Source organism: Cyclobacterium sp. (assembly GCF_014762705.1).
Taxonomy (GTDB): Bacteria; Bacteroidota; Bacteroidia; order Cytophagales; family Cyclobacteriaceae; genus Cyclobacterium.
In genome coordinates, this window is sequence record NZ_JABURL010000031.1 from 1 (window position 1) to 57,671 (window position 57,671).

43 protein-coding genes and 1 tRNA gene (1 of these 44 running past the window's edge) are annotated in these 57,671 nt (G+C 44.6%); 19 read left to right on the forward strand and 25 right to left on the reverse strand.

All coding sequences use genetic code 11. From position 1 onward, the window contains the following. Window positions 1–106: 106 nt before the first annotated feature. Entirely contained in the window at window positions 107–2,734 is a 2,628-nt protein-coding gene (locus HUJ21_RS05415; protein WP_291367935.1) for a family 20 glycosylhydrolase, read from the reverse strand. Window positions 2,735–2,812: 78 nt separating this feature from the next. On the opposite strand from HUJ21_RS05415, the gene HUJ21_RS05420 reads away from it, so the two are divergent. Next, window positions 2,813–3,910 (forward strand): heparan-alpha-glucosaminide N-acetyltransferase domain-containing protein, encoded by a 1,098-nt coding sequence (locus tag HUJ21_RS05420; protein WP_291367936.1) that lies wholly within the window; start codon window positions 2,813–2,815, stop codon window positions 3,908–3,910. A 4-nt stretch (window positions 3,911–3,914) separates the two neighbouring features. Next, entirely contained in the window at window positions 3,915–5,774 is a 1,860-nt protein-coding gene (locus HUJ21_RS05425) for a hypothetical protein (RefSeq protein ID WP_291367937.1), read from the forward strand. Window positions 5,775–5,791: 17 nt separating this feature from the next. Here HUJ21_RS05425 and HUJ21_RS05430 read toward each other — a convergent pair whose 3' ends face one another. Continuing rightward, window positions 5,792–6,481 (reverse strand): hypothetical protein, encoded by a 690-nt coding sequence (locus tag HUJ21_RS05430; RefSeq protein ID WP_291367938.1) that lies wholly within the window; start codon window positions 6,479–6,481, stop codon window positions 5,792–5,794. Next, window positions 6,478–7,551, reverse strand: coding sequence for a hypothetical protein (locus HUJ21_RS05435; protein WP_291367939.1), 1,074 nt, complete (start codon window positions 7,549–7,551; stop codon window positions 6,478–6,480). The genes HUJ21_RS05430 and HUJ21_RS05435 overlap by 4 nt, the downstream gene beginning before the upstream one ends. Before the next feature lie 224 nt (window positions 7,552–7,775). On the opposite strand from HUJ21_RS05435, the gene HUJ21_RS05440 reads away from it, so the two are divergent. The 8 genes from HUJ21_RS05440 to ccsA all read left to right on the forward strand — a co-directional run bounded on the left by HUJ21_RS05440 (window position 7,776) and on the right by ccsA (window position 18,948). Next, a complete protein-coding gene (locus HUJ21_RS05440) occupies window positions 7,776–8,360 on the forward strand; it encodes a thymidine kinase (RefSeq protein ID WP_291367940.1) in 585 nt (194 codons plus the stop codon). 12 nt (window positions 8,361–8,372) lie between these two features. Next, window positions 8,373–9,059: a DNA repair protein RecO gene (gene recO / locus HUJ21_RS05445; RefSeq protein ID WP_291367941.1), complete on the forward strand. Its 687-nt coding sequence runs from the start codon at window positions 8,373–8,375 to the stop codon at window positions 9,057–9,059. A gap of 173 nt (window positions 9,060–9,232) precedes the next feature. Then, window positions 9,233–10,213, forward strand: a complete 981-nt coding sequence (locus HUJ21_RS05450) for a 2-oxoglutarate and iron-dependent oxygenase domain-containing protein (RefSeq protein ID WP_291367942.1) — start codon at window positions 9,233–9,235, stop codon at window positions 10,211–10,213. 9 nt (window positions 10,214–10,222) lie between these two features. Continuing rightward, a complete protein-coding gene (gene chrA, locus HUJ21_RS05455) occupies window positions 10,223–11,425 on the forward strand; it encodes a chromate efflux transporter (protein WP_291367943.1) in 1,203 nt (400 codons plus the stop codon). A gap of 839 nt (window positions 11,426–12,264) precedes the next feature. Next, window positions 12,265–12,903, forward strand: coding sequence for a cytochrome c nitrite reductase small subunit (gene nrfH / locus HUJ21_RS05460; protein WP_291367944.1), 639 nt, complete (start codon window positions 12,265–12,267; stop codon window positions 12,901–12,903). 11 nt (window positions 12,904–12,914) lie between these two features. Continuing rightward, window positions 12,915–14,408, forward strand: coding sequence for an ammonia-forming cytochrome c nitrite reductase (gene nrfA / locus HUJ21_RS05465; protein ID WP_291367945.1), 1,494 nt, complete (start codon window positions 12,915–12,917; stop codon window positions 14,406–14,408). Window positions 14,409–14,501: 93 nt separating this feature from the next. Next, window positions 14,502–15,821 carry a hypothetical protein gene (locus tag HUJ21_RS05470; RefSeq protein ID WP_291367946.1) on the forward strand — a complete coding sequence of 440 codons (1,320 nt, stop codon included), beginning with the start codon at window positions 14,502–14,504 and terminating at the stop codon, window positions 15,819–15,821. A 4-nt stretch (window positions 15,822–15,825) separates the two neighbouring features. Continuing rightward, window positions 15,826–18,948, forward strand: a complete 3,123-nt coding sequence (gene ccsA / locus HUJ21_RS05475; protein WP_291367947.1) for a cytochrome c biogenesis protein CcsA — start codon at window positions 15,826–15,828, stop codon at window positions 18,946–18,948. A 16-nt stretch (window positions 18,949–18,964) separates the two neighbouring features. On the opposite strand, the gene HUJ21_RS05480 is transcribed toward ccsA, so the two are convergent. After that, complete coding sequence (locus HUJ21_RS05480; RefSeq protein WP_291367948.1) at window positions 18,965–19,591, reverse strand: hypothetical protein; 627 nt, start codon at window positions 19,589–19,591, stop codon at window positions 18,965–18,967. A 240-nt stretch (window positions 19,592–19,831) separates the two neighbouring features. On the opposite strand from HUJ21_RS05480, the gene nirK reads away from it, so the two are divergent. From nirK to HUJ21_RS05495, 3 genes are read left to right on the forward strand one after another with little or no spacing between them, the layout of a single operon-like run. Then, a complete protein-coding gene (gene nirK / locus HUJ21_RS05485; protein ID WP_291367949.1) occupies window positions 19,832–21,313 on the forward strand; it encodes a copper-containing nitrite reductase in 1,482 nt (493 codons plus the stop codon). Continuing rightward, window positions 21,310–22,101 carry a formylglycine-generating enzyme family protein gene (locus HUJ21_RS05490; RefSeq protein ID WP_291367950.1) on the forward strand — a complete coding sequence of 264 codons (792 nt, stop codon included), beginning with the start codon at window positions 21,310–21,312 and terminating at the stop codon, window positions 22,099–22,101. Before nirK ends, HUJ21_RS05490 begins: the two co-directional genes overlap by 4 nt. Before the next feature lie 27 nt (window positions 22,102–22,128). After that, complete coding sequence (locus HUJ21_RS05495; protein ID WP_291367951.1) at window positions 22,129–22,725, forward strand: SCO family protein; 597 nt, start codon at window positions 22,129–22,131, stop codon at window positions 22,723–22,725. Window positions 22,726–22,732: 7 nt separating this feature from the next. Here HUJ21_RS05495 and HUJ21_RS05500 read toward each other — a convergent pair whose 3' ends face one another. The 9 genes from HUJ21_RS05500 to HUJ21_RS05540 all read right to left on the reverse strand — a co-directional run bounded on the left by HUJ21_RS05500 (window position 22,733) and on the right by HUJ21_RS05540 (window position 32,391). Continuing rightward, window positions 22,733–23,128 carry a group III truncated hemoglobin gene (locus tag HUJ21_RS05500; protein ID WP_366483673.1) on the reverse strand — a complete coding sequence of 132 codons (396 nt, stop codon included), beginning with the start codon at window positions 23,126–23,128 and terminating at the stop codon, window positions 22,733–22,735. A gap of 35 nt (window positions 23,129–23,163) precedes the next feature. After that, the gene (locus HUJ21_RS05505) at window positions 23,164–23,601 is read right to left on the reverse strand and encodes an Rrf2 family transcriptional regulator (RefSeq protein ID WP_291367952.1); all 438 of its coding nucleotides are present in this window, start codon (window positions 23,599–23,601) and stop codon (window positions 23,164–23,166) included. A gap of 9 nt (window positions 23,602–23,610) precedes the next feature. Then, window positions 23,611–24,090 (reverse strand): hemerythrin domain-containing protein, encoded by a 480-nt coding sequence (locus HUJ21_RS05510; protein ID WP_291367953.1) that lies wholly within the window; start codon window positions 24,088–24,090, stop codon window positions 23,611–23,613. A gap of 91 nt (window positions 24,091–24,181) precedes the next feature. Then, window positions 24,182–26,440, reverse strand: a complete 2,259-nt coding sequence (locus HUJ21_RS05515) for a TonB-dependent receptor (RefSeq protein WP_291367954.1) — start codon at window positions 26,438–26,440, stop codon at window positions 24,182–24,184. A 246-nt stretch (window positions 26,441–26,686) separates the two neighbouring features. Then, a complete protein-coding gene (locus HUJ21_RS05520) occupies window positions 26,687–27,076 on the reverse strand; it encodes a hypothetical protein (protein WP_291367955.1) in 390 nt (129 codons plus the stop codon). 11 nt (window positions 27,077–27,087) lie between these two features. Then, complete coding sequence (locus HUJ21_RS05525) at window positions 27,088–28,248, reverse strand: hypothetical protein (protein ID WP_291367956.1); 1,161 nt, start codon at window positions 28,246–28,248, stop codon at window positions 27,088–27,090. Window positions 28,249–28,410: 162 nt separating this feature from the next. Next, a complete protein-coding gene (locus HUJ21_RS05530) occupies window positions 28,411–30,210 on the reverse strand; it encodes a hypothetical protein (RefSeq protein ID WP_291367957.1) in 1,800 nt (599 codons plus the stop codon). Between the two features lie 189 nt (window positions 30,211–30,399). Continuing rightward, window positions 30,400–31,770: a Gfo/Idh/MocA family oxidoreductase gene (locus tag HUJ21_RS05535; RefSeq protein WP_291367958.1), complete on the reverse strand. Its 1,371-nt coding sequence runs from the start codon at window positions 31,768–31,770 to the stop codon at window positions 30,400–30,402. 51 nt (window positions 31,771–31,821) lie between these two features. Then, complete coding sequence (locus HUJ21_RS05540; protein ID WP_291367959.1) at window positions 31,822–32,391, reverse strand: uracil-DNA glycosylase family protein; 570 nt, start codon at window positions 32,389–32,391, stop codon at window positions 31,822–31,824. A 136-nt stretch (window positions 32,392–32,527) separates the two neighbouring features. Here HUJ21_RS05540 and HUJ21_RS05545 point away from each other — a divergent pair, with 136 nt between their 5' ends. Beyond that, on the forward strand, window positions 32,528–33,703 hold the full coding sequence (locus HUJ21_RS05545; RefSeq protein WP_291367960.1) for a hypothetical protein: 1,176 nt from the start codon (window positions 32,528–32,530) through the stop codon (window positions 33,701–33,703). Window positions 33,704–33,775: 72 nt separating this feature from the next. Here the strand turns inward: HUJ21_RS05545 and HUJ21_RS05550 are convergent, their stop codons facing one another. After that, window positions 33,776–36,529 (reverse strand): outer membrane beta-barrel protein, encoded by a 2,754-nt coding sequence (locus HUJ21_RS05550; RefSeq protein WP_291367961.1) that lies wholly within the window; start codon window positions 36,527–36,529, stop codon window positions 33,776–33,778. A gap of 371 nt (window positions 36,530–36,900) precedes the next feature. Here HUJ21_RS05550 and HUJ21_RS05555 point away from each other — a divergent pair. Together HUJ21_RS05555 and HUJ21_RS05560 are read left to right on the forward strand one after the other, a co-directional pair. Further along, window positions 36,901–36,973: transfer RNA gene (locus HUJ21_RS05555), tRNA-Gln, on the forward strand. Window positions 36,974–37,095: 122 nt separating this feature from the next. Continuing rightward, window positions 37,096–38,328: a site-specific integrase gene (locus HUJ21_RS05560; protein ID WP_291367962.1), complete on the forward strand. Its 1,233-nt coding sequence runs from the start codon at window positions 37,096–37,098 to the stop codon at window positions 38,326–38,328. Here HUJ21_RS05560 and HUJ21_RS05565 read toward each other — a convergent pair whose 3' ends face one another. The 3 genes from HUJ21_RS05565 to HUJ21_RS05575 form a co-directional block, all read right to left on the reverse strand. Then, on the reverse strand, window positions 38,329–38,523 hold the full coding sequence (locus HUJ21_RS05565) for a hypothetical protein (RefSeq protein ID WP_291367963.1): 195 nt from the start codon (window positions 38,521–38,523) through the stop codon (window positions 38,329–38,331). Then, window positions 38,513–39,061 (reverse strand): JAB domain-containing protein, encoded by a 549-nt coding sequence (locus HUJ21_RS05570; RefSeq protein WP_291367964.1) that lies wholly within the window; start codon window positions 39,059–39,061, stop codon window positions 38,513–38,515. The genes HUJ21_RS05565 and HUJ21_RS05570 overlap by 11 nt, the downstream gene beginning before the upstream one ends. Before the next feature lie 75 nt (window positions 39,062–39,136). Beyond that, the gene (locus HUJ21_RS05575) at window positions 39,137–39,925 is read right to left on the reverse strand and encodes a KilA-N domain-containing protein (RefSeq protein WP_291367965.1); all 789 of its coding nucleotides are present in this window, start codon (window positions 39,923–39,925) and stop codon (window positions 39,137–39,139) included. 106 nt (window positions 39,926–40,031) lie between these two features. Between HUJ21_RS05575 and HUJ21_RS05580 the strand changes: the two genes are divergently transcribed. Continuing rightward, a complete protein-coding gene (locus HUJ21_RS05580; RefSeq protein WP_291367966.1) occupies window positions 40,032–40,193 on the forward strand; it encodes a hypothetical protein in 162 nt (53 codons plus the stop codon). Between the two features lie 34 nt (window positions 40,194–40,227). On the opposite strand, the gene HUJ21_RS05585 is transcribed toward HUJ21_RS05580, so the two are convergent. Continuing rightward, window positions 40,228–41,148, reverse strand: coding sequence for a hypothetical protein (locus HUJ21_RS05585; RefSeq protein ID WP_291367967.1), 921 nt, complete (start codon window positions 41,146–41,148; stop codon window positions 40,228–40,230). Window positions 41,149–41,832: 684 nt separating this feature from the next. On the opposite strand from HUJ21_RS05585, the gene HUJ21_RS05590 reads away from it, so the two are divergent. Then, entirely contained in the window at window positions 41,833–42,771 is a 939-nt protein-coding gene (locus HUJ21_RS05590) for a hypothetical protein (protein WP_291367968.1), read from the forward strand. Between the two features lie 4 nt (window positions 42,772–42,775). Continuing rightward, a complete protein-coding gene (locus tag HUJ21_RS05595; protein ID WP_291367969.1) occupies window positions 42,776–43,321 on the forward strand; it encodes a hypothetical protein in 546 nt (181 codons plus the stop codon). A 181-nt stretch (window positions 43,322–43,502) separates the two neighbouring features. On the opposite strand, the gene HUJ21_RS05600 is transcribed toward HUJ21_RS05595, so the two are convergent. From HUJ21_RS05600 to HUJ21_RS05630, 7 genes are all read right to left on the reverse strand, one after another. After that, window positions 43,503–46,874, reverse strand: a complete 3,372-nt coding sequence (locus tag HUJ21_RS05600; protein ID WP_291367970.1) for a phage tail tape measure protein — start codon at window positions 46,872–46,874, stop codon at window positions 43,503–43,505. Window positions 46,875–46,995: 121 nt separating this feature from the next. Next, window positions 46,996–48,039 carry a hypothetical protein gene (locus HUJ21_RS05605; protein WP_291367971.1) on the reverse strand — a complete coding sequence of 348 codons (1,044 nt, stop codon included), beginning with the start codon at window positions 48,037–48,039 and terminating at the stop codon, window positions 46,996–46,998. A gap of 53 nt (window positions 48,040–48,092) precedes the next feature. Further along, window positions 48,093–50,798 carry a polysaccharide deacetylase family protein gene (locus HUJ21_RS05610; protein WP_291367972.1) on the reverse strand — a complete coding sequence of 902 codons (2,706 nt, stop codon included), beginning with the start codon at window positions 50,796–50,798 and terminating at the stop codon, window positions 48,093–48,095. Beyond that, window positions 50,795–51,163 carry a hypothetical protein gene (locus HUJ21_RS05615; RefSeq protein WP_291367973.1) on the reverse strand — a complete coding sequence of 123 codons (369 nt, stop codon included), beginning with the start codon at window positions 51,161–51,163 and terminating at the stop codon, window positions 50,795–50,797. The genes HUJ21_RS05610 and HUJ21_RS05615 overlap by 4 nt, the downstream gene beginning before the upstream one ends. 45 nt (window positions 51,164–51,208) lie before the next feature. Further along, a complete protein-coding gene (locus tag HUJ21_RS05620; protein ID WP_291367974.1) occupies window positions 51,209–51,706 on the reverse strand; it encodes a hypothetical protein in 498 nt (165 codons plus the stop codon). Between the two features lie 259 nt (window positions 51,707–51,965). Then, complete coding sequence (locus HUJ21_RS05625; RefSeq protein WP_291367975.1) at window positions 51,966–54,020, reverse strand: hypothetical protein; 2,055 nt, start codon at window positions 54,018–54,020, stop codon at window positions 51,966–51,968. Then, on the reverse strand, window positions 53,998–57,671 hold the 3' portion of the coding sequence (locus HUJ21_RS05630; protein ID WP_291367976.1) for a right-handed parallel beta-helix repeat-containing protein. It continues 505 nt past the right edge of the window; 3,674 of the gene's 4,179 nt are visible here — the last part of the coding sequence; the start codon falls outside the window, past its right edge — the gene reads right to left on this strand; the stop codon is at window positions 53,998–54,000. Before HUJ21_RS05630 ends, HUJ21_RS05625 begins: the two co-directional genes overlap by 23 nt.

The window sequence follows — 57,671 nt, forward strand, 5'->3', positions numbered from 1 at the left end:
ATCGTCGGCAGCGGCAGATGTGTATAATAGACATATAACATACTCCAAAAAGGTAAAAAAATACGTTCAATCAGAATATTATTAAAAATTGCTTTTCCCACATGGATCAAGGCCTCACCATAAGCGTTCTGCTTGCCCTTCCCGCAAGGTCAATTGCCCTGATCTTTACAGGACCTTCCATCTCAATTGGGCCCTGATATAAATTAGAATTTTCATCAGGCTCGCTATTATCTGTAGTGTACCTGATTTCTAAGCCAGGGAAATTGGTATTGGCATGCAACTTTCCATCAATTATTTTTACCCCGGGAGGGGCGATTCTATAGGCATATCCTCCGTTCCAGTGAGCCAATTTAGGATATTCTCTCGCTGCAATGGTACCGGCAAACCGATTCCAGCCTTTTTCTATTTCCCTATCCATTATGGCCAGGTCTTCTTCCTGTTCCCAATTCCGCGCTCTGGCCCAGGCACTTTCGGCAAAGCCCAGTAATTTGGGAAAAATGTAATATTCGGCCATATCTCCTCCTTTTACGGTCTCTCCCCATAGCTGGGCTTCCAGACCAATGATATTGTCCTTTGCCTCCGGATTTATCCGAACCATGTCCTTGAAATCCTCTTCCCTATCCAATAACTTGCCCATGCCCGATTTGTAGGTGGTTTTGAACCAATCGAATGGAGCAAAGGCCCAGGCATTTTTCGTATTGACAAATCCTGCCCAATACAATCCCGGTTCGGCTGGATCATTTGAATAGGCCAGGTCAAAGTAAAAATTGGACACATTGCAAAGCACCACTTCATAACCCTGATTGGCCAGTTGGTAACCCAAGTCCGGGTAATCAAACATGTTGTTCCATATATAAGGTATGACCTTCCTTCCTACAAATTCCGGATTGGGCCGCAAGGTGCCTGTTTCATCCCTTTTCAATGCCATTTCCTCCCATACATGGACTTCCAGGTCACGCTTTTCCAATCGCTTCAATAATTCACGAAAGAAAAAAGCCTGTAGGTTATCCATATCTCCTATAACAGGCAATTCGTCAAGCAACAATTCCGCATTGGGTGAATCTCCCGGAGATTCCTCCAACAACTCCTCCACCATAGGAGATTGTGTCCAGGAGCCTACAGGCACTTCATCTCCCCCAGCATGCATTTTTTTCATTTCCAGACCAGCATCAGCATACATTGCAGCCAATTCATCTACTACCTTTTCATAAAAGCGATAGGTAGATTCCCGCACTACGCTGACCACATTATCCTTATAGGCCTGGGCGGAAAGATACTCAGATTGGTCAGCCGGGTCGATCAAGCGGTATTCCTCTGCAGCAACCTCATCCCCCGCTTCCATGAATTTCAAATACCTGGCCTCCATGGACTTGATGGCCGCACGGGCATGTCCCGGGAAATTTAACTCCGGAATGATCGTAATGTGCCGGTCCCTGGCGTATTTGAGGATGTCTATAAACTCCTCACGGGTATAAAATCCGCTGCCATGACTGCCTTTGCCGTAGGCTTCCGGACCGGAACCATATCCCGGATGCAGGGCTGCCGCATCCATTCCAGCCACATGCTGCCGCTGTGCGCCCACTGTTGTCAATTCGGGTAAACCCGGAATTTCTACCCGCCAACCCTCATCTTCAGAGGTATAAAACAGGAAGTGGTTCAACTTGTAATGGGCCATCATATCCAATGCCTTTTTGATGGTTTCCTTTGTTTGAAAATTCCTGGCGACATCCACATGTAAACTTCTGAATCCAAACCGTGGAACGTCCTCAATATAAATGAAAGGCACTTCTACAGCTGATGTGTCACTCAGGTAAACCTCCGGTCCCATCAGTGCCAGCAGGCTTTGCACACCGTAAAAGACCCCTGCGGCATCTCCTCCGGTAATAGAAATGCCCTCCCCGTCAATCTCCAGTCGGTAGGCTTCTTTTTGTTTGCCATCCACCCTGATATCAGACAGGCTAAGGTAAATCGCAGCATTTGCACCATTTGCCGCATTACTACCAAGGTTTACTCCTGTAAGACTTTCCAGTTTTTCATTCAGGTAGCCTGCTTCATTTTCAAGTCCCTCCTGATAGGCAATGGTCATTCCGGCTTCAATTTCAAATACCCCATCCCTTTTTTCCAACTGGTAAGGGGAAGGGATTATGGGTAATAGCTCCGACGAAATGAGGGGTTCCCTCTTATCATTGGCTTCAAATTGGCTGGCCGGGCTGTAGGGAATTTCCTCATCCATGGCACCCCGGAGCAACTGTTCTTTCCTTTCAAAGGGTCTTACCTCCCAATTGCTTACAGGGATGGTAGCCAGCTCCTGATCCTCCTGGCCATAAAATACCATGTATAAACCCATCGGTGCATCGGTCTCTTTGATGACACCTTCAATTCCCGTGTAATTGATTTCCAGTTGTTCCCCGGCACCCAGATAAAAACCATCCCTGGGACTAAGCTTATACCAATCTCCATTGATGTGCGTAATATCTGCCTGGGTACTACTTACAATCCTTCTTGGAGACATGTTGAAAAACAGGGCCCAACCCTCATCTCTCAAAGCATCTCCCCCTTTATTTTCCATGATAAAGCGTGCTTCAAACTGCCCTTCCTCTTCAACAAAGTTACTGACCAACTCCCATTCCAAATGAAGCTGTTCTACCCTGTTTTGCCAGGAAGTCTCTTGCTGGCAGCTGTTAAAAAAAATAATAATGGAGAGAAACAGAAAGTAAGTATTCCTTTTATTCATAATTCAAAAGATTTAAATAGCCTTATTATTACCTCTGAAGGTATTAAATTGACTATTAAAAACACATAATTTTATTCTATGAAGCCTACGATTTCCCGATTGATATCCCTGGATGCCTTAAGAGGGTTTACCATTGCAGCCATGATTCTGGTTAATTATCCCGGGTCCTGGAGCCATGTATACCCCCCACTCCTTCATGCCTCCTGGAATGGTCTTACCATGACGGATTTCATTTATCCCTTTTTTCTTTTCATTGTCGGTGTCTCCATTGCCTTTGCCTATACCAAAAGACTTCAAGGGGGTTTTTCCAAGAATGAAATGTATAAAAAAATACTGGTTCGATCCCTGAAAATTTTCCTTGTAGGTGTATTTCTTAACCTCATTCCTGATTTTGATTTTTCTGACATGCGTATTGCCGGGGTATTGCAGCGTATTGCTGTTGTGTTTTTGGTTTGTGCCTTTCTTTTCCTGAACACAGACTGGAAAAAGCAAGCCTACCTGGCGGGCAGCTTGTTGTTCTTTTACTGGCTTGCCATGACCTTAATTCCCACTCCGGACGAGGGAGTAGTCATGCTTGAACCCGGCAGAAATCTGGCAGCCTGGATTGACCGCATCCTCCTGCCCGGAAAAATGTGGGAGGGGACCTGGGATCCTGAAGGTCTATTCAGCACCCTCCCTGCGATCGTAACCGGCATTCTAGGCTTGTTGGCAGGAAAAATACTTCTCGAGGGAAATAACGGAAATCTAAAAGCCAACTACCTGATGGCCATTGGCCTTCCTTTGGTATTGCTGGGTTTACTCTGGGCGCAGGTTTTCCCTATCAATAAACACCTCTGGACCAGCTCCTTTACCTTGATTACCGGTGGAACAGCATTTATTGCATTGGGGGCATGCTATTTTCTGGTAGACATTCTGGGCAAACAAAAAGGCACCAGCGTGGGCATCATCTTTGGAGCCAATGCCATTACTGTCTATGTGCTGGCCGATGTGTTGTCATTGGTGTTTTATTATATAGGGTTTGGGGGACAGTCTCTGAACATGCACTTTATGGATGGAATCACTGGCATAGGCATCTCCTCCAAACTGGCCAGCCTCCTTTATGCCCTTTTATTTGTAGGCATTAATTTTATACCTGCTTATTTGCTGTACAAAAGAAAAATATTCATCAAACTTTGAATTCATGTTTACCTTCCGCCTTTCATCAACATTTCTAATAGCTGTTTTTTACTGCTCCACTCTGGGTTTATTGGCGCAAACAGGCAGTCAGCACGAGCCGGTAAGGTATATCGGGGGAAACAGCATTGACCCTGACCGGCACGAAGGCCGGTTGCGGTATGCCATTGGGGTGGAAAGCAGGCAAACCTTACGCGTAAACAGGTCACATCCGGAACTCGCCGATGGCCATGGGTGGACCTATAACCATGCCTCCAACCTTGCCTACTGGGAGGGGAAATTTTACCAGCAGTACCTGAGCAACCCGGTAGATGAACACATCGCTCCGGGCCAGACTTTGATGATAACATCAGAAGACGGCAGGCGCTGGTCAGCTCCCAAGCTAATATTCCCTCCCTATCCGGCACCGGAAGGTACAAAAATCCCGGAGGGTTACGATGGATATATGATGCATCAGCGTATGGGCTTTTATACCAGTAAAAGCGGAAAACTACTTACCCTGGCTTTTTACGGACATACAGAGGATCCTTTTGAGGAGGGGGGTATCGGCCGGGTAGTCAGGGAAATTAAAAAAGATGGTAGTTTAGGCCCCATTTACTTTATCCGGTACAGCAGCCATACCGATTGGGATGAAAGCAACACTGCTTTCCCTTTTTACCAATCCTCTCCCGACAATGGGTTCATTGCAGCTTGCGAGGAATTGCTGGCCAACACCCTCATGACACTTCAGTGGAGGGATGAAGACAATGGCCTGGATGGCTTCTATAACGGGGATAGGAACGGGTCGGCTTTCTCATTTTTTACCAGAAAAGATGGTAAAACTGTCGGATTGTGGAAACGCTCCATGACTGCGCTGTCAGCTGACGGAGGCGAGAACTTTACCACCTCCGTAAAAGTGCCTACCCTTACCATGGCTGGCGGCAAAGTCTGGGGTCAGCAAACCCGGGATGGCCGCTTTGCCATGGTATATAATCCCATAGATATTGACGAATACCGCTATCCACTGACTGTCATCAGTTCAGACGATGGGATCATATTTGACGATATGGTGCTGGTACAGGGAGAAGTCCCGCCCAGAAGATTCTATGGCAGGTGGAAGGATTTCGGACCTTGCTATGTGCGGGGAATTGTTCCGGGAAACGGCAGGCCAGCCGGAGGGGACATGTGGCTTACCTACAGCATGAATAAGGAAGACATGTGGGTCAGCCGTGTCCCCACCCCTATCCGCCATACCTTCTATGGCCCGGTGGATGACGATTTTGACCAATTGAAAGAATTCGGCGCAGTACCTGACTGGAACATCTATGCTCCGCTATGGGCTCCGGTAAACCTTGTAAATGATCCTGTAGGTCCTGGTCTGTCGCTTGAGCTGAAAGATGAGGATCCCTACGATTATGCCCGGGCCATAAGGGTTTTTAAAGAGTCCAAAGAAATCAATGTAGAATGGACAGTAATGGTCGCTCCGGAAAATGCAGGATTGCTGGAAATGGATGTGGTGGACCAGTTTGGCAACCGGCCCATCCGAATTAAAATCAGCCCTGAAAATCAATTAACCTATATGGCAGGCCACATTGAAAAAAATATGGGAGAAATAAAAGCCGGTACCTGGCAAACCATCAGGATTGAAATCGACGCCCAGCCCTTTGGTTCATATAATTTGTACCGGAACGGGGAGTTGGTAGCAGAAAAAATCCCGCTGACCGAGGCAGTCAAATCGGTAGAAAGGATTTCCTTTCGGACAGGTCCTTACCGGAACCTTCCCAACAGAAAAACGCCCAATGAAGATCCTGTTCCTCCATTGCCCGGGGCAGATGAAAAAGAGGCTTTGGGATTGTTTTATATTGACAATGTGAAAGTTTCAAATTAACCTTCCCAGAAAGCAAATCAGTACTTCAAAGGAAAGTATTGTAAGGTTTTGACCATTTCATTCCGCTGATACCAGTCGTTAAAAACAAATTCTACCTGATCAAACACCTGTTCTCCAAAAAAATAATCTTTAAACTGCTCCAGGATGTCTAAAATCTTGTCCGGTTGATTTACTTTTTGCTGAAACCGGATCACCGTACTGTGCGCCGTGATCAATTTATATCTTTTATCCAGAGATTGTTCTAAATGAGTAGTTGCAAAGGCAGCCCGCAGGTTTTCCCTGCAATGTTCCAGTTCACTGTTGACCGGAAAACCCCGAATCAGGAGACAGGAAGGGGAAGCCATGACTCCGTCAAACCTGATTTGGATTTTTCTGACAGGATTCAGGGCCTTGCGGATAAGTGAAATGTAACCAGACAGGTCCAGGGATTCCCTGTTAAATCCAGGGTAACAGGAAATTATCGGCATGATGGTCAGGTGGATATCAGCGGGGGGATAGAAATATTGATCCGGATCCGTGGTTTTCACGGCTGTTATAAACCTACCAAAGCTTGCTTTTAATTTTTCGTCAGGCCGTATCAACAGGGTCAATCCCCTCCTGTTATCCTTTGGATCCTGCAAGGCGGTGTCATAAGAAAACCCCTCCCTCGCAATATGCTTTAGGGTTTCTTCATGAAATTGGCTGTAATGTGCCTGAAGTGCCGTCAATCCTCTTCCCCGTCAAACTTTCTGAAAACCAGCTGTAGCAATTCCTGCACTTCCTCAGATTGCACATCCCAATTAAGCGTATGCACGAAACTCTGGTTCAGCAAATTCACTGCATCAAAAAAACTATCTGCTGCATTGAGTTCATCCATGGTCTGATCCAGCAAATCCTGATTTCCCTGAAAAAGTCTCTTGGTAAACATGATGCGTTGATTGATGCCCATTCCTTCTCTCAGGTGACCTATACTTCCTTTCATATAGGTGTACTCTTCTGCTTCAAATTTTGCCCATGCCAATGCAGGGTCAATTTCGGTAAGGCCTTCATTCAGGGGTTCATCCAACTCTCCTTTGGAAAGCGATTCATCTTCAGGCTGTTCATTTTCCGGGGAATTGTCTTCCACATCGGATATTGATTCCTGCGTATCTTCTTCCCAGGGAGCTACAGTTTTTTTCGTCCACAATTGTTCCCAATCAATCGGCAACTGCTCATCCAGGGGTTTGAGCAGGTTTTCGGCCGAATCCAACGTCGACCGGTTGTTTTCAAATGCATCTTCCAATTCCTGAACCCATCCTGAGCCTTCCCGGTGATCTTCCAAAGAAGCCGCTACTGGTCGCCAGACAGTTACATGCCATTTGATGTATTTTTCCAGGTCCTTGAAATAACCGGGCGGCTTGGCTGCTGCGCCTGTCCACTCCTGCTCAAAATAACTTACCGGATCTGCTGCTAATTGTAAGGTCAGTTTTACTGCCCTATTCAGCAGAGGCTCAAAATCTTCCTTTTGGATTTTGATGGCCCTGGACAATGCATTCATAAATTGAGTCAAGGCCTCCCCTACGTTATGGTCCCTGAAATCAAAATAAGGATTTTGGGCCATGGCCTCCAACTGTTGCTGCCAATTATCAAAAAGAATTTTGATCAGCATTAAATTCAATTGCCTGGATTGCGTGAGCTGAGTAATTTCCTGACCACTCATGTATCGCTTCTGGGCAAAATATTCCTCACATAATTTTTTGGAAAAGTCTTCCGAATACCCGTCTGCGTATGCTTGATTTAAAATCCTTTGAATTGCCATCTGACTTGTTTTTTCCGTTAAAAGTAAAAGTAAAGTTAGGCATTTTATCCTTAATGTAAACAGGGATTTCCTGTTCCCATACCCTTAATCCCAACCCTTAATTTTCATAAATAAGAAGAAAACCCTTAATTTCGTCAAATGAAGGCCGGAAAATGAATGATGGTCTCAATCCTTTCTTTCAGAAGGTGAAATGAATGGCCTCACGATGATCGTTTAACAAAAAAATGTTTTTAGAACCTCCATTAGGAAACCAAAATTATTCCGGCAAAAAAGGCCAGATAGAAGTCATTTGTGGTTCTATGTTTTCCGGAAAAACAGAGGAGCTGATCAGGAGATTAAACCGCGCTATTATTGCACGCCAAAAGGTGGAAATTTTTAAACCCACGGTAGACAAAAGATATGATGAAAAAAATGTGGTATCTCACAATGAAAGTATTATCCGTTCCACTCCGGTTCAGTTTGCGAATGACATTCTTTTATTGGCAGACAATTGCGATGTGGTGGGCATTGATGAGGTCCAGTTTTTTGACGAACAGATTGTTCAGGTGGCAGAAAAGCTGGCCCGTTCCGGTGTCAGGGTAATTTTGGCAGGACTGGACATGGACTTCGAAGGCAAGCCTTTTGAACCCATGCCACAACTTCTGGCCATTGCGGAATATGTGACCAAGGTACATGCCATTTGCATGAAATGTGGAGACCTCGCCTCCTTCAGTTACCGACTGACAGCTGAAAAGTCGAAGGTGGTACTGGGAGAAAAAGAAAGCTATGAAGCCAGATGCAGGCGGTGTTTCTATGATGACCAGGCATAAAACAGGGAATACATGCTTAAAAAAACCGCCGGCATAGTTATCAATTATACCAAATTCAGGGAAACCTCTATTATCACCAAGATTTTTACCCGTGACCTGGGGCTTAAGACTTACCTGATAAATGGTGTAAGAAGCGATAAATCCAAAACCAAAATGGCCCATTTCCAACCGTTGACCTTGTTGGATCTGGTGGTATATGAAAAAGAAAACGCCAATATCAACAGGCTTTCAGAAGTAAAACTCGCCAGGGCTTTTCACCGGATTCCATTTGATTTTTACCGGTCTGGAATAAGTATGTTTATAGGAGAGGTTCTGGGAAAGATCATTTTCGACAATTACCAGAACGAGCAGTTTTTTGATTTCCTGTTTGAGGAAATTTCGGCCTTGGACAGTGAAAATTTTCAGCCAGGCTTGTTTATCTTACTTTTCTTGATGAAAACTTCCCGGTTCCTGGGCTTTGAGCCCAGCGATGCAGCTGACTTCTATCTACAGCTGCCCCTGAACCAGTCCGGCAAGACATATGAAGACAAAAAAAGCTACCTGGACCGGCTCATGCTTTCAACTACAGATACCTTACCAACTATTCCCGGAAAAATAAAAAGTACGCTGATGGATGACTGGCTCCTTTTTTACAAAATCCATATGGAAGGTTTCGGCGAGGTCAAATCACTGGCTGTACTAAGGACCATGACAGGTTAAGTGCCTGTTTCCTTTTCTCTGTCTTTTATTTGGGCCAGTTATCAAGGGGCCAGGATTCTTTTAAAAAACAAGCCTACTATCCTCAGGGCAATTTTTAGGCAATCGGCTTTTAAAATTTTGATGGTATTTAAATTTATCCTAAAAAAAATTACCTTGCAGCAAATTACCAGTCAATGAGCGAAATATTATTTGATGAAATCCCTTCTCTTGATCTGGCTGACTTTGTTTCCGGCGACCGGGATAAAAAAGCGGCATTTGTAAGGAACTTGGGGGATGCCTATGAAAATATTGGCTTTGTAGCCATCAAAAACCACGGCCTTCACCAGGCCATGCAAGATGAGTTGTATGCGGCCATCCAAAAATTCTTTTCTTTACCTGATGAGGTGAAAGCCAAATATGAAAAGCCGGAAATTGGCTTCCAGAGAGGATATACCGGCAAAGGGAAGGAACATGCCAAGGGTAGAAATACAGGCGACCTGAAGGAATTTTACCATGTTGGTCAGGCCATGGATCACATTCCCAATGATGATGCAGTAAATGAAGATTACCCGCACAACGTATGGCCTGCAGAAGTGCCTGGGTTTCGGGAAGTATCTTTACAGGTTTTCAGCACCATTGAAGAAGCAGGAAAGCTAATGCTCCGTGCCATAGCTTTGAACCTTGGACTGGAAGAGACCTATTTTGATGATAAGGTTACTTACGGCAACTCTATTTTACGTTCCATTCACTACTTTCCTATAGAAAACCCCGATCAGGTCCCGGCAGATGCCGTAAGGGCAGCCGAGCACGGAGACATCAACCTCATTACCCTACTGATGGGGGCCAGTGCCGATGGGCTTCAGGTTTTGAGAAGAGACGGCAAATGGATCCCTATTACTGCCCTCCCGGACCAATTGGTGGTCAATGTCGGCGACATGCTGGAGCGATTGACCAATAAAAAACTTAAATCCACGATTCACAGGGTAGTTAATCCTCCCCGTGAAAAAATGAACAGTAGCAGGTATTCCATTCCTTTTTTTCTGCATCCCAGATCTGAGATGGATCTGAGTTGCCTGGAAAATTGCATCAGTGCTGATTTTCCCAAATCCTTTGAAGATTGCACGGCCGGAGAGTTTTTGGAAGAAAGGCTAAAAGAATTGGGTTTGAAAAAATAACATATTTTTATGGCAACCATCAGGAGGGTACGGTATTACATTTATCTGAAAGATGTACTCGTGCTTTCCCTTACTGCTTTTGGCGGGCCCCAGGTATTCCTGGCCATGGTCATTAACATGATGGTAAAAAAGAGAGGCTATATATCGGAACAGGATCTGATAGAACTGAATGCGCTGTGCCTGGTGCTTCCGGGCCCTACTTCTACCCAAACCATATCAGCTATAGGATTCAAAATAGGCGGACCTACCCTTGCCTATCTTTCGCTTTTGGTCTGGATTTGTCCAGCCACCTGTCTGATGATAGCTACTGCATTTTTAATCGAGTACCTGCAGGCAAACACTGAAGGAGCCCTGGGGTTCGCCAGATTTATTCAACCCATGGCCATAGGCTACATCATCTATGCTTCGCAAATCACCATAAAAAAAATGATCCATACTGTTGAAGCGGCTTTGCTCATGATGATTGCGGCATTTGTCGCATTTTTTTATAATTCACCATTCATTTTCCCAATCATGTTGGCCATAGGAGGCCTGATCACCACACACAATTACAACAAGCAACCCGTCATTACAGAAAAATCAAAAATTAAAATATCCTGGAGAAACTTCATCTTATGGGCCGGGGTACTGATCGCGGCTGCAGTCTTGGGGCACTACACCCGATTATTGCCAGTCAGGCTTTTTGAAAACTTTTACCGAAACGGAAGCCTGATTTTTGGCGGAGGTCAGGTATTGGTGCCTTATCTCTATACCGAATTTGTAGAGTTTAAAAATTACCTGACCTCGGAAGAATTTCTTACCGGATATGCCATCTCTCAAAGTATTCCGGGACCAACATTCAGTATCAGCTCCTACATTGGAGCCCTATCCATGCGAGACATGGGTGCTACAGGCATGATTACAGGTGGGTTGATAGCTGCAGCAGGAATTTTTCTTCCCGGGACATTCCTTATATTTTTTATCATTCGTTTTTGGGATGAGCTTAAAAAATACCGGCCGGTAAGGGCAGCTTTGGAAGGAATCAACGCTGTAAGTTGTGGCATGTTGATTGCAGCCGCATACCTGCTTTTCGAACCTCTGGATAACAACCTTTTTAATATCATGGCCATAATTGGTACCTTTGCTCTATTGCAATTCAGCAAAATCCCCTCTCCTTTGATCATTGTAATGGGGGTATTGGCCGGGATTTCCTATCAATGGATTGTCAGCTGAAATCCATTGGACAGCAGGCCTACCCGATAAATCCTATTCATCTTTTATTTTTATACTTATCTTTCTATTACCAGGGTAGTTCTAGTGGTTTGGCATTTGGTATTTGAGACGCACAATTGTCATTGAGATTTATTTAAAAAGATCCAATCGCTAAAATTTACAATAGGTGGAAAGAGCGGATCGGATAAAATTGATTTCCAAACAAGTGCTATTATCCTTGCTTTATTTTTTGATTACTAAAAAAACACCTCCCAAATCCTTTAAAACCTGTTTTTCTACCTGATACCGGTATCTCCAAGACAATCTATGCCACTGAATCTGTTGAATATTAATTTACTGGTACAAAAAGAAACTTATTTTTATTAATTTTTAGTATTTTTTTTAAAAACAGGTTTAATTTTTAACCAAAAAAAAGAAGGATCCTGTAAGGATCCTTCATATTGGGTTTATTTTAAACTGACTAACAGCTATAATATTTTGGAAAATGGACGATTTTGCTTTTTAAAATCCCCCAAATTCTCTTAAACCTAATAAAAATGTGTCACATAGCAATAAAAACGGATAAAAAATTTGAATATATTCTCAAAATAAAATCAGTCCCTGCCATACTTATTGGGACAATCAGGATAAAATACCAGTGAAAAGCATTCACACAAAATCATTTGCGCAGTTTCGGTTTATTCGGAAAACAATAAAATTACTTTGTTCTATTATTTTTCTAAAATTTAATTTTTTGTAAATTACAATTAATGATGGGAATCCGATAATATACATCTAAAATTTGTAAGCAAATAAAGTTTGTAAATAACACCTTGATCTAATGTAAACTAAAATTATTTATGGCCTTTGGCAATCAATTTAAAAGATTCCTTTTTAGGTTCAGCCTGGTGCCTCCCCATAAATGGAGACCTGCGGCTACAGTTTTAGTAGCTGCGATTTTCGGGTTAGGAATTTACCTGTTAAAACTGAGCAACGCTGCCTCCTATTTGTCGGATGATCCTCAGGCCTGTGTCAACTGTCATATCATGACACCGCAATACATTACATGGAACCATAGTTCTCATCGGGAAGTGGCCCATTGCAATGACTGCCATGTGCCCCATAACAATGTTTTTAACAAGTATTTTTTCAAAGCCAAAGATGGGTTGTACCATGCCTCTATCTTTACCATGCGGGCAGAACCGGAAGTGATCAAAGCACTTGGCCCCTCTATCAGGGTCATACAGAACAATTGTATCCGCTGCCATGAGGACCAGGTTACGGATGCCAAAATGATTGGTTTTGTAGAAAGTCACCAGGAAAAAAGAACGAACAGAACCTGTTGGGAATGTCATAGGGAAGTACCCCATGGAAGAGTGAAAAGCCTTTCCGCCACCGGTCATCAAATTGAGCCTATCCGGGCCCATGCACCGGCAGATCTGGAAATAATTCCAAAATGGCTGAAAGAAAGCATGGAACAAAAAAATGAACAAAAATAAATGCTCAGGTTATGAAAAATTGGATGCTTTTTGGAATTACTGCTATCATTGTTTTTCTTTTGGCCATGTTGGCTTACACCATCATGGACAGAAAAACCGAAGCCCGCTTTGCTTACCAACCCAAAGTGAAAATTGAAGGTATTGAACCCAGAGATTCTGTATGGGGATTGAATTATCCCCGGCAATACCAATCCTATCAAAAAACAGCAGACACCACCTTTAGTAGCATGTACAATACCAGTGGCAATAAAGATGTATTGAAGGAAAATCCGGAAATGGTTATTTTATGGGCCGGTTATGGTTTCAGTAAAGATTATTCCCACCCAAGAGGTCATGCCTATGCAGTAGACGATATTCACCGAACGCTCAGGACTGGTGCTCCCATGGAAGCCGGAGAAGGTCCCATGCCCAGTACCTGCTGGACATGTAAAAGTCCCGATGTGCCCAGGTTGATGAGCGAAGTCGGGGTTACTGAATATTACAGTAAAAAGTGGTCGGATTTTGGCGCTGAGGTAATCAATCCTATAGGTTGTGCAGATTGTCACAATCCGGAAACCATGAACCTGACCATTACCCGGCCTGCGCTTATAGAAGCCTATGAGGCCATGGGAAAAGACATCAACCAGGCCTCCCATCAGGAAATGCGTTCTTTGGTCTGCGCCCAATGCCACGTGGAATACTATTTCGACAAGTCCATCCCGGGAAAAGAAAATGCCCAATACCTGACCTTCCCCTGGAAAGATGGAATGGATGTGGAATCAGTGGAGGAATATTATGACAATATTGATTTTGCAGACTGGACGCATCCCCTGAGCAAAGCAAAAATGATCAAAGCCCAGCACCCAGATTATGAAATTTATTCTTTGGGAGTACATGCCAAAAGAGGCGTTTCCTGCGCAGATTGCCACATGCCCTACAAATCAGAAGGGGGACAAAAATTTACCGATCACCATATTGGCTCTCCTTTAAGCAATGTTGAAAATTCCTGCTTTGTCTGCCACAGGGAAAAGGAATCAGACCTGGTAACAGATGTTTATGAACGGCAGAGAAAAATAAAAGCTGGTACCTCCAAGTTGCAAAGACTGATCGCCATGGCCCACATTGAAGCAGCTAAAGCATGGGAACTGGGAGCCACGGAAGGGGATATGCAAAATATACTACAGGGTATTCGACATGCCCAATGGCGCTGGGACTATTCCGTAGCCTCTCATGGGGCAGCCTTTCATGCCCCTCTTGAAACCAGCAGCATCGTCACCTCCGCCACGGGCATCATACAGGATACCAGAATCGAACTGGCCAGACTACTGGCAAGTATGGGCTTCAACCAACGAGTAGACATGCCGGATTTTACCGACAAAGATGCGCTGCAAGCGTACATCGGCCTGGATATAGCCAAAGAAGAGGCAGCCAAAGAAACATTTTTGGAACAAGTGGTGCCCAAATGGTTGAAAGAAGGCAAAGAAAGGGAAGCTAAAAAAGAGGTGGAAACCATTAGCTCCCGATAAAAAAACACTCCAGAAACTACAATAACCATAAACTTACGGCACTTTAACAAAAGAAAGCAGCTGCCTGATTTTACATGATTTAAAACCTACACCATGAAAAAACCTTTGATTTTTTTATTCGGAATTTCCTTTTTGATGGTTTTCCAACCCTTATTTGCACAGTTTAACCTGGATGGGCAATTGATACAGCGTAGTGAATTCAGAAACGGATTCAGCAGGCTGATTTCCGAGGGACAATCGCCGGCCGGATTTATTGCCCAAAGAGCCAGGCTACAGGCCAGCTACCAGTCGGATCCGGTGGATTTTTACATGAGCATACAGGACATCAGGATCTGGGGCAACACCCCACAGGTAAAACTTTCGGACACCTTTCTTTCCGTCCACGAGGCTTATGCAGAATTGCCCATCGGTGATAACTGGAAGATTAAATTAGGTAGACAAGAACTCAATTATGACAATTTCAGGTTTTTGGGAAACCTGGATTGGGCCCTGCAGGGAAGGGCGCATGATTTCGCCCTGGTCAAACAGGAACAGGGAAACCGAAAAATTCATTTTGGTGCAGGATACAATCAGGATGGGGCGCAGCTCTCAGGTAACCTGTTCAATACAGGCAACCAATACAAATATGCCCAAATGTTCCGGTATGAAAACAAGTGGGAAAACCTGCACCTGTCCTTTTTGTTCTGGAATGATGGCAGACAATACATAGAAAGAGATAATGTGGGCACTGTGATTGCAGATAGGGTATACCACAGACAAACCATAGGCATACCTACCTTCAAATACCAATTCAAGCAAACCTTGTTGAGCGGATTCTATTACCACCAATTGGGTAAAGATGGTATGGGCCGTACTACCAACGGTTTTGACGTAAATTTACAGGCCAGCCAACAAGTCCCGCTGGAAAGTGAAGGCAAAAAACTAAGGTTTGCTGCGGGAATAGAAATACTCAGCGGTACCCCTACCAATGATTTATCGGAGAACAAATCCTTTTCCCCTTTATATGGAACCAACCACCTCTATAATGGCTACATGGACCTTTTTTACGTAGGAGGTACCCATGAAAACAATGTAGGCTTAAAGGATATATACCTCAAAGGACGACACGACTTTAACCCCTCCTTTTTCATCCAAACTGATGCTCACTTTTTTTCCAGCTATGCGGACGTGTATACGAATTTCGTGTCAGGAGAATTGATGGATAAACGTTTGGGTACCGAAATAGACCTTTCCTTCGGCTTGGTCTTTAATCAGGCCATTTCCCTGCAGGGCGGCTACAGCCAGTTTTTTCATACCGATACCATGGAGCTTATCCAAGCTAACGGATCACTCAAAAACAACCAAAACTGGGCTTACCTGATGTTGATCGTCCGGCCTACCATGCCGAATAAATTTATTGGTATATTGTTTTGAGTCAATGAAATATTTTTCCTACCTCTTTTCTACAAAAGTATCCCTTTTATTGCTGATCCTATTTGCGGGGTCTATGGGGGTGGCCACCTTCATTGAAAATGATCATGGCACCAAAGTAGCCAGAGGTTTGGTGTATGAAGCCTGGTGGTTTGAAATTCTGATGGTCTGGTTGGGGTTTTGCTTTATCAGTCATATTCAAAAATACAGGCTTTTTCACCGGAACAGGTGGCCGATCGGCATGTTTCATATGGCCTTCATTCTCATAATAACAGGAGCGGGAGTCACCCGATATTTCAGTGTAGAAGGAACCATGCATATCCGGGAAGGGGAAGCAGAAAACACCCTATATACCACTTCCCACTACCTCCAGCTCAGGCAACTAGATGAAGGACAGGTGTTTGAGAAACCCCTGCAATTCATTGCCCAAAATTTTGATGCGGAAGATTTCCCTGTCAATTTTCCCCAAAGCCCGGAATTGATCGTTCGCCTTCAAAGATATATTGGTGGTGCAAGGGAGGTATTTGAAAAGGGCGAGGAAACTTATATCGATATGGCAGTAGCTGTGGGGAAAGGCCGGGAGGATTACAAGTTAAAGCAAGGAGGCGAAATCCTGTTAAACAATATGGTTTTGTCCAGCGCAAAAAATTGCCAAAGCCCCATTTGCATTGGGAAAAATGAAGAAGGCTGGTTTATCAAAACCAAAGTTCACCTGCAAATCATGGAAATGAGTAACCAGCAGATGGGTGCGTTGCATGAGGGAGAGCAGGCGCCACTACAACTGCGAAGCCTATATCAATGGGACGGGGGAGCATTTATGATCAAAAAGATTGAAGAAAACGTTCGCCTGGATTATCAACCTGAACCCAACCCCGAATTGGCCAAAAACTTACCGGACTACATTGCATTCAGTGTAATGAATAAGGAAAACGAGCCCATACAATCGGGTTTTATCAAGTTGGTATCTATGGAACCTACCTGGTTTCCATTTGAGTTTGAGGGAGAAAAATACAGCTTTACCTATGGGCCCAAAGCCATTGAATTGCCTTTCCAATTGTACCTCAATGCCTTTGAATTGGAAAGATATCCCGGTAGTCAGAGTCCCTCAAGTTATGCCTCAGAAGTGATGGTCATGGATAAGGAGCGGGAATTTCCCTACAGGATATATATGAATAATGTATTGGATTATAAAGGTTACCGATTTTACCAATCCTCCTATGACAACGATGAACAGGGAACCATTTTATCCGTAAATCAGGACCGGCCGGGCACTCTCATTACTTATTTGGGATACGGACTTCTGGCGCTGGGTATGTTCCTGACGCTTTTTGCAAAGGGAAGCAGGTTTCAATTGCTCAACAAAAAGCTTACTACGCTGAAAAAACGGGGAGTTTTGGTTCTTCTCCTTTTTTCAATCTCCCAACTGATCCATGCGCAGCATAACCAACAAGTGGAATCGCTTCTGGTGCCTAAGGAAAAGGCGGACGCTTATGGAAGATTAATCGTCCAGGATATCGACGGGAGAATGAAACCGCTGAACACCCTGGCTCATGAAATTTCCAGAAAACTGAGCGGAAAAAGTTATTTTTCAATTGAAGGAGAAATTTCAGACCTACAGCTCACACCGGAACAGTTTCTTCTGGCCGTACAATTGAATCCGGAGCTGATGAGCAGGAGTCCGGTTATTAAAATTGACCCTAAAAAGGCGCGTCAAGTTTTTGAGATTTTGAATGTTTCCCCTGATGAAAAAATCAGTTTCCGGGATTTTATCAATGAGGAGGGAGCCTATTTGCTCAATGAAATGGTGGAAAGGGCCAACCGGCTGAAACCTGCCGAAAGAAATGAATCTGACAAAGAGCTACTCAAAATCGATGAGCGTTTTAATATTTTCTATGCTTTACTAACGGGTGATTTTTTGCGTATCTACCCCAATAAACTGGATGCCGACCAAACCTGGTACACCAGCAATGAGTTCAATCAGGGTTTTACAGCAGAGGATGCCAGATTTGTTAAAAACATCGGGCAGTTATATTTGTCAGGATTACAAACAGGCCTGCAAAATGGCGAATGGCAGGAAGCGGAAGAAGCACTGTCTTATATAGCCTTATACCAAAAGGAGGCAGGTAAAGAAGTTTACCCATCAGAAAAGCTTATTCAGGCTGAACTTTTGTATAATCAGCTCAACCTGGGAACCCGTTTATTCGGACCATTTTGGTTGTTGGGTGCTTTGATGCTTATTCTCGGTATACTCCAACTATTCTGGCAACAAAAAATCATGCAAACCCTCTGGAAAGTCGGGCAGGTCTTTGCCTGGACGGGCTGGATTTTATTTACCTTTCACCTGGCCTTAAGATGGTACATTGCCCAACATCCCCCATGGAGTGATGGATTTGAAATGTTGGTTTTTGTGGCCTGGGGTATTCTTTTTTTTAGTTTGATTTTTTCGGGCAAATCAAAATTCACCATACCCCTGGGTTTGCTGTTTTCGGGAACCCTGTTGTTTGTGGGTTTCCTGGACTGGCTAAATCCCGAAATCACCAACCTGATGCCCGTATTGCACTCCTATTGGCTTAAAATACATGTAGCCATTATTGTAAGCAGTTATGCTCCCCTTGCCTTGGCTGCAATTATGGCACTGCTGGCCCTTTTGCTAATGATTTTTAAACCTAAACAGCCGAAAGAAAGGTGGTGGAATAGCCTTTTGGAATTGAATATCGTGAATGAACTTGCACTTACATCAGGTTTATTCTTACTGGCCATCGGCACCTTCTTGGGCGGGGTATGGGCCAATGAAAGCTGGGGTAGGTACTGGGCCTGGGATCCGAAAGAAACCTGGGCATTGATTTCGGTTATTGTCTATGCATTTGTGCTTCATTTGAGGTTGGTTCCTGCTTTAAAAAATGCCTTGGTATATAATTTGGCCAGCTTGTGGGCTTTCTCCAGCATAATCATGACCTCTTTTGGTGTAAACTACTACCTTTCCGGTTTACATTCCTATGCCGCAGGCGATCCGGTACCGGTACCACAGTGGGTTTTTGTAGTAGTGGCGGTTTTAATTGTCATTTCCATATTCGCCATCATCTCGTTTAAGAGATGGAAAGAAGTAGACCGGAAAAAAATCGTCATTTGAATGTTGGAAATATTTACTATTTCCCATAAACCTCAATCCAATCCAGCCGGGAGCTTGCAGGAGTCCCTCCCCCAACCATCAGGTCAGAAATGCCTATTTTGAGCACTTTTGAAAGGTCAGGATCCCCTACAGTTTTCCCCTCAATGATGGACTGCATATCCAGCTTCCGCCATTTCATTTTACCAACTTCAAATTCAGAAATAACCCAATCCCTGGTTTCTCCTACATGATCCTCACTCACAATCCAGCTTCCATCTGCCAATTCCAGGACCAACCGAAGTTGGCGAAAACCAGATTGCCTGCTCTTCCACCTGATTTTTCCGCCATGGCTCAAATCCACCGATTTGTCCTGCCAGGAAAGGGCCATGGCCCAATTGGCCTCACAGGTACCTGACCAAACATAAAATGGGTCATTTGGGATTTCCGGATGATTACTTTTCTTCAGTTGCTGTTTGGCTGCGCCGTACAAATGTAATATTAATTCACTGTTCGCCAGGTGTTCCTGAGTAATGGGGGTCTGAGCGGGAATCTCCTTAAAATCTTCCCGAAACAATAGGGAATTTCCAGATTGGGCAAAGCTCGGCACCTGATGCGTTAAGAAAAGAGATACAACAAAAAAAATAACACATTGTGAGAATTTCATGATTGGAAGGCCATTAAATGATAGTTAAATAAAGCTTGATTTTTCTGAGATTTAAAATACATTGAAAATTAATGTATAAGGGGGAATTTTACCAGGCTAATCCTTACAATTAACTGATAACAGTCATTTATTATTCTAATAAAAGTTAGGTACTGCTTGTGTTTCCGAGCCTATTTTTACGGCAACAAACAATTAAAAAAAGTTCTGTAAGCATTTTTAATCGCTAAAAAAATAAAGGACATGAAGACGAAAGAAAAAATTTACCCAATAAAAAGATTAAAATATCTTTTTATATTATTTTTAATCGGAGGCACTTTTTCCTGTGGGACGGAGCAGCAGGGCAAGAAAAAATACTTTTCCCGAAGTGCCGATGAATATGCCAATATCAAGATTTATGGAGAAGAAGTAGCTGAATTGACAAGTCCGCCCCTGGTACCTGCCCCGGTAGGAAACCGGCCTGCAAAAAAACTTTACATGGAAATGGAAATCATTGAAAAGGAAGCGGAAATGGCAGATGGAGTGACTTACCTGTATTGGACTTTTGGAGGGACGGTACCGGGTTCTTTTGTAAGAACCAGGGTAGGTGATTTGGTAGAATTCAAAATCAAAAACCATCCCGACAACAAACTTCCCCACAACATTGACCTGCATGCGGTAACCGGTCAGGGCGGAGGAGCAGAGGCCTCTTTTGTAGCACCTGGTCAGGAAAAAACCTTTTCTTTTAAAGTCATCAATCCCGGTTTGTATGTTTACCATTGTGCAACTGCCCCGGTAGGCATGCACGTAGCCAATGGGATGTACGGGCTGATATTGGTAGAGCCTGAGGGTGGATTGCCTCCGGTAGACAAAGAATTCTATGTCATGCAGGGAGATTTTTATACAGAGGGGAAATTTGGGCAGGCCGGTCTGCAACCATTTAACATGCAGAAGGCCATTGATGAGAATCCTGATTACGTGGTATTCAACGGCAGTGTCACTGGACTTTCAGGAGAAAATGCCCTGACGGCAAAAACAGGAGAAAGCATTAGGATTTTCTTTGGAAATGGTGGACCCAACCTTGCCTCCTCTTTCCATGTAATCGGTGAAATTTTTGATAAAGTGTATGTGGAAGGAGGCAGTCAGATCAATACCAATGTGCAGACCACCCTGGTTCCTGCTGGTGGAGCAGCTATCCTGGAATTCGTGGCTGATGTTCCTTCTAACCTGGTCTTGGTAGATCATTCCATATTCAGGGCTTTCAATAAAGGTGCATTGGGAGTATTGGCGGTAAGCGGAGAAGAAAATCCAAAAGTATTTGCCGGTGAAATCATGGAAGGCATTTACCTGCCTGAAGGTAGTGTAATTCAGAACATGCCCGAAAGTGAACTGAATATAGAAGTTCCAAAAGACCTGAGCAAATCAGATAGAATTGAGGCGGGTAAAAAGATGTACATGCAAGCCTGCTTTGCCTGTCACCAATCCAATGGAGAGGGGATTCCCAATGCCTTTCCTCCACTCGCCCAATCAGATTTCCTGAATGAAGATGTAAACCGCAGCATTGATGCGCTACTTTTTGGCCTTTCCGGTGAAATAGAAGTAAACGGTAAAAAATACAATAGTATAATGCCCGCCCAGCAGCTCAGCGATGAAGAGGTCGCCAATGTATTGACTTATGTATACAATAGCTGGAATAACAATGGCACCCTGGTGAGTCCGGAAATGGTGAAAAGCAGAAGAAAATGAAAATCACAATCCCCATAGCGGCTTTATTTTTATTCTCTGTTGGCCTTTATGCACAGGAGGAAATGATGGTTCCGATCAGTGGCGGGGTGTATACCCCGCTATACGGGGCTTCCCAAACACAGGTACAGGTAGCTGATTTTTATCTGGACCCTGTACCTGTAACCCATTTGGATTACCTGAATTTTGTAGAAAAAAATCCCAAATGGAGAAAATCAGCAGTAATTGGCCTCTTTGCGGATCAAAGATACCTGGATTTTTGGGATGGAGACCTCTCTTTTCCCCAATCGCTGAAGAACAGTCCTGTAAACCATGTTTCCTGGTTTGCTGCCAAGGCTTACTGTGAATGTCAGGGCAAACGTCTTCCAACGGTGGATGAATGGGAGTATGTTGCAATGGCAAGTGCTTCCCTGAAGGATGCCAGGAAAGACAGCCTGTTTAACCTGGCCATTTTACGCAGCTACGAAAAACCAAAAACTTACCTGCAACAAGTAGGAAATCAGGGGAAAAATATATGGGGAGTTGCGGACCTGCACGGTATAGTTTGGGAGTGGACCATGGATTTCAATGCCATTATCCTGACCGGGGAGTCCCGCAATTATGGCAATACAGACCTGGGACTCTTTTGTGCCAGTGGTGCCCTGGGTGCCAATGACCTGATGAACTATGCCGCCTTTATGCGTTATGCCATGCGTTCAAGTCTCAATGCCCGGAATAGCCTGTCAACCTTAGGTTTCAGATGTGCCAAAAACATGCCTCCCGGAAAGGATCAAACTTCAATAAAAAAGTAAAAAAACATCGCTTAACCCTTGGAACAAATGAAAAATTCAATCCTTTTGTGCTGCCTTGCAGGTATTTTATCCTGCTGCAGCAATGACAACAGCCTTCAAAATAACTTAAATGTGGAACAGGAGGAGCTGCATGACATGTCCATTTACCACCTTCCTTCAGATTGGAATACCCAGGATGGAAAAAAAATCTCTTTCATGGACCTTAAGGGGCAGCCCTTGGTGGTGGTAATGATTTACACCGCCTGCAAAACCGCTTGTCCCAGATTAGTGGCCGATATGCGACAAATTGAGGAAAAGACAAATCCAAATGTTTCCCGGCAACCCAGATACGTATTGGTAAGTATCGATCCCCTTAACGACAGTCCTGAGAAATTAAAACAGTTTGCTAAAGCCAACCAAATGGATGGAGAGCAATGGCTTTTTCTACAAGGGACGGAAGCAGGAGTAAGGGATTTTGCCAATATCCTTTCCATGAAATACAAAAGAATTGACCCCATGGATTTTTCACATTCCAATATCATCAGTGTATTTGATGATCAGGGTGTATTGCGATTCCAGAAAGAGGGATTGGGACTACAGAACGATGAAATTGTCAAAAAAATAATCGAAGTAAGCGGGCCATAAAGGCCCCTTATTTTAAAGGATAAATTTCATTTTCGCGGTAATATTTTATTTTGGCCTGAAACATCATGGCCATTTTTTCTGCTCGCCAAATGGCCTCTTTTGCCTTATCTCCTGTAAATTTTTCCTTGACAGTAGCATTAAAAAGCTCCAGCCAGCGCTCAAAATGCTGTTCATTTACCGGCATGCTGGCATGAGGCGTAAAAGGGCTGCCATAGTAGGTGTGTTCTTCCAACAGCACCGTTTGCCAAAACCGATACATTTTATCCAGGTGTTTGCCCCAATCACCTTTGATTCTTTGTTCAAAAATAGGTGCCAAAATGGGGTCGGTTTTTACTTTATCATAAAAACTATCCACCAAACTCCTGATTTGCTCAATATCCTCTATTTTTACCTTCTGCCCCACTATTAACCAATTTTATTGATTGAACTAAACTTGCCTTAGATGACGGAATGCAAGGTAGCTTTGCCACTGGACACTTCCTCTGCCAGTTCTCTGAGTGTTTTTGTCTTGAGTAACCTGGCCAATCCCTCCCTGATTTCCTTGTATTCATGATGTATGGGACAGGGATTGGTTGCTGAGCACTGTTTCAATCCCAACCCGCATCCATTAAAGAGTTTGTCTCCATCTATGGCTACCACCAAATCCATCAAATGAATGTTTTCCTGCTCCTTATCTATGTAAAATCCTCCATTGGGCCCTTTGGTAGAACTGACGATATTCTGTCTGGCCAGGGCCTGCAAAATTTTGGCAGTAAAATATTCAGGCGCATCTATCTCCTTACAGATATCCTTTACCCCTAATTTATTGCCTTCTTTGCTCTGGGACCATATATAGATCACCGCCCTGATACCGTATTCACATGCTTTCGAAAACATCTTTTCTATTTAATTTGCCCAAAATTGATCCTGCCATTTTTCTGTTGTTTTTTCATGGATCCGGTCCACAATTCCTTTCATTTCAAGAAGCTCGTCTTCCTTGAGTTCCACTTGCATGTGTTGAAAAAGTTTCCTCTCTTCAAAACGGATATGTGCTTCTAAATCGCCTGCAAATTTTTCTAAAAGCGCGTTCACTTCCTCCTGCTCTTTATACAATTCCTCAATGAGCTCCCTTAAATCCGCATGTTGTTTTTCCACTTCCTTCCGCATCAGGTCATTTCGGCCCAGGAAGGAAAAAATATGACGCTCCTCCAATTGGAAATGTGGCTCCAGGTGTTCGCTGTAATAATAATCGATATATTTAAGTATACGATCAGTATCTAATTCCTTTTTCAGTCCCTTCCTGATTTTCCATACCAGTAACAAGCCAAAATGATGATCCTGAGAAAGTGGCACCAGTGCCGGGTGTCTCTTCAGTGGTTTACCCATAACGTGTTTGATTTAATTCCTTCTCTACTATAAGCCACACAGACAAATGTAAGCAGATTCCTATTAAAATAAAATACATTTTTATCTTTTATTAGAATGAATACCTTAACAGAAGCGTGTAATTTCTTCCAGGACCAAATAAAGGCACTCCCATCATTCCGATGGGACGGTTTAAGTGTTCATAATAAGTCTCGTTTAGGAGATTCTGAATGCTGCCACTGAACGTCCAGGAGGAATTCAAGTCATAACTTGACTCCAGATCAAGTAAGTGAAATCCAGGAGTTTCTTTTTCCCCAAAGCTTTCTGAAATTCTTGGCTGAGAAGTAACCAAACGCCATTTTAATGAGGTTTTTAATTGATCATCAAAATGGCTACTGCTCAAAATATACCGTAGATCCAGTGGAGCAATTTCAGGAAGCGCTTCATTGGCACTAAGGTTTTGACCATAGGTGTAAGCCATCATTATTTGCTGAGACCAACCTGACCATAATTTTTGACCCAAAGAAAATTCAAAACCAGTTGTGACAGCATCATCAATGTTGATAAACTTCCTAACCCCGGGGCTTGTTGGTAAGCGTGGAGGAAGTGCTACAATTTCTCCTGTAATGTAATCCTGCAAGTATGCTCCGAATAAACTAATACTCATTGTCAATTTTTCATGGGTAAAACCGAAGACCATATCCAGCTGGTTGTTGGTCTCTGGGTTTAAATCCGGGTTACCCAACATTTCATATGGATCTATTCCAACCGGAAAATAGTTGATAAAACGCTCTGTTAGGCTACCACTTCGCCTCACCTTTGCAATCCATAGACCAAAATTGAATTCTTTCCCCAATTCCCTTTGCCAACCTAAAGAAATGCCTGGATTAAACTGATCAACTCCATCAATGGATGATTGTTCCATAAACTCTGCTGATGGGTCCAGCATCTTTGCCTGGTTCAAGTCTAATCTCCCTGAAAAATTAATGAAGTTTTTATGAAACTGGAATTGATACATACCGAATAATCCGGCTTTTACAATTTGTGATTCCTGCCAGGCATTATCATAAATGCTTTTTCCTGTATTTGGACCCATAAGAAATTTCCTTTCCCTGACTCCCTCTGCTTTTTCTATTCTAAAATCGGCCCCGGCATACAATTTGGACTGCCCAAATAGCCACTCACCCTCTGTCCTCCCTCCCATGTTTTGGGTTTCAGCAGGTGTCTTGACCTCCATCATTCTGGGGATTAAATCCCTTAATCCATTATCCATCAAATGATTTACCTTGCTCATATAAATGGCATTGGTCCACCGCTTCATATGCTTGCCTGTGGAAGTTTTTATATGCTTCAAGTTACCCATCCAGGTATCATCAGAGCGGAGATCCATTCCCAATGTTGGAAAATCAACGTCCCTTGCAAAGTTTCTATTGACCGAAAACTCCAACTGGTCAGAAGCTCCTAATTTAACATCAGCAAATATACCTACCGTACCCCGCATAAAATCTGCAGGCACCAGGGTACCTTCGCCATCTTTGTAGGCTTTTCCTTTAGACCAGGATCCCAGTAAACCAATATCAAACTTTCTTCCAGTCCAACCCAACTTCCCTTCATTTCGCCAGACTGCACCATTGCTTTCAAACATACTGGAAACCCTTCCATACATCTCATTTTTATCAGTGAATCCCGGCGCTTCGCGAATAAAATTAATGGTCCCCCCCAAACCTATGCCATACCTTAAAGCGTGCGGACCTTTGAGCAATTCCACCCTGTTCATCCTGTTTAAAGCAATCTGGGAAGTAGGAGGATCCATTCGGTTAGGACAGGCGGCACTGGCGCTTTGCAAGCCATCCACAACTACATTGAGCTGATCGTATTTGAACCCCCTTATCACAGGATCAAATCCGAAAGATCCACTTTTTCTGATTGATGATACCAGCGGGTTCATGTTCAATACGGCCCCGGCATCATGATGGATCTTTTCCTCGTCCGAAACATGAATTTGTTGGTCCTTTGCATCCTGCATTTTTAGTGAAATTACAGACACAGGTTGTAACATGACAAATATTTGCTTTTTATAATACTTACCCTCTTTCAATGCACTGGCAACTTCTGCCGGGCCCAGTGTCCAGTGACCATAATTGACATGACTCAAGTGCAAGGATTCCTCGGGAATAAATTCCAGGAAAATGATTCCAGAAGCATCACTACTGCCATTTTGATCTTTATATTGAAAAGATATCCCAATAATTGGTTCCTCATCCACCTCATCAAGGAAAATCAGGGGTTTTATCCCTTGTGCCTGAGCGGAAGTAAATATCAATACTAATACGATAAAGACAGGAAGTATAAATTTTGTGTAAGTTCTCATAACAAATGCTTGCTGGCTTTAAACCAACATATTTGATTGGTAGTAAATGAATAATTAAGGATTTCCGTTTGGTACCTACTTTTCCCAAAAAGGGGGTAATCCATTGACCCTCTTCATTAAATACCTAAACTGGCAATCAATAAGACTTTCTATTTGTTAACCTCGGTAGAGAATGAAAGAGCATAGAAATAATGCCCTGTCTGCTGTCAGAGAAAGTAGAGTAAAATGGATTTTTTTGGGCAGTACCTACAGCGAAAAATTGTATTTTGGTGGGTGAAATATACCTGCAGCTGAAAAATGATTGATCATTCCAAGGGGAAAACCGATTTTAGAATCAAATAATGGCATTCCCGAAACCTGCTCTACCTTTTCCTGATGTAACGGGGCAATAAATACCAAATGTACCTCCTCCAGGGTCATTCGATTATTTTCAGTTTCCTTCTCTTTTGTTTTTTCAAGCCGTTTGCTCAATTCACAACTTCCCTCACATGCCAATTCTGGTTTGTCCTGATTGATACAAAATAACGCTGCGATCCTATCCCTATTGATTAAAAAATCCATTTGCACCAAAGTAGCCCCCATGCCATTTAGCAGAAGGAGACCAATCAAAACACTATAGGTAAACGTTTTAATCATACCTGTAAAAATCAGGAATTCATTTTCTCTTTTTTGTAATATACATCACTGCCACCTTCTATCTCCAATTTTTGATCTTTCGAATAAAAAGGCTGATACTTTTTCGCCACCCTGGATTTTATTCGGTTTTTCCGGTATAGAAATAAAGTCCCCATCAGCAGGAACATTATCAAAATAACCCAACCATTTGCTACACCAAATAACTTCCTCCATGTCGCATCTCCAAGCCAGGCCGACACAATCCTCCCTGCCAAAGTGACCTGAAACATGATCCAACCCAACCAAAGCACAGGATGAAAGATATTGATCTGAAGTTTAAACACCATGGGCAAAATGATGGGTGCATGAGCCCAAATCATGGAAAAGGTAAATCCCAGAAAAAAAGTATGCAAATACAAATCATAATAAAAAGGATGGTCTTCCATCCATCCCATGATCCAGCCATTTAAAGCCAACCAAAAATATCCGGTTAGCAATCCGATTCCTATATACCGAAATTGCCCTGACTTTTTCGCAGCATACCTGGCCATATCAAATCGGAAAAGCCATAGCGCCAGACACAATAAAGCAATACCCAAAACGGTGTTGCCCCATTGGTGAAACGGAAGCAACAGCCCCAAACCAAAAACGGCAATCCCGGCATAAAACAACAACCCGGCCCATTTGGGGGTGGGTAAAAATTTACTCAATTCCATCCGCTCTCCCAAAATGGTAAACAACAAAAATGCCATCCACCAGCCTGTGGCCATGGGTACAAAATCCGAATACACATAAGCAAAATTGCCCAGCATCCAGGCTGCCGCTCCCAAAGCGATGATATAGGAATAAATTTCAGCAACCTTTATGGTCTGAAAATACATGATAACTACCAATCCCAAACTGGCAGCCAGTAGCATATAGGCGCCGAGACCTGACCAGCCAGCCAGCAATAAAGGCATGGATAAAGCACTCAATAAGGGAACAGTCAACCAAAACTTGTTTTTCATGACCATGGCCCTTTCTAGTGAAATCAAAGACCCCAGAAAACAACCCACCATCAAAAGCCCATGATGCGCTGCTGCCTCCCCGATTGGAAACGCCATATGGCCTAATCGAACCCAGCCGCCAATGATCCCGAAAAGCAATCCCGCAATTAAAAATGGAAAAAGCAAGGCTGGTTGGATCGATTTCATGTGTTTATTATTATTAATTAATAACCTGACTTTGGGATAAGATAGTCCAAAAAAGCTTCTCTAAGCTGAGGAATGACGGTCTATTACCAAAATTCCTTCACACTCAAATGAATAAGGGATTAGGCCCATAATTGCTACCCATTTATTATCCATCTCAGGTTTTTAAGTTTTACCAACCATCATGGGTTCTGAATCCAACATCTCAAGATCCCTTTTTAAGCCATTCAGTTGGGCTTTAAATTTTTCCATAGTAGAAGCTGTATCCAGGGAAAAATTTTCAACCAGCCTTTGGTAATAGTCAATGCCCTCAAAAAGATTTCGCCTGAACTTATCCAGGTAGAGCTGTTGCTTTTTGTTGGTCTCCAAAACTTTATTGTCGATTTCTGTTTTCAGGTGCTGCATATACAACTGGAGTTCTTTGATAAACACATGAGGTCTTTCGGCATCTAGTTTAAGAGCGACTTTCCCATAAATATGGTCTACCATTTCCATTAAACTAAACACCCCTTTAAAATAAGCCAGGTTGGGACCGGGACAGATAGTCACTGCTTTGAGGTTTCTTCTGGGCATCTCCCCCCCACTTAAAATGGCCGGAGCACTTAAGCCTTCACACAGGCAATCTTTTTCCAATACGGCATCAACCTCTTCTTTGCTGATTTCACCATTGGCATATTGTTTGACTTTCAGGTTCTGGTATTGTCTGGAGGCCGTGCAAATGGGTTTTTCTGTGAAATCGGTATTGAAAGAAAGAAACTTTTTGTAACAGGGGCTTCCCGGCCGGCCTTTTTCTATCCTGGATTTTCTCTGTTCCTCGGCACTGCTGTTTCTCAGGTTATTGAAAGGAATCCCCAGGGGTGAAGCATGACTCAGGTAAAAATCCGATTTTTTTGCCTTCAAAATCCGCTGCAAGGTATCTTCATCCACACTTGTAGCTTCAGGGACCAATAGAAAAGGGCTTCCCCATCCGGTTCCATCCAATTGATAATAATCCATTAGAAATCGGTTTTCTTCCGCATTCCCAATTCCTCCCTGATAGGTAACCTTGTTTTGGATGCCTTCCGGCAATACATTCATCCCCTTTTGTATCAATGCTTCCTGGCACATTTGGTGAAGGGTTAGTCCCAGTTCTTTTCGGTTTTCTTTGAATGCATCCAGTATTGGGCCTGCCAGTAAGCCATCTGTGGCAAATGCGTGTCCACCACAATTTAATCCCGACTCTATCCTGAACTCCGAAACCCAAATTCCTTTTTTTGCCAAAAATTTACCCTGTATCAATGCGGAACGGTAATCGGAGACCTTTAAAATGACAGGTTTCCTGATGACACCCTCCTTGTCCGGAAAGAAAGCTTCAAATTCTTCCAGGTAGCTGTACAGAGAAGGATTCATACCTGCAGAAAACACCAGGCCGCCTTCCAGTTTACTTTTCGCAAAACCCCTTAAAGCTGAAAGGGCATCGGAATATTCTCTACCCAAGGCTTCGCCTGACCTGGCGTAGTTTGTCTTGTCCACCTTGGTCATGATATTGACATCCGTCCTGCCGGGAACCAGGAACTTTCTTAGCTCTTCCTGCAAGTCCAGCTTTTCAAAACCCGCAGCATTCTTCATTTTCAGGTACAATTTGGCTGCAGGATGACCCATGGGTAAGAGATCAAAATACTGGTTGATTTCCTTATCCAGTCCAAAATCCTGACCATTGAGCTCCCTCATTTGCCGCTGTATGATGTAATGCAATAAGTCCAGATAAGCCTCAATTCTTTTTGCACGGCAATCCTCTTCCTTCTCATTTATGGCAATATAGGGAATGGTCAATTCCCGACTGTAGCGCCTGCGCATGTCTTCCAAAAGCTGGTCGTCCATAATGGAAACCACAGATGAAATGCCATATTTGGCTACTTTAATGGGTGAATCTACCGTAAAACCCAATCCCATTACCGGAATATGAAAATGATGAGCTGAAAACATAAGCAATAATTTATAAGACATCTGGCCACAATTATGGCATTGATTATCTCACAAAGTTATCCTCATCTCAAGCACAAAAAGCTAAGGGCCATCAGGGCAAAAAATGACTTTTGTCATAAAAATTTACCAGGTTTCAAACAACAGCATATAGGTATAAAAAAGGCTCCTACGGTGAAGAAAGGGAGTTAGCTATACCTTATATTGTCTAAACAAAGCACCCCAGGGTTCTCTCATCTTTCTGGAAAGCAACTGATTGGCGGCAAAATTACCTGTAAACTGTTCATTTACAGGATCCCAATCCAGGTCTTGCCCAAGCATCATGGCAATATTCCCCAGGTGGGCAAGAGTAATGGACCGGTGTCCTACCTCAGCCGGTGCTATGGTTTCTTCTCCTGAAAAAATACAATCGATAAAATTCCTGTAATGATTTTCACTGACATAAAGGGAAGTATCACCGGGACCAATGGTGGTATCTGCGAGCTTTTCCGGATTGATTTTATGCTCCCCCCTGGTAGCCCAGGCAGAGCCCTCCGTTCCTTCAAAAGTCACCCCAAAATCCTTGTCGCTTTGGATGATCAGCTTGATGCCACTTTGGTAAACGCATTCAAAATAAAATCGCACCGCTGTATTCCAGACAGGATGGTCAGACCAGACAGCCTGGGCATTTTGTATTTTCACAGGTCCTGTATGGTCTGTTCCCATACCCCACTGGGCGATATCCGGATGGTGTCCGCCCCAATCTGTCACGTTCCCTCCTGAATAATCCATGATCCAGCGGTAATTCACATGCGTTCGGCAAGGACTATAGGGTGCTTCGGGTGCAGGCCCCAGCCACATGTCATAATCAAAATCCTTTGGCACTGGTATGGTTTCCGTCAAATGTCCGGTTTTTCCAAAATCCGGGGTACCCCCGGGGAGCCCGCAGGTAACGGTGTGCAGTTCTCCAAGCCGCCCATTTCTGGCCAGTTCGCAAACCCTCCTGAAATGATGGCTGGACCGCTGTTGACTGCCAGTCTGAAAAGTAACACCATATTTACGCACAGCATCGCTCATGGCCCTGCCCTCTTCCACCGTCAGGGAAAGGGGTTTCTGGCAATAAATGTGTTTCCCTGCGGCTGCGGCCATCATCACTGGTATGGCATGCCAGTGATCAGGGGTAACCACTTCCACGGCATCAATGGCTTTATTTTGCAAAACTTCCCTGAAATCAGTATAGCCTTCGGCAGAGCGGTAGGATGTACCGTGCTTTTCCGAATAAAAATCATCTACCACCTGTTGGATATATTCCCTGCCTGCTACTTTTCCATTCCAATATCCCGGGCTCTTTTTGTTGACATCGCAAACGGCGGTAACCTGCACCCTACTATCGGGAAGGAAACCTTGCACATCATTGCCCGCCTGATTCCCTGCACCGATAAATGCCATGGTAATCCGGTCGGATGGGGCGGTAAACCCATTTTTCCCCAGAGCTGAGGCAGGAATAATGGTGGGTACTACCAGCAGCGAAGAAGCTGCTATTCCTGCTTTTTTTAAAAATGAACGCCTGTTGCTTTTTTCCATGCCTTAAAATACGGTTTTTACTCATCCGGACAAAAAAAATGTTGCTGGCTTTCAAATAATCATAGACAACTTGCTCCTTAATTCCGGTACCACCTGCTCCTCAAACCAGGGATTCCTTCTTTGCCACATGATATTTCTGGGTGAGGGGTGCACCAGAGGAAAAAATTCGGGCAGGTAGTCGGAGAAATTCCGAACTGTATCGGTCAGGTTTTTTTTACGTTCCTTTCCCAGATAATACCGCTGGGCATACTGCCCGATCAATAGGATCAATTGAATATCAGGCATCTGCTCCATGATTGCCCCATGCCAGGTTGGTGCACATTCCGGTCTGGGCGGCAGGTCGCCTCCTTTGCCTTTTCCCGGATAGCAAAACCCCATGGGCACAATACCGAAAACTTCAGGATCATAAAAAAGATTCGCATCCACACCCATCCAGCGTCTTAATTCCCGGCCGCTGGCATCATTCCAGGGGATGCCGGTCGCATGTACTTTGGTGCCGGGAGCCTGTCCGACTACCAGTACTTTGCTCTTCCTGCTTGCCGACAGTACCGGCCTGGCACCCAGAGGAAGGTGAGCCTCGCAAAGCCTGCATCCTCTTATGGTTTCCAAAAGTTGTTTCATGATAAGGCAAATTTAAGGATATCTGAACAAGCAACAACCGGTCTGTTTTCATTCCGGAAAATTGGGAATGTGTACTGAATCAATTTAAGATTTGGTGATTATCATTAAAATTATTAGATTAGTTAAAAATACATCCATGAGGCACATCCCAAAACCCACTCTCCTATTTATAATTTTTCTTTCCCTTGTGGCTTTATCCTGCCAGCAGGAGGTCAAACAGGATAGTCCAGCCCTTTCCCTGGTAATAACAGATAGTATACGTGTCGAATATCCCGGATTACTGGACCTGATGGATCTGGATCCTGTCAGGGAACGGGTGTTGCTTCATGACCCACAAAGAGGGGTCATGTTATTGACAGACTTTGAAGGAAACCACTTGCTCAACCTGGACAAACGGGGGGATGAGAAAGGCAGCTATGGAAGATTTTTATGGAGCACAGCCAAAATACAGGCAGATGACCATATTTCCCTGGTTTCCCACATGGGTTTTTTCGAATTTGATGCCCAGGGCGAGCTGGCCAACCACAGGAAATTTCAGGAAGATGTTCCTTTCTTTGCCGGTCGGGCAGCCGCCGACTCGGAATTGATGGAACACGAGGGTATATTTTATCAAAAAGGTCTGGTGGCCCGGGGTGAATACAACAAGACAGACGACGCATACTATGATCAATTTCAACTGTTGGTGAAATTTGACCCTGAAAAAGGAACTGCCAAACGGATCATCCACCTGGAAGAAGACAGCCCTTTCAGGACTACTGGCAAGGCCTTTGAGATTCCGGAGATGAATCCATCCTTTACCATCCATGATGACAAGTTGCTGGTCATTGCCGGCACAGACCCCCACCTAAATATATACGACATCAAACCCCCTCACCAGCTTCTGGAAAGAAAACCCATTGCTTATCCAAATTACAACACAGGTGAAGGAATCGAAAGGGCCAGGGCCGACCCGAATTCCATTGATTCCGATCGATCAGCTGGCCGTACCTATTCCCTGAAAGTCTTTCAAAATTTCCTGCTCGCATCTTACCACCCGGGCTATGATGTAGCAGACCGGGAACGGTATTGGGAAATAAGTTCACCAGATGAATACAGTACTTTTAATAAAAGTATTGAAGGAAAATACCTTCCTGCCCTTTTAGTGATGGACCTGCAGGGAGAGGCCAAACAGCGGCTGCCCATACCCGAATCGCTGGACCACCGCCAATTTCTGGTACGGGAAGGGGAGCTTTGGTGGCTATCCAGGTTAAATGCCGAAAAAGAAGAGGATTTTATCCAAATCTATAAAGTAGAAATTACTGAAAAAGAGTAAGCCCACCATGTCTGTCCCAGCTATCCGGTTGCTCAATGCGATGTATTGATCTGTTACTAAATGCCCATTCGATTACAGTGCCATATCATAACCCCCAAATCTCCTCAGGTTATAGGTTATGGAAAGCATGAAAAACTGCCGGAGCACCTGCGTTCTTTCATCTTCTATGTAAACGTCCGTTACATTCCGGTCGATGCTTACATTTTGGTTCAACAGGTCAAAGACCGTTAATTTGATTTCCGTTTTGTTGCTTGGGGGTATGCGGTAGCCCAAATCCAGGTTGACCAGCATGATGCTTCTGTCGAAATCCTCGCCCAATCCGGTATATACCTGGTGATTGACGCTGGTACCTACAAAAATACCCCCAAGAAAATTCCAGAATAGATCTGCTCTGGTCCTATGGGTATAATAGTTGTTATCCAGATCCTGTTGCAAACTGCTGCTCACACCGCTAAAATTACCCCTGGTGGAAAGATTAAAGTCTATCCTCTCATTGATATTGCTGCTCAGGTTAAAGCCCTGACTAAAGGTGGTATTGGTGTTGAAGTTTTCCTGCCCATTGATGATTCCCGGTCTGTTTCGAACTGTGTAGGAAGAATTGATATTCAGGTTACTTTTCATGAATTTTAGCGGGAATCCGTAACTTCCATATAGCCTGAATACATAATAATTGTCCAGATTGACCGGACGCGTATATTGGCCTCCCTGATTGAGCAATACATCTTTTTGGATCAGAGTGTCTTTTGCTGCAACGAAGGTTTCGTTTCCGATATAGTTGTTCCGGATATTTCCGTACAAAAAGAACATGAGGGAACGATTGGTTTCAGGATTGATCTTTCGAAACCGCGTAAACAGCCGGTGGCTGTACTCCTGTACCAGATCCGGATTGCCATTTGAAATTTGCAGGGGGTTGGCATTGCTGATCACGTCCTGCAATTGCCGGATGGAAGGGGCATCGGTATCTGTATTGTAATCCACCCGCATATTACTGAATTCTCCCAATTGGTAATTGACCACCACCCTGGGAAGCAAATTGGCAAATTTCCTTTGGGTATTCTCAAAGCCGGGAAACAGCCGGTCACTGTCAATGGAAGCCGATTCATAGCTGACTGTACTGTAAATGGATAATTTTTCAGAATTGTAACTATACCCCAACCTCCCTCTATGGGTCATGTATTGATTTTCAAAGCGATTGGTCAGGGCGCTGTCCAGCCGGATCATATCCGTTTCGGCTTCCTGAATTTCCACTTCCTGATCGGTATCCGATGCGTTGTTGGACAGGCGGTATCCAATCCTTAGCCTGGAACGTTCGCTGATAGGCTCAAAATAACTTACCCCTGAACTGTAATAAAAACTGGAATACAGGTTATTCCTGAATTGAATCAGAGAATCAATATTACCTGTCTGGAAATTTTCATTTACCGCTACCAGATCAGACTGGCTGTCGCTATCATAGGTGCTGGTATAAATATAGGTAGACAATGCCCTGCCCTCCTTGGTAAAATTATACCTGTAGTTCAGCGAATTTCTGAAGTTCAGCGATTGTCGTTCTGAGGTTGTTGTGTTGATATTGCTGCTGATGGGGGTATTGGCATCAAACAGGTTCCGGGCATCCCGAATGTTGGTGGATTTCCGGTAATCCAAGCCAATTCTGGGCCTGAGAATAAGCGCATGGCGTTCGTTGATTGTATAATCGATCCGGGCACTCATGCGGTGACTTTGGGTACGGGTCTGATTGTTTCTGTCCTCCTGGTAAATCTGCAGGCTGTCATTGGGCAGGATATATTCCCTGGAGGAAGTTCGGGTCAACACATTGTCCCGGTCATTAAACAGGTAATTGCCGGTGACCTTTAACTTTTCGTCCTGGTATTCGTCGGAAAAGTTAACTCCCACTGCATTGGTATTGGTAATTCCAGGTAATTCGCCAACGGCCAGCTCGTTTCCTCCTCTGCGACTGTCGTCACCTTCGATATTTCCCAATTCATCTTCCCCGAAATTTTGCTGGTTGATATTATTGCTCAATCCTAAAATCGATAGCCGTTGTGCTTCATTAAAGAAGTTCATGTTGCCGCCCGCGATGTAATTGTTATCGGTACCATATCCGCCATAAAATTTCCCAAATCTTCCTGCCCGCATCCCGGGCTTGGTGATGATATTGATGGTCTTCGTCGTTTCACCATCATCAAAACCGGTCAACCGGGCTTCGTCACTTTTCTGATCCAGGAATTCAATTTTAAGGACTACCTGAGCCGGAAGGTTTTTGAGGGCAGCGGCCGGATTATCGCCAAAAAAGGGCCTTCCGTCTACCAGTACTTCCATCACTTCTTCTCCCTGTACCTCAATCACTCCATTCTGGATCACCACACCGGGCATTTTCCTTACCAGTTCATCGGCATCGGCCTGCGGCCGGGTTTTGAAGGCATTGGCATTGAAGGCAACTGTATCTCCCCGGACTTCGCCTGTGAGCGCATCCGCTGAAAACTCAAACACATCCATTTCCTGCCCGTCACTAACCAATTCGAAAGTACCCAGATTACTGCCTTCAGGTGCCTTGACCATTTCCTGGTAGGTCTTGTAACCTATAAAGGACAATTCCACCAAAAACTCATTCAATCCAGGCTTTTTGACTTGAAACTTCCCATCAAAATCGGTGTAGGAGGAGCTTAAAGTTTCGCCTTGCCCGTCCTTAAGAAATACATAGGCACCAAACAGGGGCTCCTTGGTTTGGCTGTCGATGATGGTACCCGAATAATTTTGTTGTCCGTAAAGCGTGGCAAAGCTAAAAAAAACAAATAGAACTGTGAAAAGCGGTAAATGGAATTTCATGGAAATAAAATAAGCTAAAAGGTTTGGATGCAATCGAAATATTTAACGGAAAAATGACTAGAAATTTCAGCCAAACCAAATCCAATTATGTTAAAGTAAAAATCATGGGTTTATATGGTCAATTAATACTTTGATCCAAACACCGGTTTTTATCGGCAAATAAACCAAATAAACAAGCTCTTTTTTATAAAAGAAAAGAAAGGAATCGGGAAATAATTTCCAGCGTGGTAGGAGGATATTAAAATTTGCTTCTGACAATAAGGTTATTAAAAGCGAATACGCAAAATTCTTCCACATGGTGTTTGCATTAAAAAAAAAGTCCTGCTACATTTGTGACACTAAAAAAGGGGAGCAATCCTTTATTTGGTTATTGGCCGATGGTGTAACTGGCAACACGTCTGGTTTTGGTCCAGAAGAGTCCAGGTTCGAGCCCTGGTCGGCCAACTAAATAGTTAAAATCTTTGCTGAAGGGGGTTTAGACCCCCTTTTGCAGAGTCCTAACCCGCTTTTCTCATATATTTTTCGCGGTTGGTGTTGGCACATTGTTGCTACAATGTTTTTACGCTATGGTATCCGCATCTTTGAAAGTCATTATCAATGCTAGCCGCATTAAAAAAAGTGGCAGAGCCGCTCTTTATTTAAGAGTGATTATTAACAGGAAAAGCCAAAAAATTCCATTACATCTGGATTGGTACCCGGAACACTGGGATAAAAAAAAGGAACTCTGTAAACCAAGGACCGTCGATGACAAATCCTGCGATGATCATAACCTTATTATTAGGGATGCCCTAGCCAGGGCAAATGAAATCCTGATTGATTACCGGCTCCGGAGAAGAATCATCTCTACGTCCATCTTGGTAAAGGAATTTCAGAGTAATTTAAATAAGGATGACTTTATGGAATTTATGGAGCAGAAGATCAATCAGCGTGTAAAGTATCGCGAAATAAGCCTGAGTACCAAAAAGTCACATATGGTCACGTTAAACCATCTGAAAGCCTGGAAAAAAAGCCTTTCCTTTGCCGATATGGATGAGCGAACTGCTGAAGATTTTGACCGATATCTAAAACAACACACCGGCAGCCAATCTCTGAATGCCAGATGGGGCCAGCACCGAAACATTAAAACCTATATCAACCTGGCCAAAAAGGAGAAAATCATTTTTGTCAACCCTTACGAATTTTTTAGAGCAAAAACAGAAATGGGCCGGTTTCAGCCCCTTACCCAGGATCATTTCCGGGACTTGGTAGTCTATTATAATAGTCCGAAAATCCCTCCCACGCAAAGACAAGTATTGAGGGCCTTCTTATTTTGCTGCTGTACTGGCATGAGGCATGGAGATATCCGCAGGGTAGAGCTGGACTGGATAGATGGCTCCTTTTACCAGTTTATTCCCTATAAGACCAGGCGATTTGGTACACGGGTTCGTGTACCTGCTACAAAGGAATCACTTGATCTCATAGCTGACGAAGTAGATGAAATAGGCAGATTCCCACTTTTCTGTGGGATTAGCGAGCAAAAACAAAACAAGATCCTTAAGGATATCGCTGCTCATCTAAAGATCAAGTCTGACCTGTGCTTCCAGGTCGGCAGGGAAACCTTCGCTACCTTATATATGGAGAAAGATGGAAAGCTGGAGGTACTAGCCAGCTTCCTCGGGCACACCAGCACCAAGATGACAGAGAAGTATATCAAGATCCGTGATCAGCGTAAAAAAGAAGAATCCTTTCGGATATCCTCTTTTTTTACCGATCAGGATTGCCCTTCGACCCCTTCGACAGGCTCAGGGGCCATAGATTGATTATTCGCTTTCTTTCTCTTTTTTCTCGATCACATTTGCCGGATTCATCGGGTTTTTCCAAAGGTTCCAGATCACCTGTGCGGCACGGTAGTGCCGGGCATCTCCGTATGCCAGATCGGTACCAAAGCGTTCGTTGATCACCTGCAGGTCTTCTTCCGATAATAATTTGCTGTAGTTGTCCATATTAAAATTCATGATTTGAATTGCTAAGAAGATTATTATCAGCGAATGAGTAATACCCATTAGCCGTGATGATCAGGTGATCAATTAATTCCACGTCAAATAGATCCAGCATCTTTTGTGTATTCCAGGTCATATGCCGATCACCTTTGCTTGGTTTTAACTGACCGGATGGATGATTGTGGGCAATTATCACCGAGCTGGCCATGGTCTTACAAACAATGGTGCCCAATAGCTTATTATCTATCAGGCATTTGCTTGAAGTGCCGGAACCCATTAGCCGCCAACACAATACTTCATTCGCTCTATTTAAAAACAAAGCGTAGATTTTTTCCTGAATGTGCATGCTCTCAGGATCCCAAATCTGCTGAAAAATGGTATTAGCGGTCTGGCTACCCGTGACTTTGAAATTATTTTTAGGCGGCTGGTAGGTGACATGAGCTTCTGATACCGTCCACTTGCTGATCATCTTCTGGAGCATCTGATCTGCATAGGATGTATATTTTTTTGAGCTGGTGATTTCTTTCTCTTCTGTTTTTGCTACTTTTGTCATGATCGTAACGCGATTAAAAGGTTAAACTTTTGTTTGATCTTGGCCCGGTAGTTCCTGCTACCGGGTTTTTTTGTATCAATTCTGTGATACTTTAAATTCTGAATACCTGATGGCACGGGCATACTGCCGCTGCTCCCTTTCCAGATCGCCTACATCCTTCATCAGTTTGAAATAATCTTCTTTTTCGATCAGTATCTTATTAAAGGATTCTTCTTTTTTCCGGATCGTTTCCTGGATAGTGTCCTTTTCTTTCATGAGGCGTACCAGTTCCCTTCCCAGCTGCTCGGGCTGGTCAAAGAGTGGATTCTCTGCTGTGTACTCGGTGAGAGATTTGATCTGGTGATTTACTGTCGCTCTTTCGGATAGTAATGACTGTAGGTTTTTTCTGCGGCTGTCTCCCAGAATCACATTGCGAAGGCGATTTCTCTTTTTTCGAAGTCGGTCCAGGTCTTTCTGGATACGTGGCATATTTACTACAGCCTCCCGGACTAGTTCGGGATTGTTACCGAAGATGATCTCTCGTACTGTCTTCAATATCCATACGTGAAATTGTGGACTTAACCACATAGCAAAAGCAAGAGCCAGGTCTTCACACATAAAGGTACCTCCATGCTGACCTTCTTTGGTAGTCAAAATTTGATTTTCAACTACACCAGATTTGGTGTAGTTGAATTCAGTGTTTTGATCATCTTGCATCGCCTTAATAAGAGCTTTAGTCCCTTTTGATCTCAAAAATTTCTCGGGTCTTTTGCCCACTCCAAATGGTCGTGCCATTTCCGTTGCGTTTACCATCAGGTCCCCTCTGAATAAATCAAAGGCTATTTCTTGATCCTGAAATTTTTCTAAAATGGTTTCATTTTTCATTTTACAATTAATTGTTGTTGTCCGCTACAAACATAAATAAACTATTGTTAATTACAAACTACTACAGTTTATTTTTTTTAATTGTTTTTTGTTGTAGTTTTGAATCATGATAAAACTAACGATTGCGATCAGCGAGGAAGCCCACGCCGAGCTTTTAAAGATTCAGTTGGCTAAGAGGCTAAAGGATAAGAAAAAAACCTCCTTGGCTGAAATAGCCGCAGAGGTTTTACATAGTTGTGTTGTCAAAAAAGAAAACCCCGACCAGTAGGCCGGGGTTTTTTAAAGATTTTTTTAGCAGGGCTTTAGTTGAATGATATTAGCTTTCCATTTTTAAAATAAAGGTACTGATTGCCGTACACCCACTGGTCACCGTAACTTGCCCTATTGATTTTGTCAGGTTCTCCCCAAGAAACAATTGCCATTTCTTCCGTAAATCCAACTTTTATTTTCCCCTCTAGGATGGTATTCCAGTTGCCATCACCAAATTTTTTCCTGTAGCTTTCAGCTTGCTGTTTTGTTAAAACTTTATCTGATCTTAGGTCCATTAGCATTAATGATGAAAGAAATTTATGCCCCTCCTCAGTTTCAAAAACAAGGGAAGGCTGATAGTTTCTTTCATCGATCGTAAGGTCAAGGCATTTAACATATTCTCCTTTTTTCATGATTATTTCATCGCCATTATTAATATCTGTATACTTCTCATCAAAAGATCTAGTAAGAAACTCCTTTCCAACGTAAAATTGTTTTTGCTTTTCAAAATAACCAACAACAAGAAATGGGAAACTGGATGAATATCTTGTACTGTATTTATAAAATAAAACTTCATCTGTTCCGTCAATTTTTATTTTTAGAAATGCATCTGAACTGAAAGATGAACTTGGGTCCTCAAATACATCAATTACCGAAAAATACCTTCCCTGTAATACCTGGTATTTAGAATTATAGCTATCACAACACGCATAAATATTTGATTCATCAGTTGATCTTTTATTCATATCAAAAATAAACCCATCGTAACCATACTTTTGAAGATCCTCTGATTTTGGGAGTAAAAATAAGCTCTGGCCTTTGTACTTTTTATAATCTTCTCCCAAAAAGTTACTAAGGCTGTCATAAAGTTCGGGTTCAGTTTTTTTTGCCTCAGCAACCCTTGTTGTCGTTATTTGGCAGAAACCCAAATTGGAAAAAATCAGAAACAACGAAAGCGAAATTGTTCTTTTCATGAGATAAAAGGTTGTTTCCTGAAAAATAAAAAATAATTATCAACTAAAAAAGTGATACTCCTTGATTATCACCTATTCGGGCGAAACACATGGATAGGTTTAGCCAACGCTTACCTTGGTAAGGTAAAAATCAGTTCTCTATTTTTTCATTCCCTAGGGTACCTCTTAACTAAATTCCTTCCCAGGTACCCAATAAAAAGAATCACGGCAATCCCTGCCACTGTTTTGAGAATTTCGAGAATCTGGTTCCAGTCTATTTGATCAGGAAGTTGCATCGGGATACTATATGTTCGAAATTAATATCAATAATAAATAGGATATCTATGATTATCAACCAATTCGATTCTTAAACAAATTCAATTTCTCTGATTTTTTTATTTTTTCCTGCTAACCAACGCTTGAATAAATTAGTTAATATTTTTTTGATTTCCATTTAATTCTGTAGATTTAATTCATCATAGACTAAAACTTTTAAAATATGATACTTTTAGAATTAAATCATAAGATTACTAGAAATACCCTTTATTTCGTTCGTAGCGATATGCCCTTCTCGGAGAAAGAGGCCTTCCTGCAAATTCCTTCTTAAAATCACGTTTACACCTCATTGCTCTATTTCCTAGCAGACCCATTTATAGTATATGGTGTACATCATCCGTTCATTTTCCCATTAATTCAACTCATTCTATGAAAATTCATGACCTTTACCTTTCGATGTATGTTTTTCAAATTAAAAAACACAATACTGCCGATGACAAGACGATAAGCTCAAATGATTTTATGGCACTTGCGTATCCAGATTTCGACAACCCATTTCTGGAAGGATTCACACAGGAATTGGTAAGCAGTCTTGAAGAAAAAGCCTATAAGAGTAACAAAGGTACGCATGGCGGAATTTTAGAGGATAAGAAGATCCGGGGACATATGAGAATGGTGGATATCATGATCAATGGTGGGATTACTGGTATTAAGCAGGTAGTAATTGACGAAAAAGGCGAAAAACGAGAGTTGAGCGAAAAAGAAATAGTTGGAATGAAATTTTATTTCAGAGTATGGCTACCAACAAATGGCAACTTAGGCTACGTTTTTGTTCAGTCTTATAATACGCTTTCGATTAAAGATCTCGTTCAGGACATCGTAGAATCTATTTTGAAAAAGCATGGTCATCGATTTTCGGGAGGAAGGATGCTTAATACTACAACAAAAAAAAGGCAAAAAGACTTTCTAAAAAAGGCATCATTAAAACACATCGTCGTATTGTCAAATAAGAATGCCAATAGCACGAGCTTTGCCAATGCTGGTTTGCTCGAGTTGACATTAAAGAATGTATCCATTCACGGAGACGACAAATTAGACTTTGATGAAATTAAAAAAATATCAAAAGCGCACGGTATTCTCTTAAAAGGGAAAAACTTTGTCTTAAAGGGTAAATATGAACTGCCCCATGGAAAGAAAAAAGAAATAAAAACAGTACCTTTAAGTGAAAGCCAAGACAACATAAAAGTGGTGCCAAACGTAAAAATTCCAAATTATTGCATTGGCGAAGACAATTATCCTAATATCGACGAGATGATAAAATTCGTTGATAATGAGATTGATCAGATAAAAAGGGAATTGAAGAAATAAGAAAATGTTAGACATAGATGTCGTCCGAAAAATCATCAAAAATGCTGTGGTAAGTATCAAGCAGGATAGTGATGGTGAAATCATAGAAAAAACCTGGCAGCGGATCATTTTTTATTTGCTTTTTTACATTTTACCTATTTTGCTGGCAATTGTTGTTTGGATAAATAACATTTATTTAACCGACATGGAGGGATATTTGGGAACAGGTATAGCCATTTTCACTGGACTATTTTTTTCCCTTCTACTGACAATCGGCAGTAAAATCAAAGCAGAAAAAGAAAATGTGAATGTAGATCAATTTGCCTTAGAAAAATACAAAAATAACATGCGGCAAATTTCCCATATTGTACTATACGTAATTCTTCTGGGAATATTTATTTTCATTATTATGCTAGCAAATTCAATTTTTACGATTGAATATTCGAATGTACTTGCAAAGTTATTGACATCTATCGCAATATTCTTATTAGTTCAGTTTATTGTCGCCCTATTTTTTATCCTTCAGCGATTTTACTTTTTAGTTTTTGATGAAATTAATAATATCCTTTAAAGATCAACTCATCTTGCGAACACCAACGGGTTAAAAGGCTTCGGCGGATCAGGAGGGTTTTTCATCCTGGGGACTCCAAATTCCGACTTACAACGAGAACAAACGCGCTGGCTATTAATCCTATGGCCAAAAAAGAAGCAATAAAAACCATACGCTACTGGTTTTAACTTAGTAAGTTTTTTCATTTTTTATATCTATTTTCTAGACTATTAAACTGATCTTCAAACTCTTTGAATGCAAAATAATCCCATTTACCGGTCACCTGCATCCTTTTGGGAAAGTTTTCGATACCCTCAGCTATCCTCCGAAGCAGATCCTTGACCTCAGTGTCGGAATACATCGAGGGGGTAGCCGATGATGTTGGTTTTGTGGTAGTCGTGGTTGCTTCCCCTCCCCTGTAGAATCCTCTGACCTTTTCCTGACGAATCGCCTCGATGGCGGGCATTACGTCCGCTACAAAAGGATGGCTACGGATAAAAGAGGGGATGACGTATTCGTCTTTGTGCACGTATCCGGCAAAGTCGCCATAGCGGTCACCGTAGCCCAGGCTGCCCCGGCCGGTATCGCCTCCCATATAGTAGGAGGATACGGGGGCGGTGACTCTGCGGGGTGTGCGCTTTTCTTCGCCAGAACTACTGTTCCATTCCGGAACATTGCTTTCGGCCAGGGCTTGTTTGGCTTTGCCGATGGCTCCCAGTACGGTGGCTCCCATGGCGGCAATATAGCCTGCAAAGACAAATGGGGCCGCTGGACCGGTACCTGCGGATGCTTCGGCGGCAAGTGGAACGATCCTTCCCAATGAGGCAGCTGTATCTGCAGCGATCTGGGCTCCTACCAAAAGCTTCTGAAATGTGGTAAGCTCTCCGGACTTATTTCCTACAAAGTCGATGACTCCTCCCAGTGCCTGTCCCAGGCTTTGGGCGATCATGACTTTGGCTTCGGCGATTTCCCTGCTTTGGTTAACCTCCTGCTGGTTGTATTTGGTCTGGAGGTCTTGTAATTCCCGGCGTCTGGCTTCTTCGATGCCTACGGAATCCAAACCAAACTTACGGGCCAGGGCAAGCAGCTCATCATAGTGCTGGTTTACTTTGAGCTTGGCCAGCTCCCTTTCTTCCAAAGTGGCTTCGGTGATCTGCTGCTCGGCAGCTGACCGGGCTTCTTTTTCCTTTTCGGTCCACTTGCTGCGGATATCGGCCAGCTCTGCGGTACGCAACTCTTCGAGTTGTTTGGCTTTTTCGACAAACTCCTCCTCGGTGATGGTCTTATTGGTGAGGTGCTGGACGAGTTCTTCCTCCAGGGTAGCGTAGCGATCCCAAACCTGTTCGAGTTCGCGCTGCTGGTCTTCCATCCCGGACAGTTCGTACTGGCGGGTAAGGTCCCGGATCTTTTGCTGGTAGGCTTCCCACTGGGCGGCCATCTGGTCCAGCTTCTTTTTGGCAGCTTCCGGATCACCGGGTACGCCGGTGGTATCCGGAGCTTCAATCACCGGGGAATCGGGATTTTCCGGATCGGTGCCGGGAAGCACCGGGCTGGATTTTTCCATATTGAGACCTAGCCGCTCCATGAGTTCATTCCGGGCGGTGAGCAGGGCGTTGTTTTCGCCTTCGAGCGAAGTGAGGGATTCCATCTGTGCCCGGTAGGTGGCAACATCGTCCAGCAATTGGCGGGAATCGCTTGATGCCGGATTGACTAAATCCCAAAAACTGATATTTTTCCCGGCCTCGTTGGCCAGTTTGATGGCAGCTTCTTCCATGCTGATCCCTTCCTGGATTGTAAGATTATTCCGTTCCGCTACCTTCGTCATCTGTTCAAGTATGCTCTTTTCTGTTTGGAGAGCTTGATATTTTTTATCAGCAACCTTTTGTCCTTGCTCCTTTATTTCTTCGTCTCGTTCCTGAAGGATGATAGAGTTTATGAGTTGGTCGTTTACTTCACGGATAGATTTGGTCAGGTCAGCGTTAGATATTGTGTTTTCATCGATCTGGCCGAGGTAATCGGGGTATTGCTTTTTGAGTTCGCGGATCAGTTCGATACGCTTGCCGCTGTCTTCGTTGGTGGTGATGATTTGGGTGTGGAGCTTCATCAGCTCGATTCGCTCGGCTTCCAGTGTCTCGGAGACCGGCACGGCGATCCAATCCGCAAAGCGGGAGATCATCCGGTCCATGCCCGACATGATGGTGCTATTGACAAAGAGCCCGGCGAGCCACTTTTGCACCTTGGCCAGGTTGGCGGCCATGTTTTCATTGATAATCGAATATTCTTTATTAATAGAAGTCCCATCGAGAAAGGCTTTGTTTGCTATCTCTTGCTGTTCACGCACTTTTTGGATGTTATTTGCAAGTATGCCGAGTACCCCGACTACTCGCCCACCGTCCTGGCCCAAGTCACCCATTGTACTCGCCAGTTCGGTGATACCTTCGGAATTGTCCTTCACCCCTTCCAGCATACGAAGAAAGGCCTCGTTGGCATCGGTATTCATCAGCTCCACGAAATCCGCCACTTCCATTTTGGCGAATTTGGCGTACTGATCGGCATTTTTGGCCATGTCAATAAAGAGCTTGGACAGTGCCGTGGTGGATACCTCCGCCGTCTGGCCCAGGCTATCCAGTGTAGCTCCCAGGCCAAGTACATTCTCGATGGAGATGCCCGCCAGAGGAGCGATACCGCCCAGGCGCTTGGTAAATTCCACCATATAGCCTTCATTGGCGGTGGATGCCATGCCCAGTTCGTTGATGGCAGAGCCTACTTTTAGCAGCGCTTCCTCGATACCGTAAACCTGCTTGACGTTAAAAGTATCGGTGAGTTTACCCAGCTCCCGCATGACCGTCTCCGGATCACCCAGTGCATCGCCTAGGGCCACGTTGATCTTATCCGCTGCCCGGACGAAACCCTCGATGTCCTTTACTCCCGTGATACCCAGGCGACCTGCGATCTCTGCCAGGCCGAGGAGTTCGGAGCGGGGTGTCCGGGTGTTGAAGGCTTTGAGTCTTTTATTGAGTGTGTCGATCTCCGCACCGGTGAGGCCGGTGGTCTTCTGTACGTCTGCCAGGGCATCGGAGAGCCGGGCGGATCCTTCTATCATGGATTGGATCTGGGTAAAGAAAGCCGTGGCACCCAGTGCGGAAATGGCCAGAATGCCAAACTGCTTTAGCTGCCGGCCCATATCTGCCCAGAAACCTTTGGTGCCATTCAGCTCCGCTCTCTGGCTTCGCAGTTCGCGGTTGACGTCATTGAGTTCGGCTTTGAGTCGCTTATAATCGGCGGTGCCTTTGGTGGCGGTGGTGCTGATCTCCCGGCGCAGGTCGCGCTGGTAGCGGCTGAGCTGGGTCATGGTCATACCGGAGAGGCCGAGTTCCTTGCGCAGGCCGCTGATCTGTCCCTTGACTTCCTTCAGACGCTTGCTAGCATTGACATAGTCATCGGTGCCTTTTTTGGCATTCTTCATGTCGATGCCAAGTTCCTTGGCTTCCATTTCGAGTTTGCCGAGTTCGTTGATGGCTTGCTTGCCGTCTACCTGGAGGCGTACGCGGGATTCGTCTTCTTTACGGGCCATGTTTTCGCGGTGGTGTTAGGCGAAAATGGCGTGATTAGGGGGATGGGTGTGGGACAGCCTTCCCTTCGACAAGCTCAGGGACCGCAGAGGGTCAGATTGAAGGACTAATCGTTGGGGTTATTTATTTTTTTAATTCCGGATTGCTTTCTTCTGGGTAAAGGAGAAAAATGTGTTCGGGTAAGAGGAGGTGTTTGGGTTCAATATTGGCAAGAAACCTATTTTCTATTAGCCAATATCTCAATTCTACTTTTCCATCGGTATCAAACCGTGTGGCAACCTGATAGAATAAAAACGAGCGTTCGTCGATATTCATTGCAGCTTCCACAGCATCCAAATATTCAGGAAGTTTATTCCTCATCATATACCCAAAAAGGTAATAACAGGATCGAAGATAGGGTCCAAATCCAGATTCTGTCATAACCGCCCTTATTAAAAATTTAATTTCTTCGTAATTCGGGTTATCTGTAAACTCAAACTCATTAAATTTCCAGTTTTCAGGATCTCCAAGTTTTTTAATATCCTTCCTTTTTGATATCCATTGATAACCATTCTCAATAAAAAATAAATGTTCTTCGAAATCATCCTTTTTTTGCTCCCATCCGGATTCATCATCGACCCAGAGGACTAATTTCCTAAAGAAAGCCACAAATCCATCCTCTCCTCTTCCTACTGTGTTACTACTATTAATTGACACGGGTTCCAAACTATAAGAAAATTTAATCCTATCCCTTATATTAAAATGCTGGTCCAGGATGCGGAAGAAGTTTTGGTGGACGAAGTCGCGGTCCATTTTTTTGATTTGTTTCTTTAGAGCTTTGGCTTGAATCTTCAACTCGGCAGTGGATGCCTTCATTTCTTTGCGGTTATCGCGGATCTCCTGCTGCTGGTAAAGCATCTGCCAGCGTTGACCGAGGAAGGCAATGTAGACAAAGAGCACTCCGGAAAGTGAAGCCAGGACTGCGGAAATATTGTTAGCGTAATCATGAGTATTTATCGGAAAATATTCGTATAAAAACCAAAAGGAGGATGAGTATAGCCAAAACGAGGCAATTGCAACCAATAAAGAAATTCCTGCCAACCAAGAAAAAAAGATAATTTTTATTTTTAAGATTCGGATTGAACTATTAAGGTCTTTGTCCAGGTCCATGGGCTTTTTTTTGGACAAGATAGGGAAAAAATGGTTTTAAATAGAATGAGATAAATAAGGAGTCCTTTAGTTTAATCAAACAAGTTTCCTCTCTCTGATCCATCCATGCCCAATTCGTAAAATTCAGCGTCCAATCTGTAATTCCCAATTTGAACCGGATTTTTGTAGAAGTTAAAAGCTTGCTTTGCCGTTAAAATAGATACATCTAAGGATTTAATATAATCAATAAGTAAACCCAATTCCGCACGACGGTTTAGATAATCGGGATTTGAATCCCTATATTCTGTATAGGCAGGATGAACCGCAAACACTAACCAACCTCCTGTTGAAATAGCAACATCTACTGCATCTTTACACAGTTGCAATCTGGATACCCCATTTTCGGAAGCATCAAATTTCACTCGTTTTAGATTATAAGAATCAATTACAGGCGTATTTACACAAGTTCCCGCAGCCACCTCAGAATCAGCAACCGAGACAAAACTAGCATCAAAATAAGATCTAATCTTTTTGTCCACATCGTTATTCCTACCCCCAAATGGAGGGACAAACATGGGGCAATCCACGTCAATATTTTTTAACGCCGATTTTGACCTGTGTAGGTTTTGTTCCACTTCACTTAAATCAATAATTGTGGTCACCATATTCTCATGTGTATGAGTATGGCCTGCTATGTCGTGACCTAAATCGAACAATTCCCTTACCCTGGCTTCTACATGAGCATCGGCAACAGATATCTCACCTGTCATCCATCCTGTTACAATGGCAAAAGTTGACTTAATATTTTTAGAGTCCAAAATAGGTATATACCACTCATTATCTCCCCAACGGCCATCATCTGCGATAAATGAAACAATTGGTTTTTTGGTTTTTGCTGGATGGCTCAACTTATAAGTTTGCTTGGTCAAATTAGCAACAGCAAACCCATTAACTGGTATCGATGTATTTGCTGAGGATATTCCGTCGGTGGTAGAAGTTATACCATCAGTTAAATACATTTCAGCATTATTGCTCAATTTTATACCGGGCAAATTTGCTTGTGTACTATTGTAGGAAACCCGAAAATATCTTGCGTGTTCCACCAGAGTCACGTCCCCGTTAAAAAGCGACGTTGCACTTTCTATAGATTGTATCCAGGAATAATTTTCATCATAAACCAGACACCCTGCGTTTCCTGTAAATCGGCATATCAACCTATAAGAGCCTTCACCTACCCGGTAGTAATTTTTGGAGTAATACCAATTTGGTTGATCAGGGACAACTAATCCTGTACTTTTGTGCAAAAATCCGCTTCCCCAAATCTCCGTGTCCGTCAGCAAGCTATTGGTCAATTCTTCAATTGCGTTTGTGTTTTCAGGAACCACGGTAAAGCCAAATTTTTTCAACTTTTCAGCCTGCTCTACTGATATTTCTTCCTTTGCTGTTTGTACTTTATACTCAACAAAAGAGGGAGTAGAAAAAACAACATCGTTAACTACTTCCGTATCTGCTGTGATCCTGGCAGAAATTATGCTAACGCTTTGAGCCTCATTGTGAGACAACCTAATCCAAGCTGTACCTTCAGGTAAGTTAAAATTAAAATCATAAGATACAGGATCAGTAGGATTTTGAATAAATGCAATTTGATTATATCCTTTATCATATGCGATTAGGCAAGCACTTCCGTAAATAACTACTTTACTATCGTAGGTGCCAGGATAGGCCTTTATATATTCTTTTGAGTAGTACCAGCCTGTGCCCCCTAGTGATATCGTTCCTGTGGATGTTAAAAAACCAAGGCCCCATTTCACACTATCCGTTAAAGTGCTCTCTGAAATACTTTCTAAAATATCCGTGTTTTCAGGCACGATATTTATACCTAAACTAAACCTGGACTCAATTATTTTTTTACTTACATCAAAAGGTGTGGAAAAAATGGACGGTGTAATATCTTCCACAGACTGCATTATTTTACCTTGAATATTATCAGGGGAAAAAGAAATCAAATGAGATATCCTCACCCATTTAGTACCTTCCGGCAACGTAAAGTTAAAGTCGTATGATAGAGGATCCGTAGGGTTTTGGATTGATTGAAGGAAACCGTAATTTTCATCGTAGGCAACGATACTGGCATTCCCTTGAATTAACACATAGCCGTCATAATCACCGGGATAAGCTCTAATGTACTCTTTAGAGTACTTATAATCCACACTGTTTTGCGCCAATCCAATGGAATTTAAAAAACCTTCCCCCCAAGCTTCTGTATCAGACAAGGGGGTCTGTGAAATTTCATCCAGTATATCTGTATTTTGAGGAATAGTAACGATTCCTACCTTTTCTAAAGTAGGGTACCCCCCCAACTCAATCGGTACCACAGACTTAGTGAAACCACCAGCACCATCAGAAAAAATCATCGTAAGCCCTTCGGTCAAATCCACTACCGTACCGCCGTAGTTGGTGTAGGTGCCGCTTTCGGTCGGGAATTTGATACCGGCGATTGCATCATCTGCGCTCGCAGGTTGTATATCTTTTATGCCGGCGGCGACCAGGCCGTCTACTTCTGTCTTGGTGTAGGAGTCGGCGATGTTGCGGTAGATGGTGTCCAGGGAACTTTTGATCAGGGAATATAGGGCTGAATAGGGCACCTGCACGTTTGATCCGGATGAATCCTTGGCTATCAGCTTGGCAGGATTAGATGATTCCGGAATGTCGTTGACTTGTTTGGCTACAAAATCCTGTATTTTATCGGCTGATCCGCCGATCATTCTGCTGATCCGGATTACTGTGGTTTCGCTCATGATAGTATTCTGGAAATGGTGTTGGTAACATTGATCTGGCCCCTGACCAGATAGGATGGAGTGGTTCCTCCGGAAAGGTTGAACAACACGTCAAACTGGTATCGCTTGCTGCTAAGCTTTCGGGTCAGGCTGTGGTGGATGAGGATTTTTATTTTATTGGTCGGAACGATTGTAATTCCATTTCCCAGCGTTAACCGGAAAATGGTATGCAGGCGCAGGTTTTCTTTTACTTCCAGCACGATCTCCGAGGCGGTGGAGATATCGTAGGGCTCACCTGTGAAATCGTCGGTCAGCTCCCACTCTTCTTCGTAATTCTCATTCTGAATGAGATCGATATTGGCGATGCCAGGTCTTACGTTATCCATGGGTGCAAAATAGATTTGCCATTATGAGCATCTTGGGACAGTAGCTTAGGTGCCGGAGGATGGTGGGGGGGCGTAGTATCGGTGGAGCTGGAGGTAGACGATCTTGCAGGTGGTGGTGGGGCTGGCGCCTTCGTATTTGATATCGAATACCTTGAAGCTGGTGGTGTCGATTTCCTGAATGCCGGCAGGGATGGGAATGGGTATGATGGCTCCGTTGGCATCCTTGTCTTCGAAGTAGCCGGTGAAGTAGAACTTACGGGCATTATCTTCTCCATGGCTGAAATGCATCTGAAAGCTAAGCCGATACTGTCCGGATGCTCCTGCCGCTGTACCGGGTACAGCGATTGATACTTCCACCGTTCCCAGGCTGATAAAAAGTGTCACGTTCTCGTTTGCTCCATGTGCCATCTCCAAAAGGGCTTCCCCGCTAAATAGCGTCCGGGTGACCATCTCCTCCGGAAGGATCAGCGGCTCTCCTGCCTGACTGTTTAGTATGGACTGCTTGCTGGTGCCGGACGCTTCATAGGAGAGGTAGGGCGACATCCAGATGCGCAGGCTGCGGACTTTGTTTTCTACCTCGCGTGTTCTGACATCGATTTGCTTTTCAGTCTCGACAGCCTCGGCTTCTTTGGCTTCTGTTTCGGATCTCTTGATGAGCATGAGAGCTTCGGTGAATGCGGAGCGGTCTTTGCTGGCGCGAAGTATTCGGCGGATGCGGGAGTTTAGTCTGGCGTAGTCCATGTCTGTTGGCGGTTGGCTTTTGGCTGTTGGCTGTTGGCTGTTGGCTGTTGGCTGTTGGTGGTTAGGTTTTTAGCTTATACAAGTCGAGTTTGGCAAGGGTGCGTTCCTGGTCGGTGATCAATAGCTCTATCTGGTCGATAAGGTAGAGGACGTTTGCGATGCGGATGATGCGGGTACGGTTTAGTGTGTACCGGTCGGACTCGGTGAGGAGTACGTTGGTCCGGTATTTTTTGGAGCGGATGATGAGGTTGTTCAGGTTGGTCCAGTAGTGCTTCATGTCTTCGCTGTGCACGAATAGGTTTGCCTGGGATTCGTCCAGGCTGCCGGTGGCATCGTAGGCATTGGCAGAAGCAAAGGCATAGCTCCTCCCCTGCCCGTCTGCCTGCTGCCCGTAATATACCGTAAGGCGAATACCGGTATCGGTATTGAAGAGATTGGCATCGGGACTATAAGCAGTCACTTCCAGGCTGGGGAGTTTCCAGCCTTCGTAATATGCATCCGCTATGGGCGTGGCACCGATGGGCCAGTCGACGGACTCCGGCCGGTCGGGGTCGTCCTGCACATCAAAGGCATAGAGCTGCCAGGTGGCCGGGTCTTCCCTCTCCTTTTCCAGGCGGAACGTAGCCGATAAGGAACGCACATAGGCGAACTCATCGATCTCTGCATCCAGGGCGCTTAGCTCGGTGTAGGTATCTACCGTGTGATCCGGATCAGGGACAGGCTCCTGGGCGCGGGAGAGCAGGGCGTCTTTGGAAGGGTAGGAAAATTGCAATCCGGATTCCTTGCCGTTTCGGATCAGGAAAAGCTTCTCCACTTTGGCCGTCAGGTCCAGGGACTCCCGGCTGCGGATGATGGAGCGGACGAAACGGATCTCGACGGCATTCTGCAGCAGATTGAAATCGTACTTCAGGAAGAAGGTATTTTTGATGGCTTTCAGGAAATCCAGCACCGGCATATCCGGCACGTGGCGGGAAAGGCGGATATTGAAATCAAAGACATTCTGATAGATCAGATTGGTCTGCTCCGGATTGTCGTCACCGGCATCCACATTGCCGGGCGTGCGGCGCTGGGATACCGCTCCCTGGCGCACGTCCAGGAAATCAATGGGTCGGTTGTTATACACCAGCAGCTTTTTGATCAGCGGATCATCGAAGAATTCGCCCGATACGCGAATATTCAGGTGGGCGAAGATCGCCTTGACCACATCGGTGAGGTACAGAAAAGGAATGAGCGTATTCTGCCATTGCAAGGCATCCGAAAAACTGTAGTAGCTGGGATTATAAGTATCCAGTCGGCCCTGATCGTCGTAGCGGTTGACGATCCCGTCAAAGATCGGGTTGGCCCCCTCGTACAGATTGGGATTGTAGATCATGGGAAAAGCAATGCGGTTGGCATCGTCCGGGGTATTGTAGTCGCCCATCAGCAGCCTTCTGGCGGTCTTGGGGGTGGCAATGTAGGAGCGGTTTACCCCCTCGTTTGGCATCTGCACCATCTCTGCTGTGGTGACGGTGCCGGTATCCCAATAGTCAATATAACTGGCTGAGCTGTGGCCCTCATCCGATATCAGTACCGTTACGATCAGGCCAAGGCCCAAGCCTTCGAGCCAGTCGGCGATGGCTTCCAGCTGCTCCACCTGGTCTGCATAGTCGTCCTTTTCTAGGAGCAGCACGTTTCCGTTTACGGTAAGTCGGGCATCACCGTGGGCACAGCGGATGCGGTAGCCACCTATTTCATCATATGGAGGATCCAGGAGGATGGTATCTTCGGGATCGTAGCAGGATTGGAGGGAGAGGCTGGTATTGTCCTGAATGAAAAAGCCACTAGACAATACAAAGACCAATTTGATATCGTCCTGATCTGCTTCCAGCACGTCCAGGTGGCCGGAATAGAGTCGGTTGGCTCTCAGGTACAGCCCGGCCGGAATGGGCTGGCTAAAGTCCGTGGCGGACTGCGGATCTGCCGGCAGGCCCAGGGCCAGGGAGATTTGCTCTGTATTGCGTACCGTAAAGGGAAAGCTGTAATCCCCCAGCAGATCAGGTGTGAATATACCCGTCCGGATGCGCTGGATCAGGGAAGGGACCGGTATGGTAAGGTCATTGACGCGGATCTCTGCCATAGTAGCTGCTGTTGTTATGTGCCAGTCGGGCGCGGTACTCCTGCCCGTGGATATAGTCGCCATCCTTCTGGTCAAAGGATTCGGAAGGCTGAAATACAATGCGATGCAGGCTGCTGCCGATGACCAGATAGGCGTGATTGCGCAAGGTCATGTCCTTGAGGGCGATCTTTTCCGGCAGGGAGATATAACCTGTGCGCAGGATCAGGCTATCGAAAGCCAGTTGGTTATAGGCAGACAGCGTGCCCTCCTGCCGGTCGTGATCGGGCTGAAGGTTAGATTCGAAGATTTCGGCACTGGCTTCGGAGAACTGCTCCTTTTTGCCCGCAAAGCAGAAACTGTCAAACCCGCCCAGGCTATTGCCGTAAAAAACCTGTTGCGGGTAGCGGGGATTAGCCTGCGGCCGCAGGGTAAGGACCTCCTCTGACAGAATACGCCCGGCCAGGCGCAGCTCTATCTGCAGGATGTCCTCCCAGTCTTCCGGCAGGAAATAGCGGAAAGCAAAAGGGCGGTAGCGTTCCTGCGTGCCAAGGGGCCTGGAAACCGTCTCCTTTACGGTATTTTTATAATGAATGGTCTGTTCGAGCGTGTACTCACCCGTTTCGAGTGGGAGGACGTAGAAAATGGATTTCTCCACCGGATATACAGGCCGCACCATGGGTCTGGTAGTCAGCCATAGGTAGGCTTTACCCTCCCAGGGGTTGACATCCGGGAAAGTATAAGGCCTGCCCGCCAGCCAGGCGTGACGGCTGGAAGTGAGGGATTCGCCACCCTCCTGCACGCCATCTACCAGCAGCGCATAGCGGAGCCGGTAGCGGTGCACGATACCATCCAGGGTCTCGGTATCCAGGCCAATGGCCAGATTGGGGCGGTGGAAAGCCATCTTGCCCAGCAGCGCACGGTCTACATGGAAATCCACCCGGCTGAGCTCGTGCAGGTAGGGATTGAGGTATGGGGCTATGGGGGTGAAAGCGCCAGAGCCGTAGGATTGTTCGAATTCGAGTTGGGCCTCCATCTCTATAATGCCCTCATCGGGTATGTCCGGAGTGAGGGATATGCGGATATAGTCTCTGGTCATGTCCATGGCTTGTGCGGTGGATGTTTCCGATAATTCAAAATGAGCCACCAGCAGGGTATTGGCTGCGGGCATAGTGAAAGAATAGACCTCGTCGTAGCTGACGATCTGGTCGTCTTTCTTCCAGTACAGAAAGCGGTTGCCGGGAAAGCTGTCCGATGGGGTGGCCGTGACCTGTACCGTATCCCCTTCCGTGTAGAAATTGGCACCCGTGACCGTGCCGCCCGACTCGGGAGTGGTGGAGATAGTGAGCTGGTATTGGGTCAGCCCACCAGAGGGAGCTGTGGACTCGAAGAATGCGGTGAGCGTGGTATCCGCCTCCGGCATGGTGTAGGTGAAATCCGGATCTGTGGAGATCACCTCGCCATCTTCCATCCAGTAGGCGAAGCTGTAGCCTTCATTGGGGGATGCAGATACCGCCACCTGCGCACCCGGTACCTGGTTACCGGCACCAGTTAGCGTGCCCGATCCTCCGGGCGTAGCAGTGAGGGTGAGGGCGTAAGTAATGAGTTCGAATACCGCTTCCAGGTTACGGTCTTCCGCAGGCATGGCAAACATATAGAGTTCGCTGGTACTGACCTGCAGGCCTCCCTCTTCCCATCGGAGAAAGCGGTAGCCCGTGGCCGGCGTGGCCTGTACCTGCACCGTGTCGCCCTGTTCGTAGGGGCCGGTGGTCACTTCGGAGATACTTCCACCTGCGGGTATATTCTGACTGATGGCTACCGTGAATACGGCGAGAAATACAGCTGTGATGGTGGTATCAGCTGCAGGCATGGCAAAGGTATAATCTGCATCCGTGCTGACAGATGAGCCGCCAATCTCCCAGTGGGAAAAGATGTAGCCGGATGCCGGGCTGGCCTGTACCTGTACGCTGTCATTTTCCTCATAGGGGCCGGAAGTAACTTCTACCGTGCTGCCTCCGGCTCCGGGAGATTCCAGAACGGTGAGGCTGTAAGTAGCCGGTGGAATGTCTTCAAACTCCGCCACCAGGTCTGCAGATCGGTTGGTAATCAGCAGCGGGGTAAAGGTCAGGGGGTTTTGAAGGGCAAATTCAAAGCCATCCTCTGTCCAGCGCACAAACTGCTTGCCTGATGCAGGGGTGGCCGTGAAGGTGACCTCCTCGTCTTCCCGTACCGGAGAGGGAGAAGCCTCTGCTGTACCATATCCCTCAGGTGACACATCTGCGGTGAAGAAATACAGGTCCTCGACTTCGAAGAGAAGTACGGACTCATTTGGATCAAGCGTGATCTCTCCCGTGTCGTTTTGGATATTGTCCCAGTCCTTGTAGACCTTGGTGAGGGGGAAAGTGTCGGTGGCTTCGGTTTCATTGACCAGGTAGATGACTTCCGAATCGTCTATACCGTTGGTGGTACTATTCAGGTCAAATCCGAAGTTGGACCGCCATCCTGCCAGGTCATAGTAGTTGTCATAGCTCCCCTGGAGATAGACACGGAATGGCTGGCTTTCTACTGCATCTATATTCTGATTGTTGATCGTTCCGTACAGGAAAGGATCTGAGGCGGCATAGTCATCGATCGTCCAGCAGAATATTGCCAGCTGGCCAGCTGCGCACTTGATCTGATTGCCTGTGATAAGCAGATTACGCACCCGCAAGGTAGTAGATGCACCCTGTACATCGTCGTCTTTGATCCGGATACCTACTACCAGGTTGTTGATGATATAGTTATCCAGGATGTTACAGTTCTGATTGTTGTGCAGGTAGATTCCGTAGCTGTTTCCAGAGCAGAGGTTCTCGGTCACATCAACGTCAAAGCAATTATCGTCAAGGTATATCCCTGCGCAATCCCCTATAGTGCTAGGCGTTCCTTCCACAGATCCCACAGTACCGATACAAATATTCCGGCTCACCACGATGTTAGTATATGGGGTGGCAAAGCTACCAAAGGAATACAAGCCTGCTCCATCACCTTTGACCTGGCAGCAGTGGCGGGCCAGGTTGCGGCGGACGGTTGTGTTGCTCCCCCTGAAATACAGTCCGATATAACCGCAATCATCAAAGATATTGTCCTCAAAAAGGTGTTCGTCGCAATTGTTGCCCAGGATGATGCCCATGGCCTGCCCGTCTCCGGAGCCAGCAGCTCCCGGAATCATCGCTATGTTTTTGATTTTGGATTTGCGGATGATGGTCTGGTTCGAGTTATCCCGAATATTCAGCCCGTTGTTATTGATATCTTCCCAGGTGCTGGTGTCAGATACGATCGCATTGGAGACGTAGGAGCGCAGGCCTTCATTGCCGTGGTGCTGGATTTTGCAATTGTTGAATGCCACCGAGGTGGAGAACCGCACCATGGCTGCCGCTTCGAAGCTGCCCTCGAAGGTGATATTGTCAAAGACATAGTGGTCACTTGCATTGAGGTAAAGTGTGTATTGATCGTAGCTGATCTGGATGTCTTTGGCAGATGGATCTGTGCTGCTGTACAGGTAGACAGTCTTAGTGGCTGCATCGTAGCACCAGGCTCCTTCGTAAGTGAGGCAGTTGATGTGGTTTTGGACGAAGTAGCCGTAATTGATGGCATAGTTGTAGGAACTGGCAGCTGCGGTAGTAAGTACGCTGCTGG

Bases quoted from the DNA above. Each gene is read 5' to 3' on its own strand.
- HUJ21_RS05415 (WP_291367935.1), bottom strand. From the start codon at position 2,734: ATGAATAAAAGGAATACTTACTTTCTGTTTCTCTCCATTATTATTTTT.
- HUJ21_RS05420 (WP_291367936.1), top strand. From the start codon at position 2,813: ATGAAGCCTACGATTTCCCGATTGATATCCCTGGATGCCTTAAGAGGG.
- HUJ21_RS05425 (WP_291367937.1), top strand. From the start codon at position 3,915: ATGTTTACCTTCCGCCTTTCATCAACATTTCTAATAGCTGTTTTTTAC.
- HUJ21_RS05435 (WP_291367939.1), bottom strand. From the start codon at position 7,551: ATGGCAATTCAAAGGATTTTAAATCAAGCATACGCAGACGGGTATTCG.
- HUJ21_RS05440 (WP_291367940.1), top strand. From the start codon at position 7,776: ATGTTTTTAGAACCTCCATTAGGAAACCAAAATTATTCCGGCAAAAAA.
- recO (WP_291367941.1), top strand. From the start codon at position 8,373: ATGCTTAAAAAAACCGCCGGCATAGTTATCAATTATACCAAATTCAGG.
- HUJ21_RS05450 (WP_291367942.1), top strand. From the start codon at position 9,233: ATGAGCGAAATATTATTTGATGAAATCCCTTCTCTTGATCTGGCTGAC.
- chrA (WP_291367943.1), top strand. From the start codon at position 10,223: ATGGCAACCATCAGGAGGGTACGGTATTACATTTATCTGAAAGATGTA.
- nrfH (WP_291367944.1), top strand. From the start codon at position 12,265: ATGGCCTTTGGCAATCAATTTAAAAGATTCCTTTTTAGGTTCAGCCTG.
- nrfA (WP_291367945.1), top strand. From the start codon at position 12,915: ATGAAAAATTGGATGCTTTTTGGAATTACTGCTATCATTGTTTTTCTT.
- HUJ21_RS05470 (WP_291367946.1), top strand. From the start codon at position 14,502: ATGAAAAAACCTTTGATTTTTTTATTCGGAATTTCCTTTTTGATGGTT.
- ccsA (WP_291367947.1), top strand. From the start codon at position 15,826: ATGAAATATTTTTCCTACCTCTTTTCTACAAAAGTATCCCTTTTATTG.
- HUJ21_RS05480 (WP_291367948.1), bottom strand. From the start codon at position 19,591: ATGAAATTCTCACAATGTGTTATTTTTTTTGTTGTATCTCTTTTCTTA.
- nirK (WP_291367949.1), top strand. From the start codon at position 19,832: ATGAAGACGAAAGAAAAAATTTACCCAATAAAAAGATTAAAATATCTT.
- HUJ21_RS05490 (WP_291367950.1), top strand. From the start codon at position 21,310: ATGAAAATCACAATCCCCATAGCGGCTTTATTTTTATTCTCTGTTGGC.
- HUJ21_RS05495 (WP_291367951.1), top strand. From the start codon at position 22,129: ATGAAAAATTCAATCCTTTTGTGCTGCCTTGCAGGTATTTTATCCTGC.
- HUJ21_RS05505 (WP_291367952.1), bottom strand. From the start codon at position 23,601: ATGTTTTCGAAAGCATGTGAATACGGTATCAGGGCGGTGATCTATATA.
- HUJ21_RS05510 (WP_291367953.1), bottom strand. From the start codon at position 24,090: ATGGGTAAACCACTGAAGAGACACCCGGCACTGGTGCCACTTTCTCAG.
- HUJ21_RS05515 (WP_291367954.1), bottom strand. From the start codon at position 26,440: ATGAGAACTTACACAAAATTTATACTTCCTGTCTTTATCGTATTAGTA.
- HUJ21_RS05520 (WP_291367955.1), bottom strand. From the start codon at position 27,076: ATGATTAAAACGTTTACCTATAGTGTTTTGATTGGTCTCCTTCTGCTA.
- HUJ21_RS05525 (WP_291367956.1), bottom strand. From the start codon at position 28,248: ATGAAATCGATCCAACCAGCCTTGCTTTTTCCATTTTTAATTGCGGGA.
- HUJ21_RS05530 (WP_291367957.1), bottom strand. From the start codon at position 30,210: ATGTTTTCAGCTCATCATTTTCATATTCCGGTAATGGGATTGGGTTTT.
- HUJ21_RS05535 (WP_291367958.1), bottom strand. From the start codon at position 31,770: ATGGAAAAAAGCAACAGGCGTTCATTTTTAAAAAAAGCAGGAATAGCA.
- HUJ21_RS05540 (WP_291367959.1), bottom strand. From the start codon at position 32,391: ATGAAACAACTTTTGGAAACCATAAGAGGATGCAGGCTTTGCGAGGCT.
- HUJ21_RS05545 (WP_291367960.1), top strand. From the start codon at position 32,528: ATGAGGCACATCCCAAAACCCACTCTCCTATTTATAATTTTTCTTTCC.
- HUJ21_RS05550 (WP_291367961.1), bottom strand. From the start codon at position 36,529: ATGAAATTCCATTTACCGCTTTTCACAGTTCTATTTGTTTTTTTTAGC.
- HUJ21_RS05560 (WP_291367962.1), top strand. From the start codon at position 37,096: ATGGTATCCGCATCTTTGAAAGTCATTATCAATGCTAGCCGCATTAAA.
- HUJ21_RS05565 (WP_291367963.1), bottom strand. From the start codon at position 38,523: ATGAATTTTAATATGGACAACTACAGCAAATTATTATCGGAAGAAGAC.
- HUJ21_RS05570 (WP_291367964.1), bottom strand. From the start codon at position 39,061: ATGACAAAAGTAGCAAAAACAGAAGAGAAAGAAATCACCAGCTCAAAA.
- HUJ21_RS05575 (WP_291367965.1), bottom strand. From the start codon at position 39,925: ATGAAAAATGAAACCATTTTAGAAAAATTTCAGGATCAAGAAATAGCC.
- HUJ21_RS05580 (WP_291367966.1), top strand. From the start codon at position 40,032: ATGATAAAACTAACGATTGCGATCAGCGAGGAAGCCCACGCCGAGCTT.
- HUJ21_RS05585 (WP_291367967.1), bottom strand. From the start codon at position 41,148: ATGAAAAGAACAATTTCGCTTTCGTTGTTTCTGATTTTTTCCAATTTG.
- HUJ21_RS05590 (WP_291367968.1), top strand. From the start codon at position 41,833: ATGAAAATTCATGACCTTTACCTTTCGATGTATGTTTTTCAAATTAAA.
- HUJ21_RS05595 (WP_291367969.1), top strand. From the start codon at position 42,776: ATGTTAGACATAGATGTCGTCCGAAAAATCATCAAAAATGCTGTGGTA.
- HUJ21_RS05600 (WP_291367970.1), bottom strand. From the start codon at position 46,874: ATGGCCCGTAAAGAAGACGAATCCCGCGTACGCCTCCAGGTAGACGGC.
- HUJ21_RS05610 (WP_291367972.1), bottom strand. From the start codon at position 50,798: ATGAGCGAAACCACAGTAATCCGGATCAGCAGAATGATCGGCGGATCA.
- HUJ21_RS05615 (WP_291367973.1), bottom strand. From the start codon at position 51,163: ATGGATAACGTAAGACCTGGCATCGCCAATATCGATCTCATTCAGAAT.
- HUJ21_RS05620 (WP_291367974.1), bottom strand. From the start codon at position 51,706: ATGTCGCCCTACCTCTCCTATGAAGCGTCCGGCACCAGCAAGCAGTCC.
- HUJ21_RS05625 (WP_291367975.1), bottom strand. From the start codon at position 54,020: ATGGCAGAGATCCGCGTCAATGACCTTACCATACCGGTCCCTTCCCTG.